At 73.3% G+C, this 57,671-nt stretch carries 19 protein-coding genes and 1 pseudogene (1 of these 20 only partly in view); 15 read left to right on the top strand and 5 right to left on the bottom strand.

Going from position 1 to position 57,671, the window contains the following annotated elements:
* Window positions 1-524: 524 nt before the first annotated feature.
* Complete coding sequence (locus tag F8R89_RS02065; RefSeq protein WP_151782317.1) at window positions 525-773, bottom strand: acyl carrier protein; 249 nt, start codon at window positions 771-773, stop codon at window positions 525-527.
* A 146-nt stretch (window positions 774-919) separates the two neighbouring features.
* Between F8R89_RS02065 and F8R89_RS02060 the strand changes: the two genes are divergently transcribed.
* The 6 genes and pseudogenes from F8R89_RS02060 (at window position 920) to F8R89_RS02035 (ending at window position 23,164) form a co-directional block, all read left to right on the top strand.
* Window positions 920-2,437 carry an AMP-binding protein gene (locus F8R89_RS02060; protein ID WP_318841265.1) on the top strand — a complete coding sequence of 506 codons (1,518 nt, stop codon included), beginning with the start codon at window positions 920-922 and terminating at the stop codon, window positions 2,435-2,437.
* Window positions 2,438-2,660: 223 nt separating this feature from the next.
* On the top strand, window positions 2,661-18,959 hold the full coding sequence (locus F8R89_RS02055; RefSeq protein ID WP_225994297.1) for a type I polyketide synthase: 16,299 nt from the start codon (window positions 2,661-2,663) through the stop codon (window positions 18,957-18,959).
* 23 nt (window positions 18,960-18,982) lie between these two features.
* Window positions 18,983-20,317 (top strand): annotated as a pseudogene (locus tag F8R89_RS02050) (type I polyketide synthase); the annotation flags it as partial.
* Window positions 20,318-20,357: 40 nt separating this feature from the next.
* Window positions 20,358-20,903: a flavin reductase family protein gene (locus F8R89_RS02045; protein ID WP_151782313.1), complete on the top strand. Its 546-nt coding sequence runs from the start codon at window positions 20,358-20,360 to the stop codon at window positions 20,901-20,903.
* 113 nt (window positions 20,904-21,016) lie between these two features.
* On the top strand, window positions 21,017-22,306 hold the full coding sequence (locus tag F8R89_RS02040; protein ID WP_151782312.1) for an LLM class flavin-dependent oxidoreductase: 1,290 nt from the start codon (window positions 21,017-21,019) through the stop codon (window positions 22,304-22,306).
* Window positions 22,307-22,420: 114 nt separating this feature from the next.
* Window positions 22,421-23,164, top strand: a complete 744-nt coding sequence (locus F8R89_RS02035; protein WP_151782311.1) for a thioesterase II family protein — start codon at window positions 22,421-22,423, stop codon at window positions 23,162-23,164.
* A 46-nt stretch (window positions 23,165-23,210) separates the two neighbouring features.
* Here F8R89_RS02035 and F8R89_RS02030 read toward each other — a convergent pair whose 3' ends face one another.
* The gene (locus tag F8R89_RS02030; RefSeq protein WP_151782310.1) at window positions 23,211-23,576 is read right to left on the bottom strand and encodes a hypothetical protein; all 366 of its coding nucleotides are present in this window, start codon (window positions 23,574-23,576) and stop codon (window positions 23,211-23,213) included.
* 100 nt (window positions 23,577-23,676) lie between these two features.
* Here F8R89_RS02030 and F8R89_RS02025 point away from each other — a divergent pair, with 100 nt between their 5' ends.
* The gene (locus F8R89_RS02025; protein WP_151782309.1) at window positions 23,677-24,651 is read left to right on the top strand and encodes an ATP-binding cassette domain-containing protein; all 975 of its coding nucleotides are present in this window, start codon (window positions 23,677-23,679) and stop codon (window positions 24,649-24,651) included.
* A gap of 40 nt (window positions 24,652-24,691) precedes the next feature.
* Window positions 24,692-25,435, top strand: coding sequence for an ABC transporter permease (locus F8R89_RS02020; protein ID WP_151787950.1), 744 nt, complete (start codon window positions 24,692-24,694; stop codon window positions 25,433-25,435).
* Window positions 25,436-25,533: 98 nt separating this feature from the next.
* Here F8R89_RS02020 and F8R89_RS02015 read toward each other — a convergent pair whose 3' ends face one another.
* The 3 genes from F8R89_RS02015 to F8R89_RS02005 all read right to left on the bottom strand — a co-directional run bounded on the left by F8R89_RS02015 (window position 25,534) and on the right by F8R89_RS02005 (window position 29,751).
* Window positions 25,534-26,274 carry a TylF/MycF/NovP-related O-methyltransferase gene (locus F8R89_RS02015; protein WP_151782308.1) on the bottom strand — a complete coding sequence of 247 codons (741 nt, stop codon included), beginning with the start codon at window positions 26,272-26,274 and terminating at the stop codon, window positions 25,534-25,536.
* 281 nt (window positions 26,275-26,555) lie between these two features.
* Complete coding sequence (locus tag F8R89_RS02010) at window positions 26,556-28,616, bottom strand: MMPL family transporter (RefSeq protein WP_225994296.1); 2,061 nt, start codon at window positions 28,614-28,616, stop codon at window positions 26,556-26,558.
* 379 nt (window positions 28,617-28,995) lie between these two features.
* Entirely contained in the window at window positions 28,996-29,751 is a 756-nt protein-coding gene (locus F8R89_RS02005) for a TetR/AcrR family transcriptional regulator (protein WP_151782306.1), read from the bottom strand.
* Window positions 29,752-30,160: 409 nt separating this feature from the next.
* Between F8R89_RS02005 and F8R89_RS02000 the strand changes: the two genes are divergently transcribed.
* From F8R89_RS02000 to F8R89_RS01970, 7 genes are all read left to right on the top strand, one after another.
* The gene (locus tag F8R89_RS02000) at window positions 30,161-31,396 is read left to right on the top strand and encodes a cytochrome P450 (protein WP_151782305.1); all 1,236 of its coding nucleotides are present in this window, start codon (window positions 30,161-30,163) and stop codon (window positions 31,394-31,396) included.
* A gap of 15 nt (window positions 31,397-31,411) precedes the next feature.
* On the top strand, window positions 31,412-31,606 hold the full coding sequence (locus F8R89_RS01995; protein ID WP_151782304.1) for a ferredoxin: 195 nt from the start codon (window positions 31,412-31,414) through the stop codon (window positions 31,604-31,606).
* Between the two features lie 68 nt (window positions 31,607-31,674).
* Window positions 31,675-32,865 carry a DUF993 family protein gene (locus F8R89_RS01990; protein WP_151782303.1) on the top strand — a complete coding sequence of 397 codons (1,191 nt, stop codon included), beginning with the start codon at window positions 31,675-31,677 and terminating at the stop codon, window positions 32,863-32,865.
* Complete coding sequence (locus tag F8R89_RS01985; protein WP_151782302.1) at window positions 32,862-34,271, top strand: NAD(P)/FAD-dependent oxidoreductase; 1,410 nt, start codon at window positions 32,862-32,864, stop codon at window positions 34,269-34,271. The genes F8R89_RS01990 and F8R89_RS01985 overlap by 4 nt, the downstream gene beginning before the upstream one ends.
* On the top strand, window positions 34,268-42,124 hold the full coding sequence (locus F8R89_RS01980; protein ID WP_151782301.1) for a type I polyketide synthase: 7,857 nt from the start codon (window positions 34,268-34,270) through the stop codon (window positions 42,122-42,124). The genes F8R89_RS01985 and F8R89_RS01980 overlap by 4 nt, the downstream gene beginning before the upstream one ends.
* A gap of 5 nt (window positions 42,125-42,129) precedes the next feature.
* Entirely contained in the window at window positions 42,130-47,046 is a 4,917-nt protein-coding gene (locus F8R89_RS01975) for a type I polyketide synthase (protein ID WP_151782300.1), read from the top strand.
* A 37-nt stretch (window positions 47,047-47,083) separates the two neighbouring features.
* Window positions 47,084-57,671 carry the 5' portion of a type I polyketide synthase gene (locus tag F8R89_RS01970; protein WP_151782299.1) on the top strand. It continues 5,114 nt past the right edge of the window, so 10,588 of the gene's 15,702 nt are visible here — the first part of the coding sequence; the start codon lies at window positions 47,084-47,086; the stop codon falls past the right edge of the window.

The following is a 57,671-nucleotide window of genomic DNA, read 5'->3' as shown; positions in this document are numbered from 1 at the left end:
TTTCACGCGAGGGCCGATCGCCGCCGAATAGTCGACGAACGGCGGGCAGGCCTCCTGTTTCTATTCCGCGCCATGTTCACCCGGGAATAGTTCAATGTGCAAGTACCACTGCCCGGATGGTGCGGGGAGGTTCGCATGCGGAGCGATGATCTTGGCCCAATGCCGTCCGTCATGGTGACGCATTATTTGTCCCGCTGATCGATGGCGCAAGAGACCCGTGAATTTCTCGTGCAGGTGGCCGCTTAGCCTTCTCTGCTTCTGGGGCCATTGCCTGTGATTTCTTTCAAGTCGCTTGACATGGCTGGGACTCGCCGCTCCACCGCCGGTGGCCGGCAGCGATATGGCCGAGCGTCAGGTATGCGCGCGTAGCGTTGACCCCGAGTGAGAGTCCGACGCCCCGGACAGGGGGTTCAGGGGTCGGCTCAGGGGTTCGTAGGGGTTGCGGCGCACCTCGGCGCTCCGCCACCATGACGCCGCCAAGCGTCGGCCGCCCGGTGGCCGACGGCCTGCGGTGGTCCGCCCGGTCAGTCGGCCGGCGCGGTCATCTGCGTGATACTCGCCCAGATCCGGCCCGGGGTCGCGAACGTTTCCAGGCTCAGCAGGTCGTCGACGAACCGGATGCCGTACTCCGCCTCCAGGTCGCTGATCAGCTCCACTGTGGCCATGGAATCAAGGCCGTAGTCCCGCAGCGAGGTTTCCTCGTCGATCGTCTCCGTCGCGGATATGAACGGAAGATATCTGCGCAGTATGGCGTCGAACTTGGCGTCGAGCATGTTGACTCCGAATCAGAGGCGTGACTGCTCATCGCCGATGCAAGACCACTACCGGACGTATCGGCAACCCCTATTTCCCATTACCGCTGGAGATCGGAATGTCCGAACTGGTCGAGTCCGCCCTGACTGCGCGTTTCCTGCGGGGCATGAACACCTCCCCTTCCGGCACCGCCCTGAGACTCGGAGCGCGTTCCTTCGGCTACTCCGAACTGCACGCCCTCGCCCTGCGCTGGGCGGGCGCGCTGCACGCCGCGCCGTCCGGCCCGCCGCGCACGGTCGGCGTGCTCACCGACCGGACCCTGGAGGGCTACGCCGGCATCCTCGCGGCCCTCTACGCCGGGGCGGCCGTCGTCCCGCTGCACGCGGGCTTCCCGCTCGAACGCACCCGGCGGATGCTGCTCACGGCAGGCGTCGACGCGGTCGTCGCCGACGCGCCCGGTCTGGCCGTCCTCCGTGAACTCGACCTCTCGGAAGGTGAGTTGCCGGTGCTCGCCCCCTTCGCCGACGACGGCGGGCCCGGCCTGATCCCGCCGGCCGGCCGCCCCCTCGACGCACCGGCCCGAATACGCGACACCGACACCGCCTACATCCTCTTCACGTCCGGATCCACCGGCCGGCCCAAGGGCGTGCCCCTCACCCACGCCATGACCCGCCACTACTTCGGCCTCGTCGACCGGCACTACGACTTCCACCCTGATGACGCGTTCTCGCAGACGTTCGACCTGAACTTCGACTGCGCGATGTTCGACATGTTCTGCGCCTGGGGCGCCGGCGCGAGCCTGCACCCCGTCCCGGCCCAGGCCTACCGCGACCTGCCCGGCTTCTTCGCCGAACGGGCGCTGACCGTCTGGTTCTCCGCACCGAGCGCCATCAGCCTGGCCCGCCGCACCGGACGCCTGAGCCCCGGCGACATGCCGACGCTGCGGTGGAGCCTGTTCGCGGGCGAGGCACTGCGCGCCGCCGACGTCCAGGACTGGCGGAGCGCCGCCCCCGCCTCGACCGTCACGAACCTCTACGGGCCCACCGAACTCACCCTGACCATCACCGGCCACCGCTGGTCACCGCAGACGTCGCCCGGCCTCTGCGTCAACGGACTCGTACCGATCGGCGCCGTGCACGACGGCCACGACCACCTGCTGCTCACCCCGGACGGACGGTTCTCGGAGCACGAGGGCGAACTGTGCGTCACCGGCCCCCAGATGACACCCGGATACCTCGAACCTCAGGACGACGAGAACCGGTTCCTCCGGCACGACGGCCGCAGGTGGTACCGCACCGGCGACCGGGTGCGCACCCTGCCCAACGGCGAACTGATCTACCTCGGCCGCCGTGACTCCCAGGTCCAGGTCAACGGCTGGCGTGTGGAACTGCCCGAGATCGAGCACGCGCTCGCGGGCTGCCCCGGCGTCGGCGAGGCCGTCGCCGTCACCCGCCCCGCCGGCGGCACCGACGAGATCGTCGTCTTCTACACCGGCGAGCGCGTACCGCCCGCCCGGCTCACCAAGCAGCTAGCCGAAATCCTGCCCAAGGGCATGCTGCCGCGGAGGTTCACCCACCTCGACCGGTTCCCGCTCAACTCCAACCGCAAGATCGACCGCAGACTCCTCGCGGAACGAGCCGCCGAGGGGACGGCCGAGAGGCCCGGGGCCGTGCGGAACGACTGACGGAGCCGTGCGGACCCACGACGGAACTGTCCGGACCGTCAGAGAGAACTGTGCGGATCCATGGACGCCACTGTGCGGACCGACCTACGGCCCGTGCGGACCACTGCCCGGACTGTACGGCCCGAAGGACACCCCCTAGGGGTCGCTAGGGGCTCTTGACCGACGTCCCGTGCAGGAACGTGGGCCCGCAACGGCAGGCCGAAGCAGATCGCGGAGGAACCTCTTGACGTCGGCACACACGCTGGGGGTGCTGCCCGCACCCGAGCAGATACGAGTCCTGGTCGAGTTGGTGCGCGAGCAGATCCTGGTCGTGCTGCGCGAGGCCGGGGAGGAGCCCGGCGACGTCGACCCCGCACGCCCGCTGCGGGAGCTCGGCGTGGACTCCCTCGGACTGGTCAAGCTCCAACGGCTGCTGAACACCGCCACCGGCCTGTCCCTGCCGCCCACCGTCGGCTTCGACCATCCGACGGTCGCGGACCTGGCCCGTCACCTGAGCTCCGAACTCGCCGGTTCGGCCGCCGACGCCCCCGACGAACCCAGCCCGCCCCCGGCCTCCGACGAACCCATCGCCGTCGTCGGCATCGGCTGCCGTTTCCCCGGCGGCGTCACCTCACCCGACCAGCTCTGGCAGCTCGTCGCCGAAGGACGGCACGTCGTCGACGACTTCCCCGACGACCGCGGCTGGGACCTCGAACGGCTCTACGACCCCGACCCGGCCACCCCCGGCTCCACCTACGTCCGCCACGGCGCGTTCCTGCGGGACGCCGGGGACTTCGACGCCGACTTCTTCGGGATCAGCCCCCGCGAGGCGCTGGCCATGGAACCGCAGCAGCGCCTCGTCCTGGAGACCGCCTGGGAGGCGCTGGAACACGCCGGCATCGACCCGGACACCCTCCGGGGCAGCCGCTCGGGCGTCTTCATCGGCGCCGACCCGCAGGACTACGGCATGCCGCTGCACGAGGCCCCCGACGGACTCGACGGCTACCTGATGACGGGCAACTCACCCAGCGTGCTGTCCGGGCGGGTCGCCTACGTCCTCGGCACCGAGGGCCCGACGCTCAGCGTGGACACCGCCTGCTCCAGCGCCCTCGTCGCCCTTCACCTGGCCGTGCGGTCCCTGCGCGCCGGCGAATGCACACTCGCGCTGACCGGCGCCGCGTCCGTCATGGTCCATCCGGGCGCCTTCACCTCGTTCAGCCGTCAGCGCGGACTCGCCCCCGACGGGATCTGCCGGCCCTTCGCCGCCGCCGCGAACGGCACGGCCTGGTCCGAGGGCGCCGCCGTCCTCGTCCTGGCCCGGCTGTCCGAGGCGCGACGGCTCGGCCACCCCGTGCTCGCCACCATCCGCGGTTCCGCCATCAACTCCGACGGCGCCAGCAACGGCCTGACCGCCCCCAACGGCCTCGCCCAGCAGCGCGTCATCCAGCAGGCGCTCGCCGACGCCGGACTGACCCCCGGCGACGTCGACGCCGTCGAGGCGCACGGCACCGCCACCACCCTCGGCGACCCCATCGAGGCACAGGCGCTCATCGCCGCCTACGGCACCGCCCACACGCCCGGACGACCGCTGTGGCTCGGCTCGGTCAAGTCCAACATCGGGCACAGCCAGTCCGCGGCGGGCGCCGCCGGACTCATCAAGATGATCATGGCGATGCGGCACGGCCTGCTTCCGCCGACTCTCCATGTCGACGAGCCCACCCCGCACGTCGACTGGTCCGCCGGCACCGTTCGGCTGCTCACCGACGCCACGCCCTGGGAACCCGGCGACCGCCCGCGCCGCGCCGGCGTCTCCGCGTTCGGCGTCAGCGGCACCAACGCCCACGTCGTCATCGAGGAACCCCCAGGCCGGCCGGCCGACCCCGAGACGCACCGCCCGCACCCCGAGGGCCCCCTTCCGGTGGTCCTCTCCGCCCGCTCCGCACCCGCCCTGCGGGCCCAGGCCCGGCGCCTGCTGGACCACCTCCGGGCCGAGCCCGGGACCCGGCGCGACGACCTCGGCCACTCCCTGGCCGCCTGCCGCGCGCGCATGCCGCACCGGGCCGTCCTGAACCCGGCGGACCCCGACGGACTCCACGCCGCCCTGGGTGCCCTCGCCGCCGGCGAGACCCATCCCGCGCTGGTCACCGGAAAGGCGGCCGGCGGAGGGCTCGCGTTCCTGTTCACGGGGCAGGGCAGCCAACGACACGCCATGGGCCGCCGGCTCCTCCGCACCGAACCGCGGTTCGCCGAAGCGCTCGACGAGGCGATCGGCTACCTCGACCTCCAGCTCGAACACTCCCTGTGGGACGTCCTGTTCACCGACGACGCCCCGGAGAAGGCCGCACTGCTCGACCAGACCCAGTACGCCCAGCCCGCCCTGTTCGCCCTGGAGACCGCCCTGTTCCGGCTGGTGGAGTCCTGGGGCCTGCGCCCGGACTTCGTCGCCGGTCACTCCGTCGGCGAACTCACCGCCGCCCACGTCGCGGGCGTCCTCAGCCTCCCCGACGCCGCGATGCTCGTCGGCGCCCGCGGCCGCCTCATGCAGGAACTCCCGCAGACCGGTGCCATGGTGGCCGTCGCCGCGCCAGCCGACGAGGTCACCGAGCTGCTGCGCGAGACACCCGGCGTCGACATCGCCGCCGTCAACGGCCCCGAGGCGGTCGTCCTCTCAGGCGAGGAGGCCCCCACCCTCCAGGCCGCCGCCGCACTCGCCGCACGCGGACACCGCACCCGACGCCTGCGGGTGAGCCACGCCTTCCACTCGGCGCTGATGGAGCCCATGCTCGCCGAGTTCCGCCGGATCGCCGACGTCATGACCTACGCCGAACCCGCGATCCCCGTGGTGTCCAACGTGACCGGGGGCCTGCTCGCGACCGAACGGCTCCGCTCCGCCGAATACTGGGTCGAACACATCCGCCGGCCCGTGCGGTTCGCCGACGGCATCGCCTTCCTCGCCGGAGCCGGCGTCACCACGTTCCTCGAACTCGGCCCCGACGCCGTCCTCACCCCCATGGCCCAGGACTGCGCCGGCGACGACACCGACCGGGCGTTCGCCCCGGTGCTGCGCCGCGACCACGACGAACGCGCCTCCGTCCTGTCCGCCGTCGCCCTCGCCCACGTCCACGGCGCCTCCGTCGACTGGGACGCCTTCTTCCCGGACGCCGAGCGGATCGCGCTTCCGCCGTACGCCTTCCAGCACCGGCGGTACTGGCTCACCGCCGAGAAGGCCACGGGCGACGCGCGAGGCGTCGGACAGCAGCCCGTCGACCACCCGCTGATCCGCGCCATGCTGACCCTGGCGGCCGACGACGGCGTCGTGCTCAGCGGCCGGCTCTCCCCTCGCGTCCAGTCCTGGCTCGCCGACCACGTCATCGCCGGCACCACGCTGCTGCCGGGCACCGCCTTCGTGGAACTCGCCCTGCTCGCCGCCGACCAGACCGGCTGCGGCACCGTCGAGACGCTGGACCTGGAGACCCCGCTGACCCTGCCGGACGACTGCGGCATCGCCCTGCAGATCGTGGCCGGCGCACCGGACACGACGGGCCGGCGCACCGTCGAGTTCCACGCCCGCCGCGAGGACAGCACCGCGGAGGACGACTGGACACGCCACGCGAGCGGTGTACTCGCCCCCGCCGCTCCCGCACCCGACAGCGGAGACACGTCCTGGCCGCCACCGGACGCCCAGCCGGTCGACCTCACCGGCTTCTACGAACAGCTCGGACAGGAGGGCTACGGATACGGCCCCGCCTTCCGGAACCTGCGCGCCCTGTGGCGCACCGACGGGGACACACCCGAGGTGTACGCCGACGTCGCGCTCCCCGAAGAACTGGACGGCACCGGGTACGGCCTGCACCCGGCCCTGCTGGACGCCTCCCTGCACGCGCTCGGCCACGCCCTGCCCCAGCCGGCGGACGGCCAGGTGACCCTGCCCCTGACCTGGCACAACGTGTCCCTGCACGCCACCGGCGCCCACGCGGTGCGCGTACGCGTCACCCGGACAGGACCCGACACGGTCGGCATCGCACTCACCGACACCACGGGCGCACCCGTGGCGTCCGTGGACGCCCTGGTGGTCCGCTCGGTCGCCACCGACCGCATCGGCGGCGACACCGGCACCAGGGGCGCACTGCTCCACATCGACTGGACGGAGCTGCCGGTCCCCGCCTCCCCGGCGAACCTCACCTGGGCCGTGCACGGCCCCGACCCGCACGGCCTCGGCGAGGCCCTGGGCGCCCGGCCGGCCGGCCGGCTCCCGGAGGCGGCCGGAGCCGACCTGGTGCTGGTCACACTCCAGCCGCAACCCGCCGCCGCGCCCCTCGACGCGGCCCGGGACCTCACCGGTCGGGCACTCAGCCTCGTGCAGGACTTCCTCGCCGACGAGCGACTGGGCACCGCACGGCTCGTCGTCGTCACCACCAACGCCGTGCCCGCACTGTGGACACGGACGCCGGACGACACGGCACTGGCCGCGGCACCCGTGGCGGGGCTGCTGCGCGCGGCGCAGGCGGAGCATCCGGATCGCGTGATCCTCGTCGACCACACCACGGACGCGACCGGGACGCCCGCCGACCTCGTGGAGCTGCTGCCCGCCGCCGTGGCCTGCGGAGAGCCCGAACTGGCCGTGCGGGACGGACGGCTGCTCGCCCCCCGTCTGGTCCGCCGCGCACGTACGGCCGCCGACGGGGACGGCTGGCCCGACCACGGCACCGTTCTCGTCACCGGTGGGACAGGAGGCCTCGGTGCTCTGGTCGCCCGCCACCTCGTCACCGAGCACGGCGTACGGCGACTGCTCCTGGTCGGCCGACGAGGGCTCGCGGCGCCCGGCGCGGAACAGCTGCGCGACGACCTCACCGAGGCCGGAGCCACCGTCACCGTCGCCGCCTGCGACGTGGCCGACCGCGCCGCCCTGGCCGCCGTACTCGACGCCGTGCCCGGCGACCACCCGCTCACCGCGGTGGTGCACGCGGCCGGCGTCGTCGACGACGGCACCTTCGAGGACCTGACCCCCGACCGCGTCGCCACCGTCTTCGCACCCAAGGCCGACGGGGCCTGGCACCTGCACGAACTCACACGCGACCTGCCGGTGCGCGCCTTCGTCCTGTTCTCCTCGGCGGCCGGATTCCTCGACGGCGCGGGGCAGGCCAACTACGCGGCCGCCAACACCCTGCTCGACGCCCTGGCCCGGCACCGACGGCTCTCGGGACTGCCCGCCACGTCCATCGGCTGGGGACTGTGGCCCCGCGAACACGGCATGGGCGTGGGCCTGTCCGATGTGGCCGTCCACCGCGTGACCAGACTCGGCCTGCGTGAACTCTCCGTCGCCGAGAACCTCGCCCTCATGGACGCCGCACTGCGCTCCGGCGAGGCTTTCACGGCACCCCTCTGGTTCGACGCACACGCCCTGCGCGCGAAGCCCGCCGGTGTGACGCCGCTGCTGCGCTCCCTCGTAGGATCGATCGCCCGCAGGCGGGCCGCCGGAGCGGACAACTCCCCGGCCGGAGCCGCGTCCCTGACCCGGCGCCTGACCGAACTGACCGCCGAACAGCGGCAGGAGCACCTCCTGACCCTCGTACGCGAGCAGGTCGCAGCCGTACTCGGGCACACCGGGGCGGAGGACGTCGACGCCACACGCGCCTTCAACGACCTCGGCTTCGACTCGCTGGCCGCCGTCGAACTGCGCAACGCCCTCAACACGGCAACCGGTCTGCGTCTGTCCGCCACCCTCGTCTTCGACCATCCGACACCCCTCGCCCTGACCAAGCACCTGGCAGACCGCCTCGTGCCGGGGCGCCCGCAGCCGGCGGCGCCCGCGCCCGACGTGCGCGCGCCCGCCGACGAACCCATCGCGATCATCGGCATGGGGTGCCGCTATCCGGGCGGCGTGACGACACCGGAGGAGCTGTGGCGGCTCGTCGCCGAGGGCCGCGACGCCATCGCCGAGTTCCCCGGGGACCGTGACTGGGACATCGCCGAGCTGTACGACCCGGAGCCCGGCACGCCCGGCCGGACCTCCACCAAGGAAGGCGGCTTCCTCTACGACGCCGCCCTGTTCGACCCGGACTTCTTCGGCATCAGCCCGCGCGAGGCCGTCGCCATGGACCCGCAGCAGCGCCTCATGCTGGAGGCGTCCTGGGAGGCGTTCGAACGGGCCGGGGTCGACCCTCGTTCGGTCCACGGCTCCCGCACGGGTGTCTTCGCCGGCGTCATGTACCACGACTGGGCCAACCGGCCCGGCGAGGTACCGGAGGAGTACGCGGGCTACCTCGGCAACGGCGGACACACCGCCGTCGTGTCCGGCCGGGTGGCGTACGCCTTCGGCCTGGAAGGCCCCGCGGTCACGGTCGACACGGCCTGCTCGTCCTCGCTGGTGGCACTGCACCTGGCGGCCCAGGCCCTGCGCAACGGCGAGTGCACACTCGCCCTGGCCGGCGGCGTCACGGTGATGTCGACGGCCGACACCTTCATCGACATGAACCGGCAAGGCGGCCTGTCCTCGGACGGCCGCTGCAAGTCGTTCGCCGACGCGGCCGACGGCACCGGCTGGGGCGAGGGCGTGGGGGTACTGCTGGTGGAGCGGCTGTCGGACGCCCGGCGCAACGGGCATCCGGTGCTGGCGGTGGTGCGGGGTTCGGCGGTGAATCAGGACGGTGCGTCGAACGGGCTGACGGCGCCGAACGGGCCGTCGCAGGAGCGGGTGATCCGTCAGGCGCTGGCGTCGGCGGGGTTGTCGGCCGCTGACGTGGACGTGGTCGAGGGGCATGGGACCGGCACGACGCTGGGCGACCCGATCGAGGCGCAGGCGTTGCTGGCGACGTACGGACAGGAGCGCGCCGAGGGCCGTCCGCTGTTGCTGGGGTCCATCAAGTCGAACATCGGGCATACGCAGGCTGCTGCGGGTGTCGCCGGGATCATGAAGATGGTGCTGGCGATGCGGCACGGGGTGGTGCCGCGGACCTTGCATGTGGCTGAGCCGTCTTCGCAGGTGGACTGGTCCGCGGGCGCGGTCGAACTGCTCACGGAGGCCAGGGAGTGGGCTGGTGAGGGCCGTCCGCGTCGGGCCGGTGTGTCGTCGTTCGGCATCAGTGGGACGAACGCGCACGTGATCGTGGAGGAGCCGCCGGCGGTCGAGGCGCCGGTTGCCGAGGGCGATGTGGCCCCGGTGGCGTGGGTGGTGTCGGGGAAGACGCCCGAGGCGCTGACCGCCTACGCCGATCAGCTCAGGTCGTACGTCGCGGGGCATGAGGATCTGCGCCTGGTGGACGTGGCGTTCACGCTGGCCGGGCGGGCCCGGTTCGAGCATCGGGCCGTGGTGGTCGGCGCCGACCGGGAGGAACTGCTGCGGGGGCTGGACCAGGTTGAATCGGTGCCCTCCGCAGCGGGCAAGCGGGTGTTCCTGTTCACGGGGCAGGGCGCGCAGCGGCTGGGGATGGGGCGTGAACTGGCGGCGCGGTTCCCGGTGTTCGCGGCTGCCTTCGATGAGGTCGCCGCCGCGCTCGACGCGTACGTGGAGCGTCCGCTGAGGGATGTCGTGTGGGGCGAGGACCCGGCCGTTCTGGAGCAGACCGGGTGGGCGCAGCCTGCCTTGTTCGCGTTCGAGGTCGCGCTGTTCCGGCTGCTGGAGTCGGCCGGGCTCAAGCCCGACTTCGTGGCGGGGCATTCGATCGGCGAGCTGGCCGCCGCGCACGTCGCCGACGTACTGACACTCGAGAACGCGGCCCGACTCGTGGCCGCGCGGGGCCGCTTGATGCAGGAGCTCCCGGCCGGCGGTGCGATGGCGTCCGTGCGGGCCGAGGAAACCGTGGCGCGGTCCGCACTGGCCGACGGTGTGGAGATCGCCGCAGTCAACGGCCCTACAGCAGTCGTGATTTCGGGCACCGAGGAAGCCGTCACCGAGACGATCGAAGGGCTGCGCGGCGACTACAAGGCCACGCGTCTACGTGTCAGTCACGCGTTCCACTCGGCGCTGATGGAGCCGATGCTGGACGGCTTCGCCGAAGTCGCCTCCCAGCTGCGCTACTCGGCGCCGCGCATCCCTCTGGTCTCGACCATGACCGGCCACCAAGTGACCGACGAGCTGTGCGACCCGCACTACTGGGTCCGACAGGTCCGCGAGCCCGTCCGCTTCGCCGACGCACTCGCCACTCTCACCGAACACGGTGCGGGCACCTTCGTCGAAGTCGGCCCCGACACCGTCCTGACCGCCATGGTCGAGGACACCGCCGCGCATGCCGTCGCCACCCAGCGCCGCGACCGCGACGAAGCGCACACCCTCCTCGCCGCCCTCGGCACCCTCCACTCCCGAGGCACCGACGTCGACTTCGCCGCCCTCCACCCCGGCCGGCACCTGGAAGACCTGCCCACTTATCCCTTCCAGCGTGACCACTACTGGCTGAGGCCCGTCCGGACCGCCGGTGACGTCGGCTCGGCCGGGTTGGAGGCCGTCGAGCATCCGTTGCTGAGCGCGGCCGTCACCGTCGCCGACGCGGACCGGGTGATCATGACCGGGCGTCTGTCGCCCGGCCGTCAGGAGTGGCTGGCCGATCACGACATCCTGGGTAGCCTGCTGCTGCCCGGCACCGGTTTCGTGGAGCTGGCCCTGCGCGCCGGGGACCACGTCGGCTGCGGACACCTGGAGGAACTGACCCACCAGGCCCCGCTGGTCCTCCCCACCACCGGCACGGTCACCGTCCAGATCGTCGTGGACGCGCCGGACGAGGCGGGCGTACGCGCACTGACCATCCACGCGCGGCCCGACGCCGACACCCCGTGGACGCTGCACGCGACCGGCGCGGTGGCGCCGGCCCTCGCCGACACGGCCTTCGACCTCTCCGAGTGGCCGCCGGCCGGGGCCGCCCCGTTGCCCGTCGAGGGGTTCTACGAGGACCTGCGCGGGCGCGGATACGGCTACGGACCGGCGTTCCGCGCCCTGCGTCGCGCCTGGCGGCACGGCGAGCACGTGTACGCCGAGGTGGAGCTGCCCGAGGGCACGGACGGCACCGTGTACGGGCTGCACCCGGCCCTGCTCGACGCCGCCATGCACGCCGACCAGCTCGGGGAACAGGGGGCGGTGGACGGTGACACCCTGCTGCCGTTCTCCTGGTCGGGCGTGACGTTGCACGCCACCGGTGCGACGGCGCTGCGCGTCCACCTGGAGCGGCTGCGCGGTGACGAGGCGTGCTCCATACGGCTCGCCGATCCGACGGGCCGGCCGGTCGCGACCGTGGAGCGGATGACCGTCCGCCCGGTGACCGCCGGGCAACTCGACCGCGGTGGCCGGGTCGGTGAACTCCTCCGTCTCACCTGGACCGGTGTGCCCGTCCCGGACGGCACGGCCGAGGCGGCCGTCGTGGGCGATCTCCCCGGGACCGGACTCCCCGGCGTCCCCGCCCTGGCCGCGCTGGAGGAAGTGCCGCGTGCCGTTTTCCGGGCCGTGGACCGCCTGGAGAGCCCGGACCCGGTGGCGGGCTCCCGCGAAAGCACACGTGACGTGCTGGCCGCCGTGCGGGAATGGCTGGCGGATGACCGGTTCGCCGGCAGCCGGCTCGTGTTCGTGACGCGGGGTGCCGTCGCGACCGTGGAGGGGGAGCCGGTCGACGTGGGTCAGGCACCCGTGTGGGGGCTGGTCCGTGCCGCCCAGGCCGAGCATCCGGGCAGGTTCGGGCTCGTCGACACCGACGGGACGGACGAGTCCGCCGCCGTGCTCACGCGGCTCGCCGGTACGGCCGAACCCGAACTCGCCGTGCGGCGGGGCCGGGTGACCGTGCCGCGGCTCACCCCGATGACCGGGGTCCCGGCCGGCGGCGGTGACGGGCCCTGGAACAGCACGGGGACCGTACTCGTCACCGGTGGCACCGGCGAGCTGGGCGCCCTGGTGGCCCGGCACCTCGTCGTACGGCACGGTGTCCGCCATCTGCTGCTGACCGGGCGCCGTGGCCCGCACGCGCCGGGCGCCGACGCCTTGCGGGCCGAGCTGACCGCACTCGGCGCGACCGTCACCGTGGTGGCCTGCGACGTCGCCGACCGGGACCGGCTGGCCGCCGTACTGGCCCAGGTGCCGGACGAGCATCCGCTGTACGCGGTCGTGCACGCGGCGGGCGTCGCCGGCAGTGGTCTCGTCGGCGACCTGACCCCCGAGCGGCTCGACACCGTCCTCGCGCCGAAGGCCGACGCGGCGTGGCATCTGCACGAACTCACCCTCGACGCGGGCCTCGAAGCGTTCGTGATGTTCTCCTCGGCCGGGGGATCGGTGCTGGCCGCCGGGCAGGGCAACTACGCGGCCGCCAACGTCTTCCTGGACGGCCTCGCCGCCCACCGCGCCGCCGCCGGGCTGCCCGCGACCTCCGTGGCGTTCGGCCTCTGGGACACCCGAGAGCCGGGCGCGGCCCCGGCCACGGACGACATGGACCACGTACGGCGCCTGGGTTTCCCCGCGCTGCCGGCCCCCGACGCGCTGGCCCTGCTCGACGCCGCCGTCAGCGCGGGGGAGCCGTGCCTCACCGCGCTGCGTGTCGACCGGAGGGTGGTTCGCGACAGGGGTGAGGTGCCCGCACTGCTGCGCGCCCTGGTGCGGGGAGGCGCCACCCGCCGAGCCGCCGGTGCGGGCGCGGACGCCGACACACCCGGTCAGGGGCTCGCCGAGCGGCTGGCGGCCCTGACGGACGCCGAGCGCCTGCGCGCCGTGGTCGACCTCGTACGGGACCGTGCCGCCACCGTGCTCGGGCACACGAGCGGGGACGCCGTACGGGCCGACCGGGCCTTCTCCGACCTCGGGTTCGACTCGCTCGCCGCCGTCGAACTGCGCAACGCGCTGAACGCCGCGACCGGACTGCGGCTGCCCGCCACCCTCGTCTTCGACCACCCGAACGCGCAGGCGGCGGGGGAGTTCATTGTCTCTCGGCTGCCCGGCGCCGCGACGACGGCCCCGGCCCCGGAGCCGGTCCCGGCCACGGAGCGGGTCGCCCCGGCCGACGAGCCCATCGCCGTCGTCGGCATCCACTGCCGCTTCCCGGGCGGCGTCAACTCGGCCGAGGACCTGTGGCAGTTGCTCGACGAGGGACGGGACGCCCTCACCGACTTCCCCGTCGACCGCGGCTGGGACGTCGACGGCGTCTACGACCCGGTGCCGGGCACGCCAGGGAAGACCTATGTGCGCAGGGGCGGATTCCTGCACGACGCCGGGGAGTTCGACCCGGAGTTCTTCGGCATCATGCCGCGCGAGGCGCTGGCCCTGGACCCCCAGCAGCGGCTTCTGCTCCAGGGCGCCTGGGAGACGTTCGAGCGGGCCGGCATCGACCCCGCCTCGGTACGGGGCAGCAGGACCGGCGTCTACGTCGGCGTGATGTACACGGAGTACGGCGCGCGGGTGCAGCAGCACGTGCCCGAGGAGATCGCCGCGTACCTGTCCGGCGGCAGCGGCGCGAGCATCGCCTCCGGCCGGGTCGCCTACACGCTCGGTCTGGAGGGCCCCGCGGTCACCATCGACACCGCCTGCTCCTCGTCGCTGGTGGCCCTGCACATCGCCTGCCAGGCGCTGCGGCAGGGCGAGGTCGGGATGGCGCTGGCGGGCGGCGTGACCGTACTGCCCACACCGGACGTGTTCGTGGACTTCAGCCGGCAGCGCGGCCTGGCGCCGGACGGGCGGTGCAAGGCGTTCGCCAAGGCGGCCGACGGCACCGGCTGGTCGGAGGGCATCGGTCTGCTGCTCGTGGAACGGCTGTCCGACGCCCGTCGCAACGGGCATCCGGTGCTCGCCGTGATCCGCGGGTCCGCCATCAACCAGGACGGGGCGTCCAACGGTCTGACCGCGCCCAACGGCCCCTCCCAGCGACGCGTCATCGAGGCCGCGCTCGCCGCGTCCGGGCTCTCCGCCCGGGACGTCGACCTGATCGAGGGCCACGGCACCGGAACCGCGCTCGGCGACCCCATCGAGGCGCAGGCGCTGCTGGCCACGTACGGGCAGGGCCGCACGGGCGACGAGCCGGTGTGGCTGGGCTCGGTCAAGTCCAACCTGGGGCACACGCAGGCGGCGGCCGGTGCCGCCGGCGTGATCAAGCTGGTGCAGGCCATGCGGCACGGCGTCATGCCGCGCACCCTGCACGTGGACGAGCCCTCCGACCAGGTCGACTGGTCCGAGGGAGCCGTCGAACTGCTCACCCACGCCCGCGACTGGCCCCGCGCCGGCCGGCCCCGCCGGGCCGCCGTGTCGTCGTTCGGGCTCAGCGGCACCAACGCCCACGTCATCCTGGAGGAACCCCCGGCGGACCTCGCCGTCGCGCAGGACCGCGAACCCGACGGGACCCCGGCCGGCGCGCCGCTGCCCTGGGTCCTGTCGGCCAGGACCGAGGCGGGCCTGCGCGGTGCGGCCGAAAGGCTCGCGGCACACGTCAGGGCGACCTCCCCGGCGGGCGCCGACGTCGGGTGGTCCCTGGCGTCCGGTCGCGCCCGGCTGGAGCACCGGGCCGTCGTCCTCGCCGAGGACCACGCGGGCCGGCTCGCCGGTCTCGAGGCCGTGGCCGCCGGACGGACCGCGCCGGGCGTGGTGACCGGGACGGCGGTACCGGACGGCCGACTCGCGGTGCTGTTCACCGGCCAAGGCGCGCAGCGGCTGGGGATGGGCCGCGAACTCCACCGGGCGTACCCGGTGTTCGCCGCGGCCTTCGACGCCGCCGTGGACCTCCTCGACGGGCACCTCGACCGGCCCCTGCGCGACGTGATCTGGGGCACGGACGACGAACTCCTCGCCCGGACGGTGTACGCGCAGGCCGGGCTGTTCGCGGTGGAGACGGCCCTGTTCCGGCTGGCCGAGTCGTGGGGGGTGCGGCCGGACTTCGTCGCCGGGCACTCGATCGGGGAGCTGACAGCGGCCCACGTCGCCGGGGTGCTGACCCTGCCCGACGCCGCGCGCCTCGTCGCCGCACGGGGCCGGCTGATGCAGGCGCTGCCGGCCGGCGGTGCGATGGCGGCGGTGCAGGCCGAATCCCAGGAGGTACGGGACGCACTGCCGGACGGCGTCGCCGTCGCGGCCGTCAACGGTCCCCGCTCGGTCGTCGTCTCCGGCCCTGAGAAGGCCGTGACCGCCACCGTCGAGCACTTCCTCGCGCGGGGCCGCCGCGCCACCCGGCTGCGGGTCAGCCACGCCTTCCACTCCCCGCTCATGGAACCGATGCTGGAGGAGTTCCGGGCCGTGGCGTCGACCCTCGACTACGGCACGCCGGACCTGCCCGTCGTCTCCAACGTGACCGGCCGCCCGGCCGACGCCGGCACGCTGTGCGACCCGGACTACTGGGTCGACCACGTCCGGCGGACCGTCGCCTTCGCCGACGGCGTCCACGACCTCGTCGAACGGGGTGTCACCGCGTTCCTCGAACTCGGACCCGACGCCGCGCTGACGCCGATGGTCGACGAGGTCACGGACGGCACCCGGCTCGCGGTCCCCGCGCTGCGCCGCGACCGGCCCGAGCCCGCCCAGCTGCTCGACGCGCTCGCCCGGCTCGACGTCACCGGCATCCCCGTGCGCTGGGCCGACGTGTTCGCGCACACCGGCGCCCGACGCGTCGACCTGCCCACCTACCCGTTCGAGAGACGGCACTTCTGGCTCTCGCCGCCGGCCGGCGCGACGGCCGCCGGGCCCGCCGGTGGCGCGGCGCGGCACGGACAGCGCGACGCCGGGCACCCGCTGCTGTCCGCGGTCATGCCCGCACCGGAGGGCGGCGGTCTCGTGCTGACCGGCCGGATCTCGACGCAGACCGACGAACAGGCCTGGCTCGCCGATCACAACGTGATGGGCATGGGCCTGCTGCCCGGCACCGGATTCGTGGAACTCGCCCTGCGCGCGGCGGAGGAGGCCGGCTGCGACAGCGTCGAGGAACTGGTGATCCAGCAGCTCATGCCGCTGCCCGACCGGGGCGGCGCCGCCGTGCAGGTCGTCGTCGACGGTCCGGACGAGTCCGGGCGGCGCCCCTTCGCGATCTACTCGCGCTTCGAGGACGCCGCCGACCCGACACCCTGGACCCGGCACGTCACCGGCACCCTGGCCACCGAGCGCCGGCCCGTCCCCGGCCGGGAGGAATTCGCCCTCGGTGACGGTCAGTGGCCGCCCGCCGACGCGCAGCCGGTCGACATCAGTGGTGTCTACGACTACCTGACCGGCAAGGGCTACCACTTCGGCCCGATGTTCCGGGGGCTGCGCGCCGTCTGGCTGCGCGGCCGGGACCTGTTCGTCGAGGTCGCCCTGCCCGACGACGCCGAACAGGACGCGCGCGCCTACCGGCTGCACCCGTCGCTCCTGGACGCCGCCATGTCCGCCACCGACTTCCTCGGCGGCCGCCGTCCGCAGGACACCGGGGCCGGTCAACTCCCCTTCTCCTGGTCCGGGGTGAGGCTGCACTCGGCGGGCGGCCGGAGCAGGCTGCTGGCCCGGATCAACTGGCTGGGCTCCGACGAACAGGCGGGTTCCGAGGCGGTCCGCATCGACCTCGCCGCGCCCGACGGCACGCCCGTCGCCTCCGTGGAGTCACTCGTCGTACGGCCGGTCACCGCGGACAGGCTGGTCGCCGAAGGCGCCGCGCAGACCGGCACCCGGCACCTGGAGTCGGTCTTCCGCCCCGGCTGGACCCAGCTGCCGCTGGGCGACGCGGGCCAGGCCGACCCGAGCCGGTGGGCCGTCCTCGGCGCCGACGCCCTCGGCATCGGCGGCGGCGACCTGCCCGTGTACGACGACCTCACCGCGCTCCGGGCCGCACTGGACTCCGGCGCGGCCGCCCCGGAGCTGCTGCTCCTGCCGGTGGAGCCCGGCGACGACGAACCGCCGGACGGGGTCCGTCCGCCGCTGCGGACCGTGCTCGCCGCACTGCGGGACTTCCTCGCCGACGAGCGGCTCGCCGCGACCCGGTTGGCGGTGCTCACCTGGTTCGGCGCCGACGGGGACGGCGCGCACCTGGACCTCACCGTCGCACCGGTGTGGGGGCTGGTCCGCGCCGCGCAGGCGGAGAACCCCGGCCGGATCCTGCTCGTCGACCTGGACGCCCAGGAGTCCTCGACCGGCATGCTGCCCGTCGTCGCCGCCCTGTCCGAACCCGAGGTGTCGGTGCTCGGCAACCAGGTGCGCGTCCCGCGCCTGGCCCGCGTGCCGGAGCCCGCCCGGCTGGCCGCACCACGCTGGCGTACGGACGGCACCGTGCTCATCACGGGCGGCACCGGCGGCCTGGGCGCCCTGGTCGCACGGCACCTCGTCACCGCGCACGGCGTCCGCCGCCTCCTGCTGGCCGGACGGCGCGGCCCGGACGCCCCCGGCGCCCGCGCACTCACCGCGGAACTCGAGAAGCTGGGCGCCGAGGTCACCGTCGCGGCCTGCGACGTCGCCGACCGGGACGCGCTCGCGGCCCTGCTCGCACGCATCCCGGAACAGCACCCGCTCACCGGCGTCATCCACGCCGCCGGCGTGCTGGACGACGCCCTCGTGACCTCGCTGGCCCCCGGGCAACTGGACACGGTGCTCCGGTCGAAGGCGGACGCGGCGTGGGCGCTGCACGAACTGACCGAGGACCTGGACCTCGACGCGTTCGTCCTGTTCTCCTCGGTCGCCGGGCTGCTCGACCCGCTCGGCCAGGGCAACTACGCCGCCGCCAACGTCTTCCTCGACGCCCTGGCCCGCCACCGGCACCGGCAGGGCCTGCCCGCCACGTCCCTGGTCTGGAACCTGTGGGCGGGGGAGAGCGGCATGGGTGCGGGCACCGACCCGGCCCTGGAACACCGCCTGGCCACGCGGGGGACACCGGTGCTGAGCGTGCCCGAGGGCCTCGCCCTGTTCGACCGCGCGCTCACCGTGGACGAGCCCGTCCTGGTCGCGCTGCGGCTCGACCCGTCCGGCTCGAGCATCCCGCCGGCGCTGCGCGACATCGTCCCCGCCCCGCCACGGACCGCGCCGGCGGCGGGCCTCCCGGCGCCACGGCAGGCGGGCGGCGCGGACCCCGAGGACCTGCTGCGGCGGCTGGCCGCGCTGCCCGCGGAGGGCCGTGCGCGCCTGCTGGGCGACCTCGTCAGGGACCAGGTGGCCGAGGTGCGGCACGGCGACCGCGCCGGTGTCGACATGGACCGGGGCTTCACCGAACTCGGACTGGACTCGCTCGCCGCTATCGAACTGCGCAACCGGCTCGGCGCGGCCACGGGACTGCGGCTCCCGGCCACGATGATGTTCGACCACCCCACGCCCGCCGACGTCGTCACGCTGCTCCTCGAGGAACTGGCCACCGACCTGCCGGACGCCCCCGAGCCGCGGCGGCCCGAGCCCGCCTGGAACGCGGGGCAGCCCGACGACGGGGAGGTGCGGCGCCGCCTGGCCGCCGTGCCCGTCTCGGCGCTGCGGGCCGCCGGACTCCTGGACGCCATCCTCAGCCTCGGCGTCCCGGCCGCCTCCACGCCCGACGACAAGGCGGCGCCCGAACCTCCGGCCGACCGCACCGAGGAGATCAGGAGCATGGACGTCGACGACCTGGTCGCCGCCGCCCTCGCGGGCACGGAGACCGGTGAGGAGCAGGACCGATGACCACGGCGGACACCGAGAGGATCGTGGCGGCGCTGCGCACCTCCGTGCTGGAGAACGACAAGCTCAAGCAGGAGAACACCCGGCTGCGGCGCGCCGCCGGCGAACCGGTCGCCATCATCGGCATGGCGTGCCGCTACCCCGGCGGAGCCGACTCGCCGGAGGCGTTCTGGCGGCTGCTCACCGAGGGGCGCGACGCCGTCACCCCGTTCCCCGCCGACCGCGGCTGGGACATCGACGCCCTGTACGACCCGGAGCCCGGCAGGCCCGGACGGACCGTCACCCAGGAAGGCGCGTTCCTGCACGACGCCGCCGACTTCGACGCCGACCTGTTCGGGATGTCCCCGCGCGAGGCCCGCGACATTGACCCGCAGCAGCGGGTCGTGCTGGAGACGGCGTGGGAGGCGCTGGAGAACGCCCGGATCGACCCGCTGTCCCTCAAGGGCAGTTCCACCGGCGTCTACTGCGGCGTCATGTACCACGACTACGACGGCGCCGACGGCGGCGGCAGCCTCACCAGCGGCCGTATCTCCTACACCCTGGGACTCCAGGGCCCCGCCGTCTCCCTCGACACGGCCTGCTCCTCGTCGCTGGTCGCCCTGCGGATGGCCACGCACGCGCTGCGCACCGGCGAGTGCTCTCTCGCCCTGGCCGGCGGCGTCACCGTGATGTCCACACCGGAGACGTTCGTCTACTTCAGCTCGCAGCGCGGTCTCTCCCCGGACGGACGCTGCAAGTCCTTCGCGGACGCGGCGGACGGCACCGGCTGGGGCGAGGGCTCGGGCCTGCTCGTCCTGGAACGGCTGTCCGACGCCCGGCGCAACGGCCGGCGCGTCCTCGCCGTCGTCCGGGGCGTCGCCACCAACTCCGACGGCGCGTCCAGCGGCATCACGGTCCCCAACGGACCGGCGCAGCGCCGCGTCATCCGGGACGCGCTGAGGCAGGCGGGACTGCGGGCCGACGAGGTCGACGCGGTCGACGCGCACGGCACCGGCACCCGGCTCGGCGACCCCATCGAGGCGCAGGCGCTCCTCGCCACCTACGGCAGGGACAGACCCGCCGACCGGCCGCTGTGGCTGGGCTCCGTCAAGTCCAACATCGGGCACACCCAGGCCGCCGCGGGCGTCGCCTCGATCATCAAGATGGTGCTCGCCATGCGGCACGGCGTCCTCCCGCGCACCCTGCACGTGGACGCGCCGACCTCCCAGGTCGACTGGTCGGCCGGTCACGTGTCGCTGCTGACCGAGCCCCGGGCCTGGCCCGACACCGGGCGGCCCCGGCGGGCGGCCGTGTCCTCGTTCGGGATCAGCGGCACCAACGCGCACGTGATCCTCGAACAGGCGGCGCCCGAACCGGGCGACGACGGCCGAGCGGCGAGAGACTGAGACGGGCGGAGCGAGCATGCGCGTACCCACCGAACAGCCCCGCGAGGCCGGCCTGCCGGACCCGGCGCGGCTGCGGCACGTCCTCGGCCATTTCTGCACCGGCATCGCCGTCGTCACCGCACAGGAGGACGGCCGCCCGCCCGTCGGGTTCACCTGCCAGTCGTTCGTCTCGCTGTCCCTGCGCCCCCCGCTGGTCTCGTTCTCGGTGTCCCGCTCCTCGAAGTCCTGGCCCGGGATCCAGCGGGCGGGCCGGTTCTGCGCCAACATCCTCGCCGCCGGCCAAGAGCCGCTGTGCGGGCGGTTCGCGGCCGACGGCGACCGCTTCGCCGGGGCGGAGTGGTGGGAGAGCGCGGCCACCGGATCACCCCGGCTCGCGGGAGCGCTCGCCTGGGTCGACTGCACGCTCGAAGCGGTGTACCCGGGCGGGGACCACCGGATCGCCGTCGGCCGGGTCCAGGACCTCGGCGTGAGCGCCGACGGCCCCGATCCGCTCCTCTTCTACCAGGCACGTTTCCACCGGGCCGCTCCCACCACCCCTAGCGGCTCGGCAACCACCCCCTGATCCGCCCGGCCGACCCCCTCAGTGCCCGGCAGGACGCCCCGCCGGCCCGGCAGCGCGTCCTAGGGTCGGCCATCAGCCCCTTTGTGTGCGGTTACCGTCGTGCGGAGGTACTCATGAGATTCGGCCTGATCTACCACCACCAGCTGCCGCGCCCGTGGGCGGAGGACAGCGAGGAGAGGCTGTACAACGAGGCGCTGGAGCAGATCGAGCTGGCCGACCGGCTCGGCCTCGACTACGCGTGGGCGACCGAGCACCACTTCTTCGAGGAGTACTCCCACTCGTCGGCGCCCGAGGTGTTCCTGGCCGCCGCCGCGGCCCGCACCAAGAACATCCGGCTCGCGCACGGCATCGTCCACATGCCGCCCGCCGTCAACCACCCGGCGCGCATCGCCGAACGGCTCGGTGTGCTCGACCTGATATCCGGCGGACGGCTGGACTTCGGCTCCGGGCAGGGCAGTTCGCAGCTGGAGGTCGGCGCGTTCGGCATCGAGCTGAAGGACAAGTACGAGCAGTGGCACGAGGCGCTCGAAGTCGTCGTGCGGATGATGACCGAGACGCCGTTCACCGGCCACGACGGCACCTGGGTGAAGATGCCGCCGCGCAACGTCGTGCCCAAGCCCAAGCAGAAGCCGCACCCGCCTCTGTGGCGGGCGTGCACGCGCCGCGACAGCATCCAGGACGCGGCCCGCGAGGGCATGGGAGCGCTGGCCTTCTCCTTCGTCAACCCCGAGGAGGCCAAGGAGTGGGTGGACGCCTACTACGGCACGCTCGCCTCGGAGGAGTGCCGGCCGGTCGGCCGCGCCGTCAACGCGAACGTCGCCATGGTGCTGCCCTTCATGTGTCACGAGGACGAGGAAGTCGCCCTGGACCGTGGTCTGGAGGCGGCGCACTTCTTCTCGTACTCGCTGATGCACTACTACATGACGGGTGAGCACCGGCCCGGAGTCACCGACATCTGGGCGGAGTTCCAGGAGGCCAAGGAGGCGCTGGGCTTCACCCGGACGCCGGCCGCGCCCGCCGAGGACGACGGCCAGGGCGGTGTCCAGCAGGCGATGATGGACCAGGTCGGCATGTTGCGCCGCGGCATCGGCACACCGGAGCAGATCCGCGACATCGTCCGGCGCTACGAGGCCGTCGGCGTCGACCAGATCATCTTCTCCGTGCAGATCGGCAAGAACCGGCACGAGCACATCATGGAGTCCCTGGAGCTGTTCGCCCGCGAGGTCATGCCGGAGTTCGTCGAGGGCCGCGACCGCAAGGAGGCCGAGAAGGCCGAGCGGCTGAGCGTGGCCGTCAAGGAGGCACTCGGCCGCGTCGAGCACGGCACGACGGACGTCTCGGACTTCGCCATCGCACCCGAACTCTCCCTGCCCGGCTACCAGGACGACGAGGACGACGACTGACCGGAGGACCGGGCCCGGCTCCCGGCCGGATCCGGCTCCGGTGACCGGCACCGGCGACAGACACCGGGCCGGGCCCGCGCGGCCCGCCCGGTCCGTACGACGAAGGGACAGGCAGTGACCGTCGGCACCGGCGAGTGGATCCGGCGATTCCATCCGGCTCCGCGGGCCGCCGCGCAACTGGTGTGCCTCGCACACGCGGGCGGCGCCGCGTCCTACTTCTTCCCCGTCTCCCGGGCCCTGTCACCCGCCGTGGAGGTGCTGGCCGTGCAGTACCCCGGCCGGCAGGAACGCCGCCGGGAGACGCCGTACGAGGACGTGGGGCTGCTCGCCGACGCCGTCGCCGGGCAGCTCGCGGACGTCACGGACCGGCCGCTGGCCCTGTTCGGGCACAGCCTCGGCGCGACGGTGGCCTTCGAGGTCGCGCGGCGGCTGGAGGCCGCCGGGACCACCCCGCTGGCGCTGTTCGTCTCCGGGCGCACGGCACCGTCCCGGCACCGCGCGCAGTGGGTGCACCTGGGCGACGACGAGCGGCTGCTCGCCGAGATCGTGAAGATGGAGGGGACGGAACCGGCGATGCTCCAGGACCCGGAGCTGGTCCGCATGATCCTGCCCGCGCTGCGCAGCGACTACAAGGCCGCGGAGACCTACCGCTACCGCCCGGGCGCCCCTCTGCGGTGCCCGGTGGTCGCGCTCACCGGGGACGCCGATCCCCAGGTCACCGTGGCGGAGGCCGAGGCGTGGCGGGAGCACACGACCGGGCCGTTCGAGCTGCGGGTGTTCGCCGGCGGCCACTTCTACCTCAACCGGCACGCCACGGACGTGGTGGAGCTGATACGGCAGCGGATCGCGCGTCCCTGACGAGCCGTTGCTCCGGCCGCGTCGCGGCCGGAACGAGGGAGGCGCGCTAAGGGCGGTCGTCACGGACCAGTTGCGCCTCCCGCAGTTCGTCCAGCCATTTCTGCACCGCGTCCAATGTGTCCGACGCGTCCTCCTGCCACATCTCGGCGATTTCGTCGATGGCGAGATGCGGATCCCCGCCCCAGCGCTGCAACGCGATCCAGGCCACCGTGAACGGCGGTGGGTAGAAGAACTCCTGTTCCGTTCTCAGATTGCACAGTACGAGCCAGCCGTCCGGATTCACCGCGACCTCGACACCCTGCTCCCGGTGCAACGGCACGCCTGCCCTCCAAGTCGTCGACCCCTCGCACGCGAAGTCCTCCACGACCGCCGCGAGTTGGGCATCCGCGCAGCTCACAAGGCGGGTGGACATCGGACTGTGTATGGGATACGCTCAATAGCGTACGGTACACGCAGATCGCCTTCAAGATGCTGCGGACATGCTCTCCGGACGGTGAGAGGTGCAACGGCGAATGACCCACGAAATGGCTGTCGAGGCCCGTGGACTACGGAAATCCTACGGAAAAGTACAGGTGCTTCAGGGCGTCGACCTGAGCGTGCGGAAAGGCAGCGTATTCGCCCTGCTCGGGCCGAACGGATCGGGAAAGACGACCACAGTCCGCATTCTGTCGACTCTCACCTCCCTCGACGCCGGAGAGGCGAAAGTCGCCGGTTACGACGTCACCAGGGAGCGGCGCAAGGTCCGCCAGCGGATCACGCTGACGGGGCAGCAGGCGGCGATCGACAAGAACCAGACCGGCGCGGAGAACCTCTACATGATGGCCCGTCTGTCGGGCCTGTCCCGCGCCGAGGCGCACGAGCGCGCGCGGTACCTGCTCGAGCGGTTCGACCTGACGGAGGCGGGCGGGCGCAAGCTCAGCACCTACTCCGGCGGTATGGCCCGCCGCCTCGACCTCGCGGCCAGCCTGGTCAGTTCGCCGTCGGTGGTGTTCCTCGACGAGCCGACCACCGGTCTCGACCCGCGCAGCCGGCAGGCGCTGTGGGGAGTCGTCGCCGCGCTCGCCGAGGGCGGTCTCACCGTGTTCCTCACCACCCAGTACCTGGAGGAGGCGGACCGCCTCGCGGACCGCATCGCCCTCCTCGACGGCGGCAAGGTGGTCGCCGAGGGCACCCCGGACGAGCTCAAGGAACGGGTCTCCGGGCAGCGCCTGGACCTCGAACTCGCCGACCGGGCCGCGTTCGACACCGTGCTGGCGCTGCTGGGGGAGCGGGCGTCCACCAAGGACGCCGGCCTGCTGACCATCGGCGTCGCCACGGACGGTTCCGCGCAGCGGGTCCGGGCCCTGCTCGACGAGGTCGACCCCGACGGCGACCGCGTCGCGAAGTTCAACGTCCACAGCGCCACCCTGGACGACGTGTTCCTGGCGCTGACCGGCCGCACCGCGCAGGCGGAGGCGGACGAAGCGAAGGAGACCGCCGGTGTCTGAGAGCATCGCGCTGACCGCGAAACCGCGTTCCGTGGGCACGGTGTCGAGCCTGCTGACGATGATCGGCCGGTGCACCCGTCTGACGAGACGTGACGTCGACGCGCTGATCATGTCCCTGATGCTGCCGATCATGATGATGGTGCTGTTCGTCTACCTCTTCGGCGGGGCGATCCAGACGGGTGGCGACTACGTCACCTACGTGGCACCCGGCGTGCTCCTGCTGTGCACGGTCTGGGGCGCCGCCCAGACCGGCGTCGGTGTCGCCAACGACATGAGTACCGGCATCGTCGACCGGTTCCGGTCGATGGACGTCGGCGGTGCCGCCATGCTCGGCGGCCACGTCATGGCCAGCATCATCAAGAACATCACCTCCACCTTCGTGGTGATCGGCGTCGCCCTGCTGATCGGGTTCCGTCCCAAGGCGGACGCGCTCCAGTGGCTCGCCGCCGCAGGTGTGCTGGTGGCGTTCATCCTCGCGATGTCCTGGCTGGCGGCGGTCGTCGGCCTGCTCACCAAGTCGACGGACGCGGCCGCGAGTTTCGCCTTCGTGATGATGTTCCTGCCCTACGTCAGCAGTGCCTTCGTGCCGATCAAGACGCTGCCGAGCTGGTTGCAGGGGGTGGCCGAGCACCAGCCGTCCACCGCCATCATCGAGAGCGTGCGCGGCTTCCTGCTCGACCGTCCGGTCGGCGACCACGCCTGGATCGGGCTCGTGTGGTCCGGCGGCATCCTGCTGGTCTCCGTCGTACTGGCCGGCGTCTTCTTCCAGAGGCGGGCCGACTGACCTGCCGGCGGCTCCTCCCCCGGGCCGCACGGCCGGAGGCGGCCTCCACGACCGGTGTCGTGGAGGCCGCCTTTCCGTGTGTCTCCGGGGCGCTCGGCTCAGGACTCCTTGCGCCACCAGACGCCGACGGAGTCGGCCGCCATGATCTCCTCCTTGATGCCGTGCGCGTCGCGGTACTCGTGCACCGCGGCCCGGCACGGCGCCATGTTGTAGTCGTCGATGATGACGAAGCCGCCCGGTGACAGCTTGGGGTAGAGCGCCGACAGCGAGTCCATCGTCGAGACGTACAGGTCCCCGTCCAGCCGCAGCACCGCCAGCGACTCGATGGGCGCGGCCGGCAGGGTCTCGTTGAACCAGCCCTCCAGGAACTCGACCTGGTCGTCCAGCAGGCCGTAGGACGCGAACACCGCCCGGACCGCGTCCGCCGGGACGCTGAGCACCGTGTTGAGGTTGTGCAGGGCCATCTCCTGGTCCAGGGGATGGCTGCCGTCGCCTGCCTCCGGGACGCCCTCGAAGGAGTCGGCGACCCACACCCGGCGGTCCTTCACCCCGTGCGCCTTGAGGATGGCGCGCATCAGCACACAGATGCCGCCGCGCCACACGCCGGTCTCGATGAGGTCGCCGGGCACGCCGTCGGCGAGGGCGGTCTCGACGCAGTACTGCACGTTGTCGAGGCTCTCGGGGCTCACCATGGTGTGCGCGCTGAACGCGGCCGGCCGGGCCTCCTCCCCGTCCGCGCCGGACCCGGCCGGCCAGTCCGCGGGGGTGTCCATCTGAATCCGGTTGGTGAGCACCTTCTTCAGCAGCTCCAGGTAGAGCCCGGTGCCGGTGTCGGTCATGCCGCCTCCTGCGATCAGCGTGTCGGTCCCACCGCCGGCCCGACGCCGTCCGGCGGCCCGGCACGGTGTGCGCGGCGACCGACGCGGCGGGCGGGGGCCGGCGCATCCCGGGCCGACCGTAGCCACCGCGGGGGCGCGGCGGTCCCCCTTCCGCCCCCTAACCGGAACCGGCTGCATGGCCCCGGCAACGGATCCCCGGCGGGGCGCACGCACCGGGCCCCCGGCGCGAGTTCCGCGTCCGGGGGCCCGGTGTGTACGTCGTATGCGGCGTGCGGGTCGGGTCAGGGTGCCACCGTGGCGTCCGCCCGGGGGCGTTCCGCGGCCGAGGCGGGCCCGGGGGTCTCGCCGAGCCCCCGGTACAGCCTGCCCGGCCACCAGCTCGCCCGGCCGACGTCCAGGGACAGCGCCGGCACCAGCAGCGTGCGGACGAGGAAGGCGTCGAGCAGGACGCCGACCGCGACGACCACACCGAGCTGGACCATGTCGATGACCGGCATCGAGGTGAACACCGCGAACGTGGCGGCGAGGACGACCGCCGCCGAGGTGATGACGCTTCCGGTCACCGACAGACCGCGCCGGACGCCCTCGGCGTGCCCGTGGAGCTGGGCCTCCTCGCGGACCCGGGTCATCAGGAAGATGTTGTAGTCGACGCCGAGCGCCGCGAGGAACACGAAGCCGACGAGCGGGAGCTGCCAGGCGACCCCCGCGTGCCCGAAGACGTGCTCGAACAGCATCCCGGACGCCCCGAGCGCGGCGAAGTAGGACGCCACGACGGTCGACAGCAGGATCAGCGGCGCGACGAGCGCCCGGAGGAGGATCACCAGGAACAGCAGGATCACCGCGAGGACGACCGGGATGACGACCCGCAGGTCACGGCCCTGCGCGCGGTCGATGTCGAGGGTCTCCGCCGTGGTGCCGCCGACCAGCGCCCGCGCACCGGGCACCGCGTGGACGGCCGACCGGACGTCCTCGATGGTGTCCATGGCCGCGTCGCTGTCGGGTGCGTCCTCGAGGACGACGTCGATCGTCACCCGCTTCCCGTCGGGGCTCGGCGACCGTTCCCCGACCTGCACCCCGTCGACCTTCTCCACCGCCGCGACGACGGCGTTCTCGGCGCCCGCGTCCGCGACCACCACGGCGGGGTCGGAGGCACCGGACGGGAAGTGGCGGGCCAGCTGCTCCTGGCCGGTGACGGACTCCGGCTTCGTCTGGAACACCTCGGACTTGCTCAGCCCCAGGTTCATGCCGAGCGCGCTGACACCCAGGGCGACGATCACGGCCAGCGAACCCAGCCACACCAGGCGGGGACGGCGCCCGACGACGTCACCGACGCGGGCCCACGCGCCCGTCGCGGACCGCTCGGCCTGACCCAGCCGCGGCACGAACGGCCAGAACACCCAGCGGCCGGTCAGCACGAGCAGCGCCGGCAGGATCGTCACCATGGCGACGTAGGCGCACAGCACACCGGTGGCACCGACCAGCCCGAGGCTGCGGGAGCTCTGCATGTCCGCCAGGGCCAGACAGACCAGACCGACCACCACGGTGCCGGCGGACGCCAGGATCGCGGGGCCCGAACGCCGCAGCGCGACCCCCATGGCCGTGTGCCGGTCCTCGTGGCGCCGCAACTCCTCGCGGTAGCGGGCGATGAGGAGCAGCGCGTAGTCCGTCCCGACTCCGAACAGCAGGATCATCAGCAGGCTGGAACTGGCCGGGTTCACCGGCAGACCCGCGTGCTTGGCCAGGAGGTACGCGACACCCTGCGTGAGGACGGCGGCGAAACCGACCGACAGCAGCGGCAGCAGCCACAGGAACGGGCTGCGGTAGATGAGCAGCAGCAGGACGATGACGACCGAACTGGTCATGATCATCAGGTTGACGTCGAGGTTCTCGAAGGCCTGCGTGTAGTCGTTCAGCAGGCCCGCGGGGCCGGCGACCGCCACACCCAGACCGGCGGGGGCGCCCTCCTCCGCCCTCTCGCGCATCTCCTTGACCGCGAAGTCGATCTCGACGTCGTCGCGGGTCAGCGGGACGACCGTCATCAGCGCCTTGCCGTCCCGGGACGTCACGGGCGCGGCGACGCTCCCACCGCCGTCGGCCAGCTTCGCGAACGTGGCGCGGTCGGCCTCGGCCTTCTTCCGGTCCGCCGCCCGGATGCCGCCCTCGCGGGTGTAGACGACGACCGCGGGGGCCTGCTCCAGCGCCTCGCTGTACTTCTCCAACTCCATCATGACGGCGGTGGATTCGGCGCCGCGGGGGAGGGAGCCCGAGGGGCTGCGGTCCTCGTAGTCCTCCAGGCCGCCGAACAGCGGCGTGAGCAGGCCGGCCAGGAGCAGCCAGCCCACTAAGACAAGCCACTTGGTGCCGCGGCCACTGGGGACCCTCGCGAGAAGGCCGGGGGAATCACTCATGATGACGTACCTTTCGTCCCCGGCGCGCCGGGAGCCACAGCTGTCCAGGGGCCCGCCCACCACCTGGGCGGAGATGACGCACACGCCGGCCGCGGCCGGTCGCTCCGGCCGCCGGCGCATGCCGTGCCTGATGGGCGCCACGCTTCTGCGTACGGCGCACGCGTATAGGCTACGCAGTACCGGAAACGACCGTCAAGAACCCCGTACGGGTGCTGTGGGAGGCATGTGACGGAACGTCAAAAAGCCGCGCACCCGGCGGAGTCGGGCCGACTCCGGGGTGCGCGGCGCAGCAGTGGAGGAGGTGCGGAAGCCGTCAGTCCCGCGTCTGGTCGATCAGGGCGCCGACGCCGTCGAGGATGCGCTCCAGACCGAAGACGAACTCGTCGTCCGGGCCCGCCGGCGCGTCCAGCACACCCGCGGCGATCACCTTGTTCAGCGCCGGGAAACGGTCGGGCCCCACCAGCCGGCGCACCAGCTGCCCGTACGACGCCATCGCCGCAAGCTCGTCCGGCGCCTTCGCCATGAACGTCGCCTCGACGTCCGCGGAGACCGTCGCCTCGCTGCGCGTGTAACCGCTCAGCAGCATGATCACGGACAGCTTGTCGCCCTCGGACAGCGGCGTGTCGCCCAGGCAGCTCAGACCCCGCTCCAGCCAGATGATCTGGTTGGGCGTCACCGGCGGACCGGTGATCGGGATGCGCAGCGCCCACGTGTGCTTGCGCAGGATGGTGTGCTGCTCCCACGCCCACCGCGACAGACCAGCGCGCCACCCCTCGTCCGGCGTCTCGGGAAGCGAGGGAGGGGTCTGATAGATCGCGTCCATCATCAGCACCAGCAGCTCGTCCTTCGAGGCGAGATACCGGTACAGCGCCATCGTCGACGCACCCAGATCCGCCGCGACACGGCTCATCGAGACAGCCGACAGGCCCTCCGAGGCGGCGATGGCCACGGCGGCGTCGACGATGCGCGCGAGGCTCAGACCGCGCTTCGGACCCTTGGTCGGCCTCTCCCGCAGCCCCCACGCCTGGCCGAGGTAGCTCGGCAGGGTCGGTTCCCCGCTTGCGTCCATCGACTCACTTCCTTCAAGAGATCCTGCCGGGGGCAGAACCGGTCGTCCTGCGGATCAGTCTAAGCGGTGCCCCGTCCGCACCGAACGGGGCTACGCCGCCGGACATCCGACGACACCCCTGCTGACCTGCCCGAACGCCGTGCCCCTGGAGCCGTCGTGGGTGCCGGCGCCGGAAGAGACCGGCGGCTGTGCGCGGGCAACGCCCCCGAGGCCGGGCGGGACATCACCCGCCGTACAAGGACCATACGTCACCGCGCGGGACCCGGGGCATGCACGGTCTAGGGGCGACCCCAGCCCGCCGACCGGGCGCCGCTAGGGGTCGCGCGGCGACCTTAGGGGGGTCTCCCGGCTCCCCGGCCCGACGGTGCGCGCTTGGATCGAGCCACGATCGACGAGAGGACTCCAGGCGATGACCGAGAACGCCGAGCGCGGCACTGCCACCGGGTTACTCCCGGTGTTCCCGCTCGACCGCAGGAAGTGCCCGCTCTCGATTCCGCAGGAATACGAGGCGATGCGCGCCGACGAGCCGGTCGCCAAGGTGATCAACCGCATGACCGGCAAGCCCGCCTGGGCACTGACCCGCTACGCCGACGTACGGCAGGTGCTGGGCGACCCGTCGATGAGCTCCGACGCGCGCAACCCCGGCTACCCGCACCAGTTCCAGGTGCCGGAGGAGATGCTGCCCTACATCGCGTTCCCGTTCGCCGCCATGGACCCGCCGGAGCACACCGTGCGCCGCCGCCTGGTGATCCCCGAGTTCACCGCCAAGCGGATCGCCGAGCTCAGGCCGCGCACCCAGGCGATCGTCGACGCCCGCATCGACGACATGCTGGCCAAGGACGGCCCCGTCGACCTGGTCGCCGAACTCGCCGTGCCGGTACCGTCCCTCCAGTTCTGCGAGATGCTCGGCGCCGACCCCGAACACATCGGCTACTTCCGCGACTACGCCGAGACCACCACCGGCCGCGACTCCAGCATGGAGGCCGTCGCCGGCGCGATCGCGCAGATGGACGAGTTCCTCGACGAGCTGATCACCGAGAAGACCCACACCCCCGGCGAGGACCTGCTCAGCCGCATCGCCGCCAAACTGCCCGAGGAACCCACCCTCGAACACGACGACCTGGTGGCCATCGCCCGGCTGCTCGTCATCGCCGGCTCCGACACCACGGCCAACATCATCTCGCTCGGCACCCTCGTGTTCCTCGAACACCCCGAGCAGCTGGCCGAGGTACGCCGCGACCCGTCGCTCCTGCCCGGCGCCATCGAGGAACTCCTGCGCTTCCTCAGCATCCTCGACTCGGCCACCGTCCGCGTCGCCACGAAGGACATCGAACTGGCGGGCGGCGAGATCGTCCGGGAGGGAGAAGGCGTCCTCGCCCTCAACGGCGCCGCCAACTGGGACCCCTCCCGGTACCCCGACCCCCACCGCTTCGACATCCACCGCGACGCCGAAGGCCACATGGCGTTCAGCTACGGCAACCACATGTGCCCCGGCGCCAACCTCGCCCGCATGCAGCTCGAAGTCGTGTTCGGGACGCTCTTCAGCCGGATCCCGGACCTGCGCCTCGCCGCCCCCGCCGACGAACTGCCCTACATGTTCGACGCCCACGCCTACGGGCTGCACGAACTGCCCGTCACCTGGTGACACCCGGTGGGGACGATGCGGATCACGACCGACCGCGAGACCTGCGTGGGATCGGGCGCCTGCGTCTTCCACGCCCAGGGAGTCTTCGACCAGCACCCCGACGGCCGGGTCCTCCTGCTCGTCGAGGAACCGGACGAGGCACTGCGCGCCGCCGCGCTGACCGCCGCCGCGAACTGCCCGGTCAACGCGATTTCCGTCAACGACGTCTGAGCCGCGTGAGCTCCACCGCGAGCTCCGCCGCTCCATGAGACCTACCCGGAACGGGGTTCGGAGCAGAGATGATCAAGCTTCCCGAGGCGGACGGCTCCCTCACCACCTACGAGCCGGACCACACCGCCCCCACACACCCGGCCGACCCCACGCCCTTCCGGACCCGGTCGATGCTGGCGACGGCCCACGTCCTCGCCGACCCGCTCGCGGACAACGAACCGCTCGGCCCGGTCGGCCCCACCCCGCCGCCGCAGAAGCTGGACTGGGACGCCACCCTCGCCTTCCGCCGGCACCTGTGGTCGTACGGCTTCACCCTGTGCGAAGGCATGGACACCGCACACCGCGGCATGGGCGTCGACTGGCCGCTGGCCGCCGAACTGATCCGCCGCTGCGGCGCCGAAGCCAGGGCCGTCGGCGGACGGATGGCCGCCGCCGTCCTCACCGACCAGATCGAGCCCTTCGAACCCTGCACCCTCAAGGACGTACAGGCCGCCTACGAGGAACAGCTGGCCGTCGTCGAGGAGGCGGGCGCCCAGCCCGTCATCATGTGCAGCCCCCACCTCACCGTCGCCGCACGCGGCCACGACGACTTCGCCGAGGTGTACGGCGCCCTCATCCGCCAGTCCAGCCGGCCCGTCATCCTGCACTGGATCACCTCCGAATGGGACCCCCGCAACACCGAGTACTGGGGTCCGGAGGAACCCGAACCCGCCTACGACGCCCTCCTGGACATCGTCCGCGACCACCCCGGCAAGATCGACGGCGTCAAGATCGGCCCAGCCGACCTGGACCGCCAGATCGCCTGGCGCGCCAAACTGCCCGACGGCGTCAAGTTCTACACCAGCGACACCACCGACTACGCGCGCATGTTCGTCGGCGACGACAAGGGCCACAGCCACGGACTCACCCCCGTCTTCGACCCCGTGATCCCGCTCGCCGCCCAGGCGTTCCGCGCACTCGACGACGGTGACGACACCCGGGCCACCGAACTCCTCGAATCCACCCTGCCGTTGAACCGGCACCTGTTCAGCGGCGAAGGACGCAGCATCTACTTCTTCCGCACCGGAGTGACGTTCCTCGCCTGGCTGTCCGGACACGCCCCGCACTTCCGGATGGTGTGGGGAGAACAGTCCGCCCGCTCGGTGCCCCACCTGGCCACCGCCTACCGGCTGGCCGACGAGGCGGGCGCCTTCCCCGACCCCGACCTCGCCGAACGACGGATGAAACTGTTCCTCGCCATCTCGGGGGTCGACCAGTGAGCCGCGCACTCGTCCTCGGCGGCGGACTCGCCGGCATGCTGGCCGCCGCCGCCCTCACCGGCACCGTCGACGAGGTCGTCGTACTAGAACGCGACACCTTCCCCGACACCCCCGAACCCCGCCGCGGCCTCCCGCAGGGCCACCACAGCCACATCCTCATGCGCGGCGGCGTCGAAGCCATCGACGAACTGCTCCCCGGCACTGTCGACGAGCTGTACGCCGCCGGCGCCAAGAAGCGCGGCCTGCCCTCCGGCGCCCTGGCCCGCGGTCCCGAAGGCTGGATGGAACGCCTCGACACCGACGCCTACCTGCTGCTGTGCAGCCGGGACCTGCTCGACCACATCGTCCGACGCCAGGTGCTCGGCCACGACCGGATCGCCGTCCGCGAGGCCACGAAGGTCCTCGGCCTGACCGGCGGCGCCACCCGCGTGACCGGTGTCCTCACCGAGACCCCCGACGGGGAGGAACGACTCGACGCCGACCTCGTCGTCGACGCCACAGGCCGCGGCTCCCACGCCCCCGCCTGGCTCACCGCGCTCGGACTGCCCGAGGTCCGCGAGGACGTCGTCGACGCCGGCGTCACCTACGTGAGCCGGTGGTTCGAGGCACCGCCCGGCACCAAGGACGACTTCCCCGGCGTGATGATCCAGATGACCCCCGGCACCGGTGAACCCGGCCAGGGCGCCGGACTGCTGCCCATGGAGGAAGGCCGCTGGATCCTCAGCCTGTTCGGCAGCCGAGGCGGCGAACCCCCCAACGACGAGGAGGGCTTCGCACGGTTCGCCCGCGAGCGGCACCACCCGATCATCGCCGACCTCATCGCCCAGGCCACCCCGTCCGGCCCGATCCGCACCTACCGCAACATCCCCGACCGCCGGCGCCGCTACGAGAAACTGCCGCTGCCCGACGGCTTCGTCGTCATCGGCGACGCCGCGTCCGCACTCAACCCCGTGCACGGCACCGGCATGTCCGTCGCCGCCCAGTGCGCCCGCCTGCTGCGCGACGAACTCGCCGACGGCGGCCTGCGGCCCAAGCTCACCCGGCGCGTCCAGGCCGGCATCGCCCGCATCAACGGCGGCGCCTGGCGGCTCGCCGTCAACACCGACCAGGGCCTGCCCGGCGTCCGCGCCAACGTGCGCCTCCAGGGCGGCGCCCTCGCCGACCGCATGGCGGCCCGCGTCGCCCGCACCGGCTGCCGCGACCCGCACGTCATCAACGCCGTCTTCAGCGTGGCCTCCCTGGTCAAGCCCATGACCGCGATGATGTCCCCGGCCTTCCTGCTGGCCGTGCTGCGCGGACCCCGCAAGCCCGCGCTCACCTCCGAGGAGGCCATCGCCCAGTTCCCGGAGTTCGGCGACCTGCTCCCGTACGGCGCGTCGGACCGGCCGACCCGCAACACGGCATGAGTGCGGCGCAGGCAGGGCCCGGCCCGGGCCCGACGGTGATCCCCTGGGCACTGTCCGGCCGAGGCCGGGCGGCGCTGCGCGGACAGGCGGAACGCCTCGCCGCCCACGTGACCGACGGCCCCGGCGCCGGCAGCGCCGCCGACATCGGGCACTCCCTGCTCACCACCCGCGCCCTCCTCGGACACCGGGCCGTCGTCCTCGGCACCGATACCCCCGGACTCCTCGCCGGGCTGCGCCTCCTGGCCACGGGCGAACGCCCCGACGACACGACGGCCACCGCCGTCACCGGCACCGCGCTGCCCGACCCGCGGGTGGCGTTCGTCTTCCCCGGACAGGGCTCGCAGTGGCGCGGCATGGCCGTCGAACTCCTCGACACCGCACCGGCCTTCGCCGACCGCATGAACCAGTGCGCGACCACACTCGAGCCGTTCATGGAGCAGGACCTCCTCGACGTGCTCCGCGACACCGGGTCCCCGCTGTGGGACCGCGTCGACGTCGTGCAACCCCTGCTGTGGGCGGTGATGGTGTCGCTGGCCGCGCTCTGGGAGTCGTACGGCGTACGGCCCGCGGCCGTCGTCGGCCACTCGCAGGGCGAGATCGCCGCGGCCTGCGTCGCCGGCGCGCTGTCCCTGGAGGACGGCGCACGCGTCGTGGCCCTGCGCAGCAAACTCATCCGCGCCGAACTCGCCGGCCTCGGCGGCATGCTCTCCGTGCCCCTCTCCCCGAAGGACGTCACCCCACGCCTGACCCCCTGGACGGGCCGTCTCCAGCTCGCCGCGGTCAACGGGCCCTCCTTCGTCGTCGTCAGCGGCGAGATCACCGCCCTGGACGAACTGTTCGCGGAACTGACCTCCGAGGGAGTCCCGGCACGCCGCATCGCGGTGGACTACGCCTCGCACTCCCCGTACGTCGAGACACTGCGGGACGCCCTGCTGGAAGCCCTGGCCCCGGTGAACCCGACCGCGGCGGACGTCGCGTTCTACTCCACCGTCACCGGCGCCCCACTGGACACGACGGAGCTGACCGCCGACTACTGGTACCGGAACCTGCGCGGCACCGTCCGCTTCGCCGAAGCCACCCAGGCCCTGCTGACCGACGGCTTCCGCGTCTTCGTGGAGACGAGCGCCCACCCCGTCCTCACCAGCTCCGTCCAGGACAGCTGCGAAGCCGCCGACACCGACGCGGCCGCCCTCGGCTCCCTGCGCCGCGACGCCGGCGGCCTCGACCGCTTCGCCCTGTCGCTGGCCGAGGCCCACGTACGGGGCGTCCCCGTGGACTGGACGTCCTTCCTGCCGGGCGCGCGGACCGTCGACCTCCCCACCTACGCCTTCCAGCGCAAGCGCTACTGGAAGGACCCGGCCGGTGCCAGAGCCCCGCAGCGGGCCGCCGCCGGACAGCGGACCGTCGACCACCCCCTGCTGTCCGCCGCCGTCGAGCAGGCGTCCACCGGCGGCACCCTGTTCACGGGCCGGATCTCCGTCCAGGACCAGCCCTGGCTCGCCGACCACGAGGTGTACGGCGCGACCGTCGCACCAGGCGCCCTGCTCGTCGAGCTGGCCCTGTGCGCCGGCGAGCAACTGGACTGCCCCACGGTCGCGCAGTTGACGCTGCGGGCCCCGCTCGTGCTGCCGCAGGACGGCGGAGTCGCCGTCCAGGTCGCCGTCGGCGACGCGGACGACTCCGGCGCACGGCCCTTCACCGTGCACTCCGGGGTGTCCGAGGACACCGGGCCCTGGACACTGCACGCCGAAGGCGTGCTCACCGACACCGGTGCCCCGAAGGCCGAGGCCGACCTCGACCAGTGGCCACCGGCCGAGGCCACCCCCATGGACGTCACGGACGGGTACACCGCGCTGGCGGACCGCGGATACGGGTACGGCCCGGCGTTCCAGGGCGTCACCGCGATGTGGCGGCGCGGGGACGAGATCTTCGCGGAAGCGGAACTCCCCGACGGGATACGGGCGGACGCCGACCGCTACCTCCTGCACCCCGCCCTCCTCGACGCCTGCCTGCACCCCGGGGCGCTCGGCGACCCCGACGCACCCGCACTTCTCCCCTTCGAGTGGACCGACCTGCGCCTGCACGCGGTCGGCGCGAGCGCCCTGCGCGTCCGCATCGCCGCAGGCGACCGGGGCGACCGGCTGGACGCCACCGACACCACGGGCCGTCCCGTGCTGTCACTGGCCGGACTGTCGGCGCTGCCGGTGGCTCCCGACCAGCTGGCCGCAGGACAAGCCGCCCCGACGGTGGAGCCGCTGGCGCTGGAGTGGGTGCCGGTCCCGGCGGACGCACCGGACCACGGTCAGACCCTCGCCGACCTCGACGCGGTGCGGGCGACACGGGACGACACGACGACCGCGCCCGACACCGTGCTCTGGACGGTGGACCGAGCCGCACACCAGGACGTGACGCAGGCCGCGCACGAGTCGGCGTACCGGGCGCTGACCGTCCTCCAGGAGTGGCTGACCGACGAGCGCTTCGCCACGTCGAAGCTGGTCGTGCTGACCCGGCGAGCCGTCTTTGCACCCGGCGACGAACATCCCGCCGATGTGGTGGTCGCCCCTGTGTGGGGACTGGTCCGCGCGGCCGTCGCGGAGAACCCGGATCGGTTCGTCCTCGTCGACACCGACGACCACCCCGACTCCGCCCGCGTCCTCGCGGCCGCCGCGTCGACAGGCGAACCGGAACTGGCCCTGCGTGCCGGCACCGCCCTCGCCCCCCGGCTGCGGAAGACACCGCTGACCCCCGCTGCCGTGCCCACCCCCGACCCTGACGGCACGGTGCTGGTGACGGGTGGGACGGGTGGTCTCGGCGGGTTGGTGGCGCGGCATCTGGTGGCGGTGCATGGGGTGCGGCGGCTGGTGTTGGCCGGTCGCCGGGGTGTGGGTGCTGCGGGGGCGGGGGAGTTGGTGGCCGGGCTGGAGGGGTTGGGTGCCGAGGTCTCGGTGGTGGCGTGTGACGTGTCGGACCGGGCTGCGCTGTCTGGGGTGCTGGCGGGGATTCCGGCCGATCATCCGTTGACGGGTGTGGTGCATGCGGCGGGTGTGCTGGACGACGGTGTGGTGGCGTCGTTGAGCGCGGAGCGGCTGGACCGTGTGTTGCGGGCGAAGGCCGACGCCGCCTGGCACCTGCACGAACTCACCCGCGACCACGACCTGGCCTTCTTCTGCGTGTTCTCCTCGGCGGCCGGCACGGTCGCCCCGGGAGGGCAGGGCACGTACGCGGCCGCCAACACGTTCCTCGACGCCCTTGCGGACCACCGCCGGGCGGCTGGACTGCCGGGTCAGTCGCTGGTGTGGGGCATGTGGTCCCTGGACACCGGGATGACCGGCCACCTCGACGAGACGGCCCGGCGCCGCCTGCGACGGCAGGGCTTCGGCGTGCTGCCCGAGGCGGACGGGCTCGCGCTGTTCGACGCGGCCCTCGCCTCCGGCGCGCGGGTGCCGGTCCTGATGAAGCTGGAGCCCGCCGGACTGAGGGCGCGGGCCGAGTCCGGCACGCTGCCCGCCGTGCTGAGCTCCCTGGTGAGAGTGGCGCGCCGGCAGGCCGCGAGCGCCGCGACCGGTGCCACGCTCGCCGACCGGCTCGCCCGGCTGCCCGACGAACAGCGCCGCCCGATGCTGCTGGAAGTGGTGCGCCGGGAGGTCGCGGACGTCCTCGGCCACACGAGCACCGAGGGCATCGCACCCGACCGCGCGTTCAAGGAACTCGGCTTCGACTCGCTGACGGCCGTCGAACTGCGGAACCGGCTCAACACCGCCACCGGCCTACGGCTCCCCGCGACCCTGGTGTTCGACCACCCGACCGCCACCGCGGTCGCCGACCACCTGCGCAGCCAGATGCTGGGCACCACGAACCGCCGTACGGCGGCCGCCGCGTCGGCGCGGGTGGATGACGAGCCGGTGGCGATCGTGGGGATGGCGTGCCGTTTCCCGGGCGGGGTGTCGTCGCCGGAGGAGTTGTGGCGGCTGGTCGAGTCCGGGGTGGACGCGGTGACGGACTTCCCGTCCGGCCGGGGCTGGGACGTGGACGCCCTCTACCATCCCGAACCGGGCGTCGCCGGACGCAGCTATGCGCGGTCGGGCGGATTCCTGCACGACGCCGCCGAGTTCGACGCGGACTTCTTCGGGATCAGCCCCAACGAGGCGCTGGCCATGGACCCGCAGCAGCGGTTGCTGTTGGAGACGTCGTGGGAGGCGCTGGAGCGGGCCGGCATCGACCCGCGCACGCTGCGCGGCACCGCCACCGGCGTCTTCGCGGGCCTGATGTATCACGACTACCCCCACAGCTCGGCGGCCGGCGCGATCGCCTCGGGCCGGGTGGCGTACACGTTCGGCCTGGAGGGCCCCGCGGTCACGGTCGACACGGCCTGCTCCTCCTCGCTCGTGGCCGTACACCTGGCGGCGCAGGCGCTGCGCAACGGCGAGTGTTCGCTGGCCCTGGCCGGCGGCGCGACCGTGATGGCCACACCCGAGGTGCTGCTGGAGTTCAGCAGGCAGCGCGGTCTTTCGCCGGACGGCCGTTGCCGCTCGTTCGCCGCGACGGCGGACGGGACCGGGTTCTCCGAGGGCGCGGGCGTGGTGCTGCTGGAGCGGCTGTCGGATGCGCGGCGCAACGGGCATCCGGTGCTGGCGGTGGTGCGGGGTTCGGCGGTGAATCAGGACGGTGCGTCGAACGGGCTGACGGCGCCGAACGGGCCGTCGCAGGAGCGGGTGATCCGTCAGGCGCTGGCGTCGGCGGGGTTGTCGGCCGCTGATGTGGACGTGGTCGAGGGGCACGGGACCGGCACGACGCTGGGCGACCCGATCGAGGCGCAGGCGTTGCTGGCGACGTACGGGCAGGACCGCCCCGAGGGGCACCCCCTGTGGTTGGGCTCCGTCAAGTCGAACATCGGGCATACGCAGGCTGCTGCGGGTGTCGCCGGGATCATGAAGATGGTGCTGGCGATGCGGCACGGGGTGGTGCCGCGGACGTTGCATGTGGATGAGCCGTCTTCGCAGGTGGACTGGTCCGCGGGCGCGGTCGAACTGCTCACGGAGGCCAGGGAGTGGGCTGGTGAGGGCCGTCCGCGTCGGGCCGGTGTGTCGTCGTTCGGAATCAGTGGGACGAACGCGCACGTGATCGTGGAGGAGCCGCCCGCGGTCGAGGCGCCGGCTTCCGGAGATGACGTGGCGCCCGTGGCGTGGGTCGTGTCCGGTAAGACCTCCGAGGCGCTGACCGCCTACGCCGATCAGCTCCGGTCCTACGTGGCGGAACACGAGGAGCTGCGGCCTGTGGACGTTGCCTGGTCGCTGGCCGCACGGACGCAGTTCGAGCACCGGACCGTGGTCGTGGGGGCTGACCGCGAGGAACTGCTGCGCGGTTTGGGTGACGCCGGGGGAGTACCTGCGGCGACCGGCCGGCTCGCCTTCCTGTTCACCGGGCAGGGAGCCCAACGGCTGGGCATGGGGCGCGAACTGGCGGCCCGTTTCCCGGTGTTCGCCGCCGCCTTCGACGAGGTCGCCGCCGCGCTGGACGCGTATCTGGAGCGGCCCCTGCGTGAGGTCGTCTGGGGCGAGGATCCCGAGCTCGTCGACGGGACGGGGTGGGCGCAGCCCGCGCTGTTCGCGTTCGAGGTCGCGCTGTTCCGGCTGCTGGAGTCGGCCGGGCTGAAGCCCGACTTCGTCGCCGGGCATTCGATCGGCGAGCTGGCCGCCGCCCATGTGGCCGGCGTGCTGAACCTGAAGGACGTGGCCCGGCTCGTGGCGGCGCGAGGCCGGCTGATGCAGGCGCTGCCTGTCGGTGGTGCGATGGCATCCGTCCGTGCCGGTGAGGACGACGTGCGAGCGGCGCTCCTGGACGGTGTGGAGATCGCCGCGGTCAACGGCCCCGCCTCGGTCGTGATCTCGGGAGCCGCTGTCGCTCTCGCGGAGACGGCCGAGAAGCTGAAGGGTCAGTACAAGGTGACCCGTCTGCGGGTCAGTCACGCGTTCCACTCGGCTCTGATGGAGCCGATGCTGGACGACTTCGCCGAGGTCGCCTCCCAGTTGCACTACTCCGTTCCACGTATCCCGGTGGTCTCGACCTTGACCGGTCAGCGGGTGACCGACGAGCTGTGCGACCCGCACTACTGGGTCCGACAGGTCCGCCGGCCCGTCCGCTTCGCCGACGCCCTCGCCACCCTCACCGAAGGCGGCGTGGACACGTTCCTGGAGGTCGGTCCCGACGCCGTCCTGGCCGCCATGGTGGAAGGCCCCGCTCACGCGGCCGCCGCCACTCAACGCCGCGAACGCGACGAAGCGCACACCCTCCTCACGGCCCTCGGCGCCCTCCACACACGCGGCGTCGACGTCGACTTCACCACCCTCCATCCCGGCCGGCACCTGGAAGACCTGCCCACCTACCCGTTCCAGCGCGCCCACTACTGGCTGCCCCCGTCACTCGGCACGGACCCCGCCCGGAGCGGGCAGGGGACGACCGGGCACCCCGTCCTCGCGGCCGAGGTGTCCGTCCCCGGCACCGATCTGCTCCTGCTCACCGGACGCTTGGCGCAGGCCGAGCAGGACTGGCTGGGTGAACACGACCTGCACGGGCGGCTCCTGTTCCCGGCGGCGGGGTTCGTCGAGTTCGCGCTCACCGCCGGACGCCGGGTGGACTGCGGGCTGCTCGCCGAGCTGACCGTGGAGTCGGGCCTTTGCCTCGACGAGGGACCGGTCACCGTCCACGTCGTCGTCGGTGCGCCGGATTCCGAGTCCGGGGCGCGGCCGGTGACCGTCCACAGCCGCCGCGACAAGGACACGCCCTGGACCCGGCACGCGTACGGCACGCTCGAACCCCTCGCTCTCCCGCCGGCGGACGTGTCCGGGCCCTGGCCGCCCGTCGGCGCGACTCCGGTCGACGTGCGGGAGGTCTACGAGGCGCTGCTCTCCGCCGGGTACGGCTACAGCGCACTCTTCCAGGCGGTCACGGCTGCCTGGCGGCACGGCGAGGAGACGTACGCGGAGGTCGCCCTGCCAGAGGAGGACGACGGCGGCGCCGACTTCGCGCTCCATCCGGCGCTCCTCGATGCCGCCCTGCACCTGGACCGTCCGGTGGACGAGGTGACCCAGCCGGTGGTGTGGAGGGAGGTGGCCGTCGGGACCGTCGGCGCGCGCACTGCGCGGGTACGGATCTCACCCGTCGACGGCGGTGTCGCGCTGACGATCTCCGACGGCGACGGACGGCCCGTACTGACCGCCGCACGCGTCGAGAGCCGGGCGTTGCCCGCGCCCGGACCGGTGGACCCGGCCGCCCCCACCCGGAAACGGCCGTCCGTCAGGATGCCGGCACCCGGGGACGGCCTGCGCGAGCGACTGGCCGGCCTGCCGGAAGGCCCCCGCGCGGACGCACTGCTCGAACTGGTCCGAACGCACGTGGCCGCGGTCCTCGGGCACGGGGCGTGGCAGGACGTGGCGCCCGACCGGCCGTTCCAGGACCTCGGGTTCGACTCGCTGGCCGCCGTCGAGCTGCGCAAGGCGCTGAGTGCGGCCTGCGGACGCTGGCTGCCGCCCACGCTGGTCTTCGACCACCCCACCGCGCGGGAGCTGGCGCACCACCTCGGTGAGCAGCTCACCGCCGCCACCGACCCGGCGGACCCCGTGCTGTCCGAGGTGGACCGGCTCGCGGCCCTGCTCAGTGGTGCCGAGCTGGAGCAGGCCGCGGCCCGCAAGGTCACCGGGCGCCTCGAGGCGCTGCTCCGGGAGTGGCGGGACGCCACCGCGGAGTCCGGCGGAACGGCTGCCGGGGAGCCCGACGGCACGGCGGCCGAGGGCGACCGTCTGACCTCCGCGTCCGACGACGAACTGTTCGCGATGATCGACGACCTGCGGAGCTGAGGACCATGGGCAACGACGACAAGCTCCGCGAGTACCTCAGACGCGCCACCGCCGAACTCCGGCAGACCACTCGCAGACTCCGCGACGCCGAGCAGCGGTGGCACGAACCCATCGCCGTCGTCGCGACGGGCTGCCGGTTCCCCGGCGGCGTGCGCGGCCCCGAGGACCTGTGGGACCTGGTCGACTCCGGTACGGACGCCGTCTCCGGGTTCCCCCGCAACCGGGGCTGGGACGTGGACGGCCTGTACGACCCGGAGCCGGCCACGCCCGGCAGGACGTACTGCGCGCAGGGCGGCTTCCTGCACGACGCGGGCGAGTTCGACGCGGACTTCTTCCGGATCAGTCCGCGCGAGGCGAGGGAGACCGACCCGCAACAGAGGCTGCTGCTGGAGCTGTCGTGGGAACTGCTGGAACGGGCCCGTATCGCCCCCACCTCCCTCAAGGGCAGTTCCACCGGCGTGTTCACGGGCCTCGTCTACCACGACTACACGGCCCAGGGCATCGGCAGCCTGGCCAGTGTCGCCTCCGGGCGGATCGCCTACACCCTGGGCCTGGAAGGGCCCGCCGTGACCGTGGACACCGCCTGCTCGTCCTCGCTGGTGGCCGTGCACCTGGCCGCCCACGCGCTGCGGGCCGGCGAGTGCGACCTGGCCATCGCCGGCGGCGTCACGGTGATGGCCACACCCGACTCCTTCGTCGGCTTCAGCCAGGACCGCGGGCTCGCCCCCGACGGACGCTGCAAGTCGTTCTCCGCCGACGCCGACGGCACCACCTGGTCCGAGGGCGCCGGACTGCTGCTGCTGGAACGCCTGCCCCGGGCACGCCGCCTCGGCCATCCGGTCCTTGCGGTGCTCCGCGGCAGCGCCGTCAACCAGGACGGCGCCAGCAACGGCCTCTCCGCCCCCAACGGCCCCGCCCAGCAGCGTGTGATCGAACAGGCGTTGCGCAGCGCCCAGTTGTCGGCCGACCAGGTCGACGCCGTCGAGGCGCACGGCACCGGAACCTCCCTCGGCGACCCCATCGAGGCACAGGCGCTGCTCGCCACCTACGGGCAGGGCCGCACCCCCGACCGGCCGCTGTGGCTCGGCTCCGTCAAGTCCAACATCGGGCACGCACAGGCCGCCGCCGGGGTCGGGGGCGTGATCAAGATGATCGAGGCGCTGCGCCACGAGACGCTGCCGCCGACTCTGCACGTCACGGAACCCACGTCCGGCGTGGACTGGTCGGCCGGACACGCCCGGCTCCTGACCCGGGCGCGGCCGTGGCCGCGCACCGGCCGTCCCCGGCGGGCCGGGGTCTCCGCGTTCGGCCTCAGCGGGACCAACGCGCACGTCATCATCGAGGAGGCCCCTCCCGCCGACGTACCTCCGGCTGAGGCTCCTCCCGCCGACGGCCATCCGGCTGAGGCTCCAGCCGCAGCCGCACCCACGGAAACCGAGTCCGCTCGGCGCACAGCCACGCCCGGCCGCCGTCCCTCGCCGCTCCTCGTGTCCGGCCGCGGCGAACCGGCCCTGCGCGCCCAGGCCGCAGCCCTCCTCGACCATGTCCGTGCCCACCCCGGCCAGTCCATGCTCGACCTGGCCCACTCGCTGGCGGTGTCGCGAGCCCACCTTGAGGAACGCGCCGCAGTGATCGCCGCCGACGAGGAATCGGCCTACGCCGCGCTCGCCTCGCTGGCCGACGGCGGTACCGCGCCCGGCCTGGTGCGCGGCGCGGCGCCAGCCGACGCGAGGACGGCGTTCCTGTTCACCGGGCAGGGCGCCCAGCACCTCGGCATGGGCCGCGAACTGCACGCCGCCCACCCCGTGTTCGCCGCCGCCCTCGATGCCGCCACAGCCGCACTCGACCCCCACCTGGACCGTCCGCTGCGCGACGTGATGTGGGGTTCCGACGCCGCGCTGCTCGACCGGACCGGCTACGCCCAGCCCGCCCTGTTCGCCGTGGAGGTGGCACTGTTCAGGCTGCTGGAATCCTGGGGCGTACGGCCCGACCACCTGCTCGGCCACTCCGTCGGCGAACTCGCCGCCGCCCACGTGGCCGGAGTCTTCACCCTGACCGACGCCGCCCTGCTGGTGGCCGCGCGCGGCCGGCTGATGCAGGCGCTCCCGGCGGGCGGTGCCATGGTGGCCGTACAGGCGCCGCCGGACGAGGTGACGCCCTTCCTGGACGACCGGGTCGCGGTGGCCGCCGTCAACAGCCCCTCCTCGCTCGTGCTGTCCGGCACCGAGGACGCCGTCATGGCCGTGGCGGACAAGCTCCGCGGCGCGGGCCGGCGCACCAGGAGGCTCGCCGTGTCGCACGCGTTCCACTCGGCGCTCATGGAACCGATGCTCGACACGTTCGCCGAGGTCGCCGCCGGGATCCGCTACGAGGAGCCCCGGCTCGCGGTCGTCTCCACGCTGACCGGCCGACCCGTCACGGGCGAACTGACCGACCCCGGTCACTGGGTGCGGCAGGTCCGCACCACCGTACGGTTCGGCGACGGCGTGCAATGGCTCATCGACCGGGGTGTGACCACCTTCCTCGAACTGGGCCCCGACGCGGCACTGAGCGCCGTAGGACCCGAGAACGTGCCGTCCGGCGCCGACGTGGCGTTCGTGCCCGTGCTGCGCCGCGACCGCCCGGAGGAGCAGGACCTGGTCACGGCAGTGGCGCGCGCCCACACCCGGGGCACCCCCGTGGACTGGTCCGCCTTCCACGCGGACAGCGGCGCCCGTCTGATCGACCTGCCGACCTACCGCTTCCAGCGCACCTGGTACTGGTCCGAGCCCGCCCCGCCCGCCACGGCGGCGGCCCCCGACCCGGCCGACGAGGACTTCTGGAACGGACTGGAGCGAGCCGACCTGCCCGCGCTGGCGACGGACCTGGGCGTCCGCTCCGAAGCGCTGGCCGAGGTGCTGCCCGCCCTGGCCGCGGCCCGCGGCACCCGGCGCGCCGAGGCCCACGTCGCCGACTGGCGCTACGGCGTGGTCTGGCAGCCGGCCGCAGAGCCCACACCCCGCCGCACCGACGCCGGTTGGCTGCTCGTGCTGCCCGAGTCCCACACCGGTGATCCCCTCGTGACGGCGGTCACCGCCGCGCTGACCGAGCACGTCGGCGACGTCGTCACCTTCCCGGTCGGCCCGGACGAGGACCGTACGGCCCTGACCGCCCGGCTGCGCGAACACACCGCCGGGCGCGACCGTGCAGCGCCGCGAGGCGTCCTGTCCCTGCTCGCCCTCGCCACCGGGCCGCACCACCGGCACCCCGCCCTGCCCGGCGGACTCGCCGCCACGGTCACCCTCGCGCAGGCACTCACCGACGCCGCCGTGACCGCCCCGCTGTGGTGCGCGACCGTCGGCGCCGTCGCCGTCGACGCCACGGAACAGCCGGACCCCGCCCAGGCCATGCTGCACGGCCTCGGCACCGGACTCGCCCTGGACCTGCCGGACACCTGGGGCGGCCTCGTCGACCTGCCCGCCGACTCCGACGCGGGGGCACTGCGCAGGATGTGCGGCGTGCTGACGGCGGCGGCCGGTGACACCACACCGCAGACCGCACCCGAGGACCACGTCGCCGTCCGCCCGGCGGGGGTGTTCGCCCGCCGCATGGTGCGCGCACCCCTCGACGGGCCCCCGGCAGCGCCCTGGCGCACCTCGGGCACCGTCCTGATCACCGGCGGAACCGGCGGGCTCGGCGCCCATGTCGCCCGCCTCATGGCCGAAGCCGGTGCCGGACACCTCCTGCTCGTGGGCCGGCGCGGCGCGCGGGCACCGGGCGTCGAGGAGTTGCGCGCCGAGCTGGCCGAGCTGGGCGCGGACGTCACCGTGGCGGCCTGCGACGTGTCCGACCGTGCCGCGCTGCGGGCCCTGCTGGACGGCATCCCCGCCCGCCGTCCGCTCACCGCCGTCGTCCACGCGGCCGGCGCCCGGCAGCGGATCGCACCGCTGGGAGACCTCGCCCTCGGCGAACTCGCGGACGTGGCGCGCGCCAAGGTGACCGGCGCCGAGAACCTGCACGAACTCCTCGCCGGCACACCGCTCGACGCGTTCGTGCTGTTCTCGTCGGGCGCAGCCGTATGGGGCAGCGCGGGCCAGGCCGGCTACGCCGCCGCGAACGCCCACCTGGACGCGCTCGCCGCCGCACGCAGAGCCCGGGGCCTGCCCGCCACCGCCATCGCCTGGGGCTCCTGGGACGGCGGGATGGTCGACGCCGAACTGGCCACGGGCATGCGGCGACTGGGCGCCCCTCCCATGCGGCCCGACCTGGCCGTCACCGCGCTGCGGCAGATCCTCGACCACCGCGAGCACCATGTCGTGGTCGCCGACATCGACTGGGCCCGCTTCGCCCCCGTCTACACGATGGCCCGCCGGCGCCCCCTCCTCGACGCGCTGCCCGACGCAGCCACGCACGGGAATGCCCCACCGTCCGGCGACGGCGACGCACTGTCCGGCCGGCTCGCCGGACTGCCGCCCGCGCAGCAGGACCGCGAGGTGCTCGACCTCGTCCGCACCCACGTGGCCGCCCTGCTCGGCTACGACGACCCGCAGACGCTGGAGCCCGCCAAGGCGTTCACGGACCTGGGCTTCGACTCCGTCGCCGCCACCGACCTGAAGATCCGGCTGTCCGCGGCGACCGGCCTCGACCTGCCCGCCACCCTGGTGTTCGACCACGCCACCCCCGCCGCGGTCGCCGCCCACCTGCGTACCCTCCTCGCCCCACCCACCGACGCGGAACGGCTCCTCGGCGACCTGGACCGCCTCGAGACCGCCCTCGCGGCGCTGCCCGCCGAGGACATCGAGCGGCACCACATCACCGGCCGGCTCCGCGCCCTCCTCACAGCGGCCGAGACGACCACCACGGACGGCGGCCCGATCGGCGAGGACGCCACCGCCGACGAGATCTTCGACTTCATCGACAACCAGCTCGGACTGAACGGATGAGCCCGCGCACCCGACCCTTGCGGATGAGGACAGTGTGATGGCCGAGGACAAGAAGCTTCTCGACTACCTGCGACGGGTGACGGCCGACCTCGCGCAGACCAGACAGCAGCTCCAGGACGCGCGGAACGCGGCGCACGACCCCATCGCCATCGTCTCCATGGCCTGCCGCTTTCCAGGCGGCGTACGCACCCCGGAGGCGCTGTGGGAGCTCGTCGCGGGCGGCGTCGACGCCGTCGGGCCCCTGCCGGACGACCGTGGCTGGCCCCTGGACCGCCTGCTCTCCGACGAGCCTGGCCGGCAGGGCACCAGCTACGTCGCCGAAGGCGGCTTCCTCTATGACGCCCCCGGCTTCGACGCCGGCCTCTTCGGCATCGCCCCGAGGGAAGCCGTCGTCATGGACCCGCAGCAGCGGCTGATGCTGGAGGTGTCCTGGGAGGTGCTCGAGCGCGCCGGCATCGCCCCCGACGCCGTACGCGGCGAACGCGTCGGCGTGTTCACTGGCTCCGGCTACCAGGACTACGGCGACCTGCTCAACGCCGCACCCGAGGCCGCGGAGGCGTATCTCGGCACCGCCGCCTCGTCCGCCGTGATCTCCGGGCGCGTCGCCTACACGCTCGGCCTGGAGGGCCCCACCCTCACCGTCGACACCGCCTGCTCGTCCTCACTGGTCGCACTTCACCTCGCCGTGCAGGCGCTGCGCCGCGGCGAGTGCGCCATGGCCCTGGCCGGCGGCGTGATGGTGATGTGCACGCCCGCGCCGTTCGTGGCGTTCAGCCGCCAGCGCGGACTGGCACCCGACGGCCGCTGCAAGGCCTACTCCGCCACCGCGGACGGCACGGGCTGGGCGGAAGGCGCCGGCGTCCTGCTCCTGGAACGGCTCTCCGACGCCCAGCGCAACGGGCACCCCGTGCTCGCCGTCGTCCGAGGCAGCGCCGTCAACCAGGACGGCGCGAGCAACGGCCTCACCGCGCCCAGCGGACCGGCCCAGCAACGTGTGATCCGGCAGGCCCTCGACGACGCGCGACTGCCCGCGGGCCAGGTCGACGCCGTCGAGGGACACGGCACCGGCACCACCCTCGGCGACCCCATCGAGGCACAGGCCCTGCTCGCCACCTACGGCCAGGGGCGCGCACCCGGAGAACCGCTCTGGCTCGGCTCGCTGAAGTCCAACTTCGGCCACGCCCAGGCCGCCGCGGGCGTCGGCGGCGTCATCAAGATGGTCATGGCCCTGCGCCACGGACTCCTGCCCCGCACCCTGCACGTGACGGAACCGTCCACCAACGTGGACTGGACGTCCGGAGCGGTCCGGTTGCTCACCGAGAACCAGCCCTGGCCGAACCGCCCGCACCCCCGGCGCGCGGCCGTGTCCTCCTTCGGTGTGAGCGGCACCAACGCCCACGTCATCCTGGAGGCCGCGCCCGACGACCCGCCACCGGCCCCGCCGCACGACGGGACCGGAACACCGGCGGCGGCCCACGCGTGGGTGCTGTCCGCGCACGACGACGACGCGCTCACCGACACGGCACGCCACCTGGCCGACTTCGTGACCGGCCAGGACCCGGACCCCGCCGACGTCGCCCACTCCCTGGCGACCACCCGCGCCGCACTCGGCCACCGCGCCGTCGTGATCGGCGCGGACACCGCCGAACTCGTCGCCGGACTCACGGCACTGGCCACACAGGGCGACGCCGCCGGCGTCGTCCGAGGAACCGCCCGCACCGACCCCCAGGTCGCCTTCGTCTTTCCCGGCCAGGGCTCCCAGTGGACGGGCATGGCCGTCGAACTGCTCGACACGTCCGACGCGTTCACCCGGCACATGGCCGAATGCGCCGACGCGCTGAGCGAGTTCGTCGACTGGGACCTGTTCTCCGTCCTGCGCGGCGAGCCCGACGCACCCTCCCTGGACGCCGTCGACGTGGTGCAGCCGGCGCTCTGGGCGGTCATGGTGTCCCTCGCCCGGCTGTGGCGCGCCCACGGCGTCGAGCCGTCGGCCGTGATCGGGCACTCGCAGGGCGAGATCGCCGCGGCCTGCGTGGCGGGCGGGCTCACCCTGCGGGACGGCGCCCGCGTGGTCGCGCTGCGCAGCCGCGTCATCGCCGAGGAACTGGCCGGACTCGGCGGCATGATGTCCGTCGCGCTGTCCGCCGAAGTCGCCGAGGCACACATACGGGACGTCGACGGACTGTCCCTCGCCGCCGTCAACGGCCCCGGCTCGGTCGTCGTCTGCGGCGAACCCGACGCCCTCGAACGCCTCCGCGCCGACCTCACCGGCTCCGGCGTCCGCGCCCGCATGATCCCCGTCGACTACGCCTCCCACTCCCACCACGTCGAAGGCATCCGCGACCGCCTCCTGGAACTCCTCGCACCGATCCGGCCGCGCAGCGGCGACATTCCCTTCCACTCCACGGTCACCGGCGGCCTCCTCGACACCTCCGCCCTCGACGCCGACTACTGGTACCGCAACCTCCGCCGGACCGTCTGCTTCGCCGACACCGCGCGTGCCCTGCACGAGGCCGGATTCGACGTCTTCGTCGAGACGAGCGCCCACCCCGTGCTCAAGCCAGCCATGGAGGAGATCCTCGCCGAGGCCGACGCGCCCGCCGGCGCCACCGTCACCGGCACCCTGCGCCGGGACGACGGCGGACTCGACCGCTTCCTCTCCTCCCTCGCCGAGGTCCACGTCCACGGCGTCCCGGTCGACTGGACCCGCACCTGCCCCGGCGGACGCCGCGTCCCGCTGCCCACCTACCCCTTCCAGCACGCCCGGTACTGGCTCGACACCGGCACCGGCACCAGCGGCGACGTCACCGGCGCGGGCCTGCGGGCGGCCGGTCACCCGCTGCTCGGCGCCGTCGTCACCACCCCGGCGACCGACGGCGTCATCCTGACCGGCCGGCTCTCCACGACCGCCCAGCCCTGGCTCGCCGACCACACGGTCCTCGGCACCGCCGTGTTCCCCGGCACCGGCTTCGTCGAACTGGCCGTCCGGGCCGGCGACGAGACGGGCTGCCCGGCCCTGGCCGAACTCACCGTCGAAGCACCTCTCCTCCTGGACGACACGACCGGCACACAGCTCCAGGTCGTCGTGGAGGGCCCCGACCACGACGGGGCCCGCCCCGTGCACGTGTACGCACGCCGCGAGGACGCCGCCGAACACGAACCCTGGACCCGCCACGCCACGGGCCTCCTCACCCCGGAACCGGCCCCCACCCCCGGCGCCGCCCTCACCACGTGGCCACCCACGGGCGCCACGGAGGTCAGCCTCGACGGCTTCTACCCCGCGCTGGCCGAGGCCGGACTCGGCTACGGCCCCGTCTTCCAGGGACTGCGCGCGGTCTGGCGCTCCGGGGACGACGTGTACGCCGACGTCCGCCTCCCCGACGGCACACCGGACGCGGCGCCGGACGCGGCGGCGGAAGAGGAGAGGACGTTCGGCCTGCATCCTGCCCTGCTGGACGCCGCCCTGCACGCCTGCGCCCTCACCGGCGCCGTGGGCGACCGCGCCCTGCTGCCGTTCACCTTCTCCGGCGTCACCCTGCACGCCTCCGGAGCCACGCGGCTCCGGGTCCGGCTCACCGTCCTGCGCGACGGCGAGGTCGCGCTGGAGGCCGCCGACCCGACCGGCGCCCCCGTCGCCTCGCTGACCTCGGTGGTCCTGCGCCCCACGTCGGACGCGTGGAGCCCCGACACCCCGCGCCGCGTCGACGACGCCCTCTACCGGCCGACCTGGACGGAGGTGACGGGCGGGACGGCCACGGCCGTCACGTCGGCGCCCTGGGACGCACTGCCCGACGCGGCGACACCGGACATCATCACCCTGGCCGTCCAAGCCGGCACCGACCGCACGGCCGTCCACGCCGCCACACAGCACGTCCTCACCGTCCTCCAGACCTGGCTGACCGAGGACCGCTTCACCGACTCGACCCTGCTGGTGCACACCCGGGGCGCGGTCACCCTGGACGGCGAGGACGTCACCGACCTGGCCGGGGCGGCCGTGTGGGGCCTGGTGCGGTCCGCCCAGGCCGAGCACCCCGGCCGGATCCTCCTGGCCGACACGGACGGCCCCCTCACCGAGTCACTGCCCGCCATCGTCGCCTCGGGCGAACCCCAACTCGTGTGCCGCGGGGCACGACTGCACGCCGCACGACTCAGCCGCGTCCGCACCACCGCCCCCGGGACGACCGACGCCCCTGAGAACACCACGGCCTTCGACCCGCACGCCACAGTCGTCATCACCGGAGGCGCCGGCACCCTCGGCGGACTCCTCGCCCAGCACCTGGTCACCCGGTACGGCGCGCGCCACCTGCTGCTCCTCGGCCGCCGCGGTCCTGACACACCGGGCGCCGGCGAACTGCGCGACCGCCTCACCGAACTGGGCGCCACAACCGTCACGTTCACCGCCTGCGACGCCGCCGACCGCGACGCCCTGGCCGAGGCGCTGGCCGCCGTACCCGCCGACCGGCCGGTCCGCGGAGTCGTGCACGCGGCCGGAGTCCTGGCCGACGGCACCGTCACCACGCTCACCCCGCAGCACCTGGACACCGTGCTGCGCCCCAAGACCGACGCGGCGCTGCACCTGCACGAACTGCTCGCCGACGTCGAGATGTTCGTCCTCTTCTCCGGGGCGGCCGGCATCCTCGGCGCCCCCGGACAGGCCAACTACGCGGCCGCCAACGCCTTCCTCGACGGGCTCGCCGCGCACCGCCGGGCCCAGGGCCGTGCCGCGCAGTCCCTGGCGTGGGGTTTCTGGGCCCAGGGCACCGGCATGACCGGCGGCCTCGGCGCAGGCGACCGCGCCCGCATCAGCCGCAGCGGCATGATCGGCCTGTCCGACGAGGAAGGTCTGGCACTGTTCGACGCGGCCCACGGCCGGCCCGAACCCCTCCTGCTGCCCGCCCGGTTCGACCTGGCCGCCCTGCGCGGCCAGCCGGAGACACCCGCCCTCTTCCGCGGCCTGCTGCCCGCCGCCCGCCCGACCGCCTCGCCCCAGGGGACCGAGGACTCCGCCACCGACTTCCTCTCCGGCCTGTCCGGGACGGAGCGGGAACAGGCGATGCTCGACCTCGTCCTGGAACGCGTGGCCGTCGTCCTCGGATTCACCTCGTCCGCCGACGTCGACCCGGACCGGGCCTTCCGCGAGCTGGGCTTCGACTCTCTCACCGCCGTGGAGTTCCGCAACCGCCTCGGACGGGCCCTCGGCCTGCGCCTGCCGGTGACCCTCGCCTTCGACCATCCGTCCCCCACCGCCCTCGCACGCCACCTCGTCGACCGCCTCACCGGAACGACCGGAAGCATGCGGGCGCCAGGGACATCCCCGGTCGCCTCCGACGACGAGCCCATCGCGATCGTGGCCATGAGCTGCCGCTTCCCCGGCGGCGTGAAATCCCCCGAGGACCTGTGGCAGCTGGTCGTGACCGGGACGGACGCCGTCTCCACTTTCCCCACCGACCGAGGCTGGAACGGCGACGAACTCCACGACCCCACCGCCGGACGCTCCGGCACCAGCTACACCAGGCACGGCGGATTCCTCCACGACGCCGCCGACTTCGACCCCGCGTTCTTCGGCATCAGCCCCAACGACTCCCTCGCCATGGACCCGCAGCAGCGGCTCCTCCTGGAGTGCGCCTGGGAGGCGTTCGAGCGCGCGGGCATCGCCCCCGCGTCCGTGCGGGGCAGCCGGACCGGGGTCTACGCCGGTCTCATGTACCACGACTACGCCGGCAACAGCGGCACGGGAGCCAACGCGTCCGGCCGGGTCGCGTACACGTTCGGCCTGGAGGGCCCCGCGGTCACGGTCGACACGGCCTGCTCCTCATCCCTGGTGGCGCTGCATCTGGCCGCCCAGGCGCTGCGCTCCGGCGAATGCACGCTGGCGCTCGTCGGCGGGGCCAGCGTGATGGCCACCCCGGAGATCTACGTCGAGTTCAGCCGACAGCGCGCCCTCTCCGAGGACGGCCGCTGCAAGTCGTACGCCGACGGAGCCGACGGGACCGGTATCTCCGAGGGCGCGGGCGTGCTGCTGGTGGAGCGGCTGTCGGACGCCCGGCGCAACGGACATCCGGTGCTGGCGGTGGTGCGGGGTTCGGCGGTGAATCAGGACGGTGCGTCGAACGGGTTCACGGCGCCCAATGGGCCGTCGCAGGAGCGGGTGATCCGTCAGGCGCTGGCGTCGGCGGGGCTGTCGGCCGCTGACGTGGACGTGGTCGAGGGGCATGGGACGGGGACTGTTCTGGGTGATCCGATCGAGGCGCAGGCCCTGCTGGCCACGTACGGGCAGGACCGCCCCGAGGGGCACCCCCTGTGGTTGGGCTCCGTCAAGTCGAACATCGGGCATACGCAGGCTGCTGCGGGTGTCGCCGGGATCATGAAGATGGTGCTGGCGATGCGGCACGGGGTGGTGCCGCGGACCTTGCATGTGGATGAGCCGTCCTCGCAGGTGGACTGGTCCGCGGGCGCGGTCGAACTGCTCACGGAGGCCAGGGAGTGGGCTGGTGAGGGCCGTCCGCGTCGGGCCGGTGTGTCGTCGTTCGGCATCAGCGGCACGAACGCGCACGTGATCGTGGAGGAGCCGCCCGCGGCCGAGGTGACCGTTTCCGAGGGCGATGTGGCCCCGGTTGCCTGGGTGGTGTCGGGGAAGACGCCCGAGGCGCTGACCGCCTACGCCGATCAGCTCCGGGCCTACGTCGCGGAGCGTGAAGATGTGCGCCTGGTGGACGTGGCGTCCACGCTGGCCCGACGAGCGCGTTTCGAGCACCGGACCGTCGTCGTCGGGGCCGATCGCGACGAACTGGTGCGCGGGCTGGGTCAGGTAGGTGTGGCGCCCCGGGTGAGGGGCGGGCCGGCCTTCCTGTTCACGGGGCAGGGCGCGCAGCGGCTGGGGATGGGGCGTGAACTGGCGGCGCGTTTCCCGGTGTTCGCCGCCGCCTTCGATGAGGTCGCCGCCGCGCTCGACGCGTACGTGGAGCGTCCGCTGAGGGATGCCGTGTGGGGCGAGGACCCGGCCGTTCTGGAGCAGACCGGGTGGGCGCAGCCCGCGCTGTTCGTGTTCGAGGTCGCGCTGTTCCGGCTGTTGGAGTCGTCCGGGCTGAAGCCGGACTTCGTGGCGGGGCATTCGATCGGCGAGCTGGCCGCCGCGCACGTCGCCGGAGTACTCACGCTGGAGGAGGCAGCCCGGCTCGTGGCCGCACGAGGCCGCCTCATGCAGGCGCTGCCCGCCGGTGGCGCGATGGCCTCCGTGCGGGCCGACGAGGCCGTGGTGCGCGCTGTGCTCGTGGACGGGGCGGAGATCGCCGCGGTCAACGGCCGCGCGTCGGTGGTCGTCTCGGGCTCGGACAAGGCCGTCGCCCAGACGATCGAAAGGCTGCGGGGCGAGTACAAGGTCACGCGTCTGCGGGTGAGTCACGCGTTCCATTCGGCGCTGATGGAGCCGATGCTGGACGACTTCGCCGAGGTCGCCTCCCAGCTGTGCTACTCGGCGCCGCGCATCCCCCTCGTCTCGACCTTGACCGGTCAGCGGGTGACCGACGAGCTGTGCGACCCGCACTACTGGGTCCGACAGGTCCGCGAGCCCGTCCGCTTCGCCGACGCGGTCACCGCGTTGGCGGGCGACGGCGTCGGTACGTTCCTGGAGGTCGGCCCCGACACCGTCCTGGCAGCCATGGTCGACGACACGGCCGTACACGCGGTCGCCACTCAACGCCGCGACCGCGACGAAGCGCGCACCTTCCTCACCGCCCTCGGCACCCTCCACTCCCGAGGCACCGACGTCGACTTCGCCGCTCTCCACCCCGGACGGCACCTCGACGACCTTCCTACCTACCCGTTCCAGCGTGAGCGCTACTGGGCCGACACCCAGGAGTACTGGTCCGGTGCATGGGCGGGCGCCGGCGGGGGAGACGTCCTCTCCGCGGGGCTCCGTCCGGTCGGGCACCCCCTGCTGGGCGCGGCCGTGGCGCTGCCAGATTCGGAGGGACTGGTCCTCACCGGCAGGATCTCGCAGGCCACACACCCCTGGACAGCCGATCACGCCGTGACGGGCGTCGTGCTGCTTCCGGGAGCCGCCCTCGTGGAGATGGCGCTGCACGCGGGCCAGCAGGCGGGCTTCCCACGGCTCGCGGAACTGACACTTCACGCACCCCTCGTCCTGCCCGACGAGGACGCGCTGGTGCTCCGCGTGGTCGTCGGCGGGGCGGACGACTCCACCGTCCGCACGGTCGGCGTGTACTCCGCGATCGCCGATGACGCTCCCTGGACCCTGCACGCCGAGGGCACGCTGACCGCCGCTGCTCCCGAGCCCCCTGACACGTCGGACGTGCGGCCGCCGGCCGATGCCGAGGAAGTGACCACGGACGGCTTCTACCGACGGCTGCTGGAGGACGGCTACGCGTACGGCGACACGTTCCGAGGGCTCCGCAAGGTATGGCGGCGCGGCGACGAGCTGTACGCCGAGGTCGTCCTGCCGGAGCCCGCGAGCGCCGAGGCGGACCGCTACGGCCTGCATCCGGCTCTTCTCGACTCCTGCCTGCACGCCTCTCTGCTGGCCACGCCCGGCACTGACGACGAGGTGAGGCTGCCGTTCGCGTGGACCGGCGTTGCCTGCCACGCCGTCGGCGCCGACGCACTCCTGGTCCGGATCACCCCGGCCGGGGGTGACGGCCTGGCCATCACCGCGACGGACCCCCTGGGCAACCCGGTCCTGACGGTGGACTCCCTGGTGTCCCGTTCCGTGACGGCCGACCGTCTCCACGAGCGGGCGGCGGGTCAGGACGCGGGTCACCGCGTGGAGTGGGTGCCCGTGCCGAAGCCGTCCGCCGTGGTCACCTCGGTGATCCTCGGCGAGGCACTCGACGGCCTCGACGACGGCACTGCCTTCGCGGACCTGCCCGCGCTCGCCACGGCCGTCGCGGAGGGGACGCCGGTGCCCGAGCGGGTCGTGGTCCGCTGCGCGCCGATCGAGGGCGCCGGCGACGACGTCCCCGCGCACGTCCGTACGGCCACCGCGCGGGTTCTGCGCGTGGTCCAGGAGTGGCTGACGCTGGAAGGGTTCGGCGACGCCCGGCTCGTGGTCGTGACGTCGAACGCCGTGCCCGACGGCAGCGGTCCCGTCGATCTGGCGGCGGCGCCGCTGTACGGCCTGCTGCGGTCGGCGCAGGCCGAACACCCTGGCCGGTTCGCCCTTGTCGACACCGACGACACCCAGGCGTCGTCCGCGGCACTGGCGTCCGCGCTGGCCTCCGGCGAACCCGAGATCATCCTGCGCGACGGCGGACTGCGCGCCCCCCGGCTGACCCGCGCGACACCCGGTCCTGCCGACGCACCCGCTCTGAGCGCCGGCACGGTGCTGGTGACGGGTGGGACGGGTGGTCTCGGCGGGTTGGTGGCGCGGCATCTGGTGGCGGTGCATGGGGTGCGGCGGCTGGTGTTGGCCGGTCGCCGGGGTGCGGGTGCTGCGGGGGCGGGGGAGTTGGTGGCCGGGCTGGAGGGGCTGGGTGCCGAGGTCTCGGTGGTGGCGTGTGATGTGTCGGACCGGGCTGCGCTGTCTGGGGTGCTGGCGGGGATTCCGGCCGATCATCCGTTGACGGGTGTGGTGCATGCGGCGGGTGTGCTGGACGACGGTGTGGTGGCGTCGTTGAGCGCGGAGCGGCTGGACCGTGTGTTGCGGGCGAAGGCCGACGCCGCCTGGCACCTGCACGAACTCACCCGCGACCAGCCGCTCGCCGCCTTCGTCCTCTTCTCCTCCTCGGCCGGGGTGCTCGGCGCACCCGGCCAGGGCAACTACGCGGCCGCCAACACCTTCCTCGACGCCCTCGCCGCTCATCGTCGCGCCCAGGGCCTGCCCGCCGTGTCGCTGGCCTGGGGCCTCTGGGATGCCGACGGCATGGGTGAGCGCATCGGCGAGGCGGAACGACGCCGCCTGGGCCGCAACGGCTTCCCGCCGATGACCGTCGGACAGGGCCTCGCGCTGTTCGATTCCGCGCTGACCGGTGACGACGCGGTCAGGGTGCTCGTCCGGCTCGACCTGCCCGCGCTGCGGAACGCCGACTCCGCGGCCGGCCCGCTCCCTTCGATGCTCCGCGGACTGGTCCCCCAGGCTCGCCGTCCGGCCGGAAGCACGCCGGCCGCTTCGTCCCTCCACGCGCTGCTCGCCGACCGTCCCGCTGAGGAACGCGTCGACGAACTGCTGCTCCTCGTGCGGACCGAGGTGGCGCGGGTGCTCGGCCACCCCTCGGCGGACTCGGTGACGTCCGACCAGGCCTTCAAGGACCTGGGCTTCGACTCGCTGTCCGCCGTGGAGCTGCGGAACCGGCTCAACACCGCGACCGGCCTACGGCTCTCCGCGACGCTCGTCTTCGACCACCCGACCGCCACCGCCGTCGCCGGGCACCTGGACAGGCTCCTGTTCGACGCCCACGAGCCCCGGCCGGCGGCGGCCGCCGCCTCGGCGCGGGTGGATGACGAGCCGGTGGCGATCGTGGGGATGGCGTGCCGTTTCCCGGGCGGGGTGTCGTCGCCGGAGGAGTTGTGGCGGCTGGTCGAGTCCGGGGTGGACGCGGTGACGGACTTCCCGTCCGGCCGGGGCTGGGACGTGGACGCCCTCTACGACCCCGAGCCCGGGACGGACGGCA

The sequence above is a fragment of the Streptomyces sp. SS1-1 genome (assembly GCF_008973465.1).
In the GTDB taxonomy this organism is placed as follows: domain Bacteria; phylum Actinomycetota; class Actinomycetes; order Streptomycetales; family Streptomycetaceae; genus Streptomyces.
The sequence above is the reverse complement of the archived record's forward strand: the minus strand, read 5'-3'. Positions and strand labels throughout refer to the sequence as shown.

What these genes read in the sequence shown, in the direction of transcription:
- F8R89_RS01975 (WP_151782300.1), top strand. Translation starts at nt 42,130, where the DNA reads ATGGGCAACGACGACAAGCTCCGCGAGTACCTCAGACGCGCCACCGCC.
- F8R89_RS01990 (WP_151782303.1), top strand. Translation starts at nt 31,675, where the DNA reads ATGATCAAGCTTCCCGAGGCGGACGGCTCCCTCACCACCTACGAGCCG.
- F8R89_RS01980 (WP_151782301.1), top strand. Translation starts at nt 34,268, where the DNA reads ATGAGTGCGGCGCAGGCAGGGCCCGGCCCGGGCCCGACGGTGATCCCC.
- F8R89_RS02060 (WP_318841265.1), top strand. Translation starts at nt 920, where the DNA reads ATGAACACCTCCCCTTCCGGCACCGCCCTGAGACTCGGAGCGCGTTCC.
- F8R89_RS02045 (WP_151782313.1), top strand. Translation starts at nt 20,358, where the DNA reads ATGCGCGTACCCACCGAACAGCCCCGCGAGGCCGGCCTGCCGGACCCG.
- F8R89_RS02025 (WP_151782309.1), top strand. Translation starts at nt 23,677, where the DNA reads ATGACCCACGAAATGGCTGTCGAGGCCCGTGGACTACGGAAATCCTAC.
- F8R89_RS02005 (WP_151782306.1), bottom strand. Translation starts at nt 29,751, where the DNA reads ATGGACGCAAGCGGGGAACCGACCCTGCCGAGCTACCTCGGCCAGGCG.
- F8R89_RS02000 (WP_151782305.1), top strand. Translation starts at nt 30,161, where the DNA reads ATGACCGAGAACGCCGAGCGCGGCACTGCCACCGGGTTACTCCCGGTG.
- F8R89_RS02030 (WP_151782310.1), bottom strand. Translation starts at nt 23,576, where the DNA reads ATGTCCACCCGCCTTGTGAGCTGCGCGGATGCCCAACTCGCGGCGGTC.
- F8R89_RS02040 (WP_151782312.1), top strand. Translation starts at nt 21,017, where the DNA reads ATGAGATTCGGCCTGATCTACCACCACCAGCTGCCGCGCCCGTGGGCG.
- F8R89_RS01995 (WP_151782304.1), top strand. Translation starts at nt 31,412, where the DNA reads ATGCGGATCACGACCGACCGCGAGACCTGCGTGGGATCGGGCGCCTGC.
- F8R89_RS02015 (WP_151782308.1), bottom strand. Translation starts at nt 26,274, where the DNA reads ATGACCGACACCGGCACCGGGCTCTACCTGGAGCTGCTGAAGAAGGTG.
- F8R89_RS02065 (WP_151782317.1), bottom strand. Translation starts at nt 773, where the DNA reads ATGCTCGACGCCAAGTTCGACGCCATACTGCGCAGATATCTTCCGTTC.